The sequence below is a fragment of the Lysinibacillus sp. GW247-5R2A genome, assembly GCF_059424475.1.
Genome location: NZ_JBWKZL010000010.1, coordinates 1 through 50,943, shown reverse-complemented (window position 1 = coordinate 50,943; position 50,943 = coordinate 1). Strand labels below are relative to the sequence as shown.

Annotated in this window: 50 protein-coding genes; 15 read left to right on the top strand and 35 right to left on the bottom strand. The window is 37.0% G+C overall.

Going from position 1 to position 50,943, the window contains the following annotated elements:
• Positions 1-288 (top strand): hypothetical protein (locus AC07YC_RS15690; protein WP_494919844.1); only part of this gene is annotated, 288 nt, incomplete at its 5' end.
• A gap of 272 nt (positions 289-560) precedes the next feature.
• On the opposite strand, the gene AC07YC_RS15685 is transcribed toward AC07YC_RS15690, so the two are convergent.
• Entirely contained in the window at positions 561-1,187 is a 627-nt protein-coding gene (locus AC07YC_RS15685; RefSeq protein ID WP_336637240.1) for a hypothetical protein, read from the bottom strand.
• 162 nt (positions 1,188-1,349) lie between these two features.
• On the opposite strand from AC07YC_RS15685, the gene AC07YC_RS15680 reads away from it, so the two are divergent.
• The gene (locus AC07YC_RS15680) at positions 1,350-2,285 is read left to right on the top strand and encodes a LysM peptidoglycan-binding domain-containing protein (protein ID WP_336637239.1); all 936 of its coding nucleotides are present in this window, start codon (positions 1,350-1,352) and stop codon (positions 2,283-2,285) included.
• Positions 2,286-2,461: 176 nt separating this feature from the next.
• Entirely contained in the window at positions 2,462-2,680 is a 219-nt protein-coding gene (locus tag AC07YC_RS15675) for a nucleotidyltransferase domain-containing protein (RefSeq protein WP_336637238.1), read from the top strand.
• A gap of 139 nt (positions 2,681-2,819) precedes the next feature.
• On the opposite strand, the gene AC07YC_RS15670 is transcribed toward AC07YC_RS15675, so the two are convergent.
• Together AC07YC_RS15670 and AC07YC_RS15665 are read right to left on the bottom strand one after the other, a co-directional pair.
• Positions 2,820-3,044, bottom strand: a complete 225-nt coding sequence (locus AC07YC_RS15670) for a hypothetical protein (RefSeq protein ID WP_336637237.1) — start codon at positions 3,042-3,044, stop codon at positions 2,820-2,822.
• Between the two features lie 3 nt (positions 3,045-3,047).
• Positions 3,048-3,917, bottom strand: a complete 870-nt coding sequence (locus tag AC07YC_RS15665; RefSeq protein WP_336637236.1) for a LysR substrate-binding domain-containing protein — start codon at positions 3,915-3,917, stop codon at positions 3,048-3,050.
• A gap of 157 nt (positions 3,918-4,074) precedes the next feature.
• On the opposite strand from AC07YC_RS15665, the gene AC07YC_RS15660 reads away from it, so the two are divergent.
• Positions 4,075-4,674 carry a nitroreductase family protein gene (locus AC07YC_RS15660; protein WP_336637235.1) on the top strand — a complete coding sequence of 200 codons (600 nt, stop codon included), beginning with the start codon at positions 4,075-4,077 and terminating at the stop codon, positions 4,672-4,674.
• Between the two features lie 137 nt (positions 4,675-4,811).
• On the top strand, positions 4,812-5,756 hold the full coding sequence (locus AC07YC_RS15655) for a DMT family transporter (protein WP_336637234.1): 945 nt from the start codon (positions 4,812-4,814) through the stop codon (positions 5,754-5,756).
• 348 nt (positions 5,757-6,104) lie between these two features.
• On the opposite strand, the gene rlmH is transcribed toward AC07YC_RS15655, so the two are convergent.
• From rlmH to AC07YC_RS15610, 9 genes are all read right to left on the bottom strand, one after another.
• The gene (gene rlmH, locus AC07YC_RS15650) at positions 6,105-6,584 is read right to left on the bottom strand and encodes a 23S rRNA (pseudouridine(1915)-N(3))-methyltransferase RlmH (protein ID WP_336637233.1); all 480 of its coding nucleotides are present in this window, start codon (positions 6,582-6,584) and stop codon (positions 6,105-6,107) included.
• A 90-nt stretch (positions 6,585-6,674) separates the two neighbouring features.
• Positions 6,675-6,839 (bottom strand): CxxH/CxxC protein, encoded by a 165-nt coding sequence (locus tag AC07YC_RS15645; protein ID WP_008177923.1) that lies wholly within the window; start codon positions 6,837-6,839, stop codon positions 6,675-6,677.
• A gap of 243 nt (positions 6,840-7,082) precedes the next feature.
• Positions 7,083-8,381 (bottom strand): S1C family serine protease, encoded by a 1,299-nt coding sequence (locus AC07YC_RS15640; protein ID WP_336637232.1) that lies wholly within the window; start codon positions 8,379-8,381, stop codon positions 7,083-7,085.
• A gap of 165 nt (positions 8,382-8,546) precedes the next feature.
• Complete coding sequence (locus tag AC07YC_RS15635) at positions 8,547-9,335, bottom strand: MBL fold metallo-hydrolase (protein WP_336637231.1); 789 nt, start codon at positions 9,333-9,335, stop codon at positions 8,547-8,549.
• Positions 9,335-10,159: a two-component system regulatory protein YycI gene (locus AC07YC_RS15630; RefSeq protein WP_008177929.1), complete on the bottom strand. Its 825-nt coding sequence runs from the start codon at positions 10,157-10,159 to the stop codon at positions 9,335-9,337. The genes AC07YC_RS15635 and AC07YC_RS15630 overlap by 1 nt, the downstream gene beginning before the upstream one ends.
• Entirely contained in the window at positions 10,146-11,471 is a 1,326-nt protein-coding gene (locus tag AC07YC_RS15625; RefSeq protein WP_336637230.1) for a YycH family regulatory protein, read from the bottom strand. The genes AC07YC_RS15630 and AC07YC_RS15625 overlap by 14 nt, the downstream gene beginning before the upstream one ends.
• Entirely contained in the window at positions 11,468-13,333 is a 1,866-nt protein-coding gene (gene walK, locus AC07YC_RS15620) for a cell wall metabolism sensor histidine kinase WalK (protein ID WP_336637229.1), read from the bottom strand. The genes AC07YC_RS15625 and walK overlap by 4 nt, the downstream gene beginning before the upstream one ends.
• Positions 13,334-13,338: 5 nt before the next feature.
• On the bottom strand, positions 13,339-14,052 hold the full coding sequence (gene yycF / locus AC07YC_RS15615) for a response regulator YycF (RefSeq protein ID WP_008177934.1): 714 nt from the start codon (positions 14,050-14,052) through the stop codon (positions 13,339-13,341).
• Positions 14,053-14,265: 213 nt separating this feature from the next.
• Positions 14,266-15,729 (bottom strand): peptidoglycan DD-metalloendopeptidase family protein, encoded by a 1,464-nt coding sequence (locus AC07YC_RS15610; protein ID WP_336637228.1) that lies wholly within the window; start codon positions 15,727-15,729, stop codon positions 14,266-14,268.
• A 398-nt stretch (positions 15,730-16,127) separates the two neighbouring features.
• Between AC07YC_RS15610 and AC07YC_RS15605 the strand changes: the two genes are divergently transcribed.
• Entirely contained in the window at positions 16,128-16,991 is an 864-nt protein-coding gene (locus AC07YC_RS15605; protein WP_042737493.1) for a YitT family protein, read from the top strand.
• A gap of 46 nt (positions 16,992-17,037) precedes the next feature.
• Here AC07YC_RS15605 and AC07YC_RS15600 read toward each other — a convergent pair whose 3' ends face one another.
• From AC07YC_RS15600 to rpsF, 8 genes are all read right to left on the bottom strand, one after another.
• Positions 17,038-18,330 (bottom strand): adenylosuccinate synthase, encoded by a 1,293-nt coding sequence (locus AC07YC_RS15600; RefSeq protein WP_336637227.1) that lies wholly within the window; start codon positions 18,328-18,330, stop codon positions 17,038-17,040.
• Positions 18,331-18,564: 234 nt separating this feature from the next.
• A complete protein-coding gene (gene dnaB, locus AC07YC_RS15595) occupies positions 18,565-19,926 on the bottom strand; it encodes a replicative DNA helicase (protein WP_008177941.1) in 1,362 nt (453 codons plus the stop codon).
• A gap of 13 nt (positions 19,927-19,939) precedes the next feature.
• Positions 19,940-20,386, bottom strand: coding sequence for a 50S ribosomal protein L9 (gene rplI, locus AC07YC_RS15590; RefSeq protein WP_036121876.1), 447 nt, complete (start codon positions 20,384-20,386; stop codon positions 19,940-19,942).
• Positions 20,386-22,356: a DHH family phosphoesterase gene (locus tag AC07YC_RS15585; RefSeq protein WP_336637226.1), complete on the bottom strand. Its 1,971-nt coding sequence runs from the start codon at positions 22,354-22,356 to the stop codon at positions 20,386-20,388. Before AC07YC_RS15585 ends, rplI begins: the two co-directional genes overlap by 1 nt.
• Before the next feature lie 13 nt (positions 22,357-22,369).
• Complete coding sequence (locus AC07YC_RS15580) at positions 22,370-23,311, bottom strand: YybS family protein (protein WP_336637225.1); 942 nt, start codon at positions 23,309-23,311, stop codon at positions 22,370-22,372.
• Between the two features lie 224 nt (positions 23,312-23,535).
• Positions 23,536-23,772, bottom strand: coding sequence for a 30S ribosomal protein S18 (gene rpsR / locus AC07YC_RS15575; RefSeq protein ID WP_004233359.1), 237 nt, complete (start codon positions 23,770-23,772; stop codon positions 23,536-23,538).
• A 38-nt stretch (positions 23,773-23,810) separates the two neighbouring features.
• Positions 23,811-24,380, bottom strand: a complete 570-nt coding sequence (ssb, locus tag AC07YC_RS15570) for a single-stranded DNA-binding protein (protein ID WP_008177953.1) — start codon at positions 24,378-24,380, stop codon at positions 23,811-23,813.
• A 46-nt stretch (positions 24,381-24,426) separates the two neighbouring features.
• Positions 24,427-24,714: a 30S ribosomal protein S6 gene (gene rpsF / locus AC07YC_RS15565; protein WP_008177955.1), complete on the bottom strand. Its 288-nt coding sequence runs from the start codon at positions 24,712-24,714 to the stop codon at positions 24,427-24,429.
• A 178-nt stretch (positions 24,715-24,892) separates the two neighbouring features.
• On the opposite strand from rpsF, the gene AC07YC_RS15560 reads away from it, so the two are divergent.
• On the top strand, positions 24,893-25,477 hold the full coding sequence (locus AC07YC_RS15560; protein WP_336637224.1) for a DUF3267 domain-containing protein: 585 nt from the start codon (positions 24,893-24,895) through the stop codon (positions 25,475-25,477).
• A gap of 42 nt (positions 25,478-25,519) precedes the next feature.
• Here AC07YC_RS15560 and AC07YC_RS15555 read toward each other — a convergent pair whose 3' ends face one another.
• The 4 genes from AC07YC_RS15555 to AC07YC_RS15540 all read right to left on the bottom strand — a co-directional run bounded on the left by AC07YC_RS15555 (position 25,520) and on the right by AC07YC_RS15540 (position 28,915).
• Positions 25,520-26,560 (bottom strand): acyl-CoA dehydrogenase family protein, encoded by a 1,041-nt coding sequence (locus AC07YC_RS15555; protein ID WP_494919843.1) that lies wholly within the window; start codon positions 26,558-26,560, stop codon positions 25,520-25,522.
• A gap of 82 nt (positions 26,561-26,642) precedes the next feature.
• Positions 26,643-27,743 carry a redox-regulated ATPase YchF gene (gene ychF / locus AC07YC_RS15550; RefSeq protein WP_008177960.1) on the bottom strand — a complete coding sequence of 367 codons (1,101 nt, stop codon included), beginning with the start codon at positions 27,741-27,743 and terminating at the stop codon, positions 26,643-26,645.
• Between the two features lie 97 nt (positions 27,744-27,840).
• Entirely contained in the window at positions 27,841-28,041 is a 201-nt protein-coding gene (locus tag AC07YC_RS15545; RefSeq protein ID WP_008177961.1) for a DUF951 domain-containing protein, read from the bottom strand.
• Between the two features lies 1 nt (position 28,042).
• On the bottom strand, positions 28,043-28,915 hold the full coding sequence (locus AC07YC_RS15540) for a mechanosensitive ion channel family protein (protein WP_494919842.1): 873 nt from the start codon (positions 28,913-28,915) through the stop codon (positions 28,043-28,045).
• Between the two features lie 91 nt (positions 28,916-29,006).
• Between AC07YC_RS15540 and yyaC the strand changes: the two genes are divergently transcribed.
• Entirely contained in the window at positions 29,007-29,639 is a 633-nt protein-coding gene (gene yyaC / locus AC07YC_RS15535) for a spore protease YyaC (RefSeq protein ID WP_494919841.1), read from the top strand.
• On the opposite strand, the gene AC07YC_RS15530 is transcribed toward yyaC, so the two are convergent.
• The 11 genes from AC07YC_RS15530 to rpmH form a co-directional block, all read right to left on the bottom strand.
• A complete protein-coding gene (locus AC07YC_RS15530; RefSeq protein ID WP_494919840.1) occupies positions 29,556-30,272 on the bottom strand; it encodes a DUF554 domain-containing protein in 717 nt (238 codons plus the stop codon). The two genes, yyaC and AC07YC_RS15530, sit on opposite strands and share 84 nt — an antisense overlap.
• A 77-nt stretch (positions 30,273-30,349) precedes the next feature.
• Positions 30,350-31,198 carry a ParB/RepB/Spo0J family partition protein gene (locus AC07YC_RS15525; RefSeq protein ID WP_036121909.1) on the bottom strand — a complete coding sequence of 283 codons (849 nt, stop codon included), beginning with the start codon at positions 31,196-31,198 and terminating at the stop codon, positions 30,350-30,352.
• Positions 31,191-31,952 (bottom strand): ParA family protein, encoded by a 762-nt coding sequence (locus tag AC07YC_RS15520; protein WP_008177971.1) that lies wholly within the window; start codon positions 31,950-31,952, stop codon positions 31,191-31,193. The genes AC07YC_RS15525 and AC07YC_RS15520 overlap by 8 nt, the downstream gene beginning before the upstream one ends.
• Positions 31,953-32,177: 225 nt before the next feature.
• Complete coding sequence (gene noc / locus AC07YC_RS15515; RefSeq protein ID WP_336637219.1) at positions 32,178-33,077, bottom strand: nucleoid occlusion protein; 900 nt, start codon at positions 33,075-33,077, stop codon at positions 32,178-32,180.
• Positions 33,078-33,257: 180 nt separating this feature from the next.
• The gene (gene rsmG, locus AC07YC_RS15510) at positions 33,258-33,974 is read right to left on the bottom strand and encodes a 16S rRNA (guanine(527)-N(7))-methyltransferase RsmG (RefSeq protein WP_008177975.1); all 717 of its coding nucleotides are present in this window, start codon (positions 33,972-33,974) and stop codon (positions 33,258-33,260) included.
• 115 nt (positions 33,975-34,089) lie between these two features.
• On the bottom strand, positions 34,090-35,982 hold the full coding sequence (gene mnmG, locus AC07YC_RS15505; protein WP_494919839.1) for a tRNA uridine-5-carboxymethylaminomethyl(34) synthesis enzyme MnmG: 1,893 nt from the start codon (positions 35,980-35,982) through the stop codon (positions 34,090-34,092).
• 27 nt (positions 35,983-36,009) lie between these two features.
• Complete coding sequence (mnmE, locus tag AC07YC_RS15500) at positions 36,010-37,395, bottom strand: tRNA uridine-5-carboxymethylaminomethyl(34) synthesis GTPase MnmE (protein ID WP_008177979.1); 1,386 nt, start codon at positions 37,393-37,395, stop codon at positions 36,010-36,012.
• 249 nt (positions 37,396-37,644) lie between these two features.
• Positions 37,645-38,448, bottom strand: a complete 804-nt coding sequence (gene jag / locus AC07YC_RS15495; protein ID WP_494919838.1) for an RNA-binding cell elongation regulator Jag/EloR — start codon at positions 38,446-38,448, stop codon at positions 37,645-37,647.
• Complete coding sequence (gene yidC / locus AC07YC_RS15490) at positions 38,445-39,215, bottom strand: membrane protein insertase YidC (RefSeq protein WP_008177983.1); 771 nt, start codon at positions 39,213-39,215, stop codon at positions 38,445-38,447. Before yidC ends, jag begins: the two co-directional genes overlap by 4 nt.
• Before the next feature lie 352 nt (positions 39,216-39,567).
• Positions 39,568-39,912: a ribonuclease P protein component gene (rnpA, locus tag AC07YC_RS15485; protein WP_036121925.1), complete on the bottom strand. Its 345-nt coding sequence runs from the start codon at positions 39,910-39,912 to the stop codon at positions 39,568-39,570.
• 100 nt (positions 39,913-40,012) lie between these two features.
• The gene (gene rpmH / locus AC07YC_RS15480; RefSeq protein WP_004233310.1) at positions 40,013-40,147 is read right to left on the bottom strand and encodes a 50S ribosomal protein L34; all 135 of its coding nucleotides are present in this window, start codon (positions 40,145-40,147) and stop codon (positions 40,013-40,015) included.
• Positions 40,148-40,754: 607 nt separating this feature from the next.
• Here rpmH and dnaA point away from each other — a divergent pair.
• From dnaA to AC07YC_RS15445, 7 genes are all read left to right on the top strand, one after another.
• Positions 40,755-42,104, top strand: coding sequence for a chromosomal replication initiator protein DnaA (gene dnaA, locus AC07YC_RS15475; RefSeq protein ID WP_008177987.1), 1,350 nt, complete (start codon positions 40,755-40,757; stop codon positions 42,102-42,104).
• A 170-nt stretch (positions 42,105-42,274) separates the two neighbouring features.
• The gene (gene dnaN, locus AC07YC_RS15470; RefSeq protein ID WP_494919837.1) at positions 42,275-43,411 is read left to right on the top strand and encodes a DNA polymerase III subunit beta; all 1,137 of its coding nucleotides are present in this window, start codon (positions 42,275-42,277) and stop codon (positions 43,409-43,411) included.
• 111 nt (positions 43,412-43,522) lie between these two features.
• On the top strand, positions 43,523-43,747 hold the full coding sequence (gene yaaA / locus AC07YC_RS15465) for a S4 domain-containing protein YaaA (protein ID WP_008177990.1): 225 nt from the start codon (positions 43,523-43,525) through the stop codon (positions 43,745-43,747).
• 3 nt (positions 43,748-43,750) lie between these two features.
• Entirely contained in the window at positions 43,751-44,866 is a 1,116-nt protein-coding gene (recF, locus tag AC07YC_RS15460; protein WP_008177992.1) for a DNA replication/repair protein RecF, read from the top strand.
• A gap of 92 nt (positions 44,867-44,958) precedes the next feature.
• On the top strand, positions 44,959-46,893 hold the full coding sequence (gene gyrB / locus AC07YC_RS15455) for a DNA topoisomerase (ATP-hydrolyzing) subunit B (protein ID WP_336637213.1): 1,935 nt from the start codon (positions 44,959-44,961) through the stop codon (positions 46,891-46,893).
• 25 nt (positions 46,894-46,918) lie between these two features.
• On the top strand, positions 46,919-49,384 hold the full coding sequence (gene gyrA, locus AC07YC_RS15450) for a DNA gyrase subunit A (RefSeq protein WP_494919836.1): 2,466 nt from the start codon (positions 46,919-46,921) through the stop codon (positions 49,382-49,384).
• Between the two features lie 141 nt (positions 49,385-49,525).
• The gene (locus AC07YC_RS15445; protein ID WP_336637211.1) at positions 49,526-50,608 is read left to right on the top strand and encodes an HD-GYP domain-containing protein; all 1,083 of its coding nucleotides are present in this window, start codon (positions 49,526-49,528) and stop codon (positions 50,606-50,608) included.
• Positions 50,609-50,943 lie beyond the last annotated feature (335 nt).

The following is a 50,943-nucleotide window of genomic DNA, read 5'->3' as shown; positions in this document are numbered from 1 at the left end:
GGTAATGGTAATGGTAATGGTAATGGTAATGGTAATGGTAATGGTAATGGTAATGGTAATGGTAATGGTAATGGTAATGGCAATGGCAATGGCAATGGTAATGGTAATGGTAATGGTAACGGCAATGGTAATGGTAATGGTAACGGTAATGGTAACGGTAATGGTAACGGCAATGGCAATGGCAATGGCAATGGCAATGGCAATGGCAATGGCAATGGCAATGGCAATGGCAATGGCAATGGTAATGGTAATAAAAATAATACTGAAGTTATCATGCTTAAGGCATAATTTACCTCAGAACAAGCAAAAAGAGAAATTGCTCTGTGCAATTTCTCTTTTTGGCTTTTCTTATAAGGCCATTGATATTTTCACCATTTTTAATAAAAATCTGTACCTCTTTATCTTTCATAAATCACATCATTTACATATGATGAGGATCTTCGTAACGCTGCCAAGTGTGGCTTTTATTTATGAATATTACTCAATAATACCTGAATAACATCACTGATGCTAAAATTTATATTAAAGGTACGGCACATAAAGGAAAATTTTTACTTTCATTAAACTTCTAATGATTTATAAATCTTTTTGACTCTTTTTAATTGTGGTGCTGTTAGGTATCTTTCTCTTTTTCGTAACACTTTCAATAATTCATTTTTATTTTCATCTGTTACGGCTAACAGCGTACTTTCCGAGTGCTGAGGAATTTCCTTTGGTCTACAATTCTCAAGGTGATGAAGTAATATTGGAAAAATCACATCATTGTTTTCTTTACTGACAGCTGCTAGCTTCGCAAGAGTGAGGACACCTTTATCAATTGTAATAACTGAACCCACTTTCATCGCACTTTTTAATATAGCTAGATGAGCCATAATGGTTTCTGATGCTACCTCGGCAATCGTTGCCAATGCCATCATCCCGCCCCAGACCAAACGATTATTAGGGCTTTTTAGCAACTCTATAAAAGTCAGGACATACTTACTGATTAGTTCTGGTTTAACTTGCCCAATTTCGTACGCTACTTTCATACAATCGTATTGAATTTTTTTATCTTGGCACGTTAAGTTTTCAATTATTTCTTCTATACCCGCATCATTTTCTTCATGAATCAATTTATGTGCCAGCTCTATATTTGGCTCTTCATCGTTTCGACCTAGTTGAGAAGCTAACAGATCCACAACTGACATGATTATCCCCCACTTACGAAATTTATTTAATGTAGAAATATTATTGCAATATAAATGCCATGGACGAAATCAAATTAACATCTCCTTGTTCTTTTTCTCAAAAAAATCTATGTTACGATGATTCTACATTAACAACTAAGAACGCACACGGAGGATTAATACATGCTAAAAAAAATAATTTCAATTGTACCAGTTGCAATGCTTTCGGCAACTTTAGGTGCTAATGCTCAAGCTGCAACAATTAACGTACAAAAAGGTGATACTCTTTGGGATTTATCTCGTACACATCATACTTCTGTAGAAAATATTAAAACATTGAATCATATGACTACTAACCTTATTCACCCTGGTGATGTCCTTACCATTGCACAACAATATACCGTTAAGCAAGGAGATACTCTTTGGGATATAGCCCTAGATCATCAAGTCTCTGTTTCACAAATTAAAGAATGGAATCAATTACAGACGGACCTTATTCATCCCGGTTTACATCTATCGATTATCGATGGTACGAAAACAAGTAAGGCTGTAACTGACAAACCAATAAAGCCTGTAGCTCATGCAGCAAAGGAAACGACAACTTCAGTAACAAATAATACAACTGCAGTAGAAAGTAAACCTGAAGAAACTGCTTCATCAACAAATAATACAGCTCCAAAGAATAGTGCTCCTGAAGCGACCGCTCCATCAACAAGTACTACTGCTTCAAAGGATAGTGCTCCTGAAGCAACTGCTCCATCAACAAGTACTACCGCTTCAAAGGGGAATGCTCCTGAAGCCAATGCTTCTTCTACAAATAAAACTGCTTCAAAAGAAATTATAGTGGAAGCTTCAGCCTATACGGCTTCATGTGAGGGATGTTCTGGTATTACTTCTACTGGCATGAATCTTAAAACCAATCCAAATGCGAAGGTCATCTCAGTTGACCCAGCTGTAATTCCATTGGGTAGTAAAGTTTATGTGGAAGGCTATGGTGAAGCAATTGCAGGGGATACTGGTGGTGCCATTAAAGGAAAACGAATCGATGTCTTTTTCCCTTCTCAACAAGATGCCATTAATTTTGGCGTAAAACAATTAAAGGTCACAATATTAGACTAACCAGCCTCAAAAGCCAAGAGAGAACCCGATTAGGTTCTTTTTTGGCTTATTTATTCAGTTGCATAATTCTTGGTGATAGTTCCAATGAATTGCACTTACTTATGATATGGTTCACTGAAATGGATTTAAGTGCGGTTTTTTCGTCTAACCTTTAAAAAATAAAGGACGGTGATAGCATGTTAAATCGAGAAGTTGAACAGCAGTTAATAAAAACAATTAATGAACAATTGAATCCAGCGTTCATTATTTTATTCGGCTCTTTTGCCAAAGGGACTGCTCGTCATGATAGCGATATTGACCTTGCTTATTTTAGTGAGCAGCAGCTCTCATCCTATGAACGTTTTACGCTTGCCGGAGACTTAGCAGTATCACACAGCACTCGTATAAAAGTCTAACGAAGCCTCAACTTCCTTCTCAATAAGCTCTACAATGTCCCCTTAATGTCGTATGTGCTTTGTCTAATGCATCGTAATACGCCAATCTATTTTCTATTTGAATAATAATGTGGATAGCCAGAATTCATTAGTTCTAAATTTAACAACAATCTTGATGTACGACCATTTCATCAATAATTGGGTGAATTCCAATAAAAATTGCATGTAACAACGCACCATGAACGCTTCGGTGTAATGCTTGTGCTTCCCTTCCGTTCCAACTCATTAAAGCATTCATTTGCTCTTGAATTTTGAAAGGTGTGCGCATCGATTTTAACATGTCGATGAATTGTTCAAATGATTGTAGAAGTAAATCAGTGCTCAACTTCTAAAATCGTTCTATAACTCTTTTCATGAAACCTTCAGCTGCTTTACTCAAATATTTGTCGTTACGATAGAAGATATCAAGTTCCCTCGTTGGTGCATTTTCAATGGGTATTGCTCGAATACCTAGCGATTGGAAGTTTTCGATAAGTTGACTAGGTTGAATAGTAGCACCAATGTCTTTTTGAACGAGTTGAAATAATGATGTAGCCGAGCCAGTTTCCATAACACTATTAATCGTTACTCCTTGCCTATCACACCATTTATCGATTAGATCACGACCACATTTCCCTTGAGGATACATAACAAGTGGTATATCTACCAACTCTTCTGGTTTGACGCTCCTCCTCTGAGATAAGTCATGACTTTCATTCACAAATAAACTGTACCTCTCCGTATAGAATGGAATACGCTCTAAATGAGAATTTGCTTCTACCTTTAAACCAATGCCAATATCAACTTCATTACCTAGCACTTTTGTTAAACTTTCTATTGTCGGAAATACTTGCACTTTTGTGTTGGGGAATTCCTTTCGAAAATCAATTAAAATCTCTGTTAAGCGATAATCAAGATCTGAAGGCAGTATTGCGATGCGTAAATGTCCCTTGTTAAAATCTATCAAATCAGAGATAGCTTTTTTGGCATTTTCTAAATCCTGATGAACTTTTAGAGCATAGTGCTCAAGTAACTCACCAGCTTCCGTTTTCACTGTTTTTTTGCCAATTCGATCGAATAATGGTGCCCCTATTTCGCCCTCTAGAACACGTATCTGCTGACTTAATGTCGGTTGAGAAATCCCCAATTTAAAAGCTGCTTCAGAAAAATGTAACTCCTTACACAGCATAAGGAAGTAATTTAATTGTCTAATCTCCATATCAATTCCTCCTTTTCTATAGCCAAAACCTATTGTTTGTATAGAAAAAATAGTATTGAACTATTATACTTCGAATTTTACAATGAACGTATTAAAAAGGAAAGGAACTTAGGTAGGATACTGTGGTGAAAAATTATTAGAAAAGGAGTTTACAAATATGAAGAACAGATATATTGAATTGATGGAAAAGAGGCGTTCAATTTACGCTCTAGGAAAAAATGTAGAACAGACTGAAGGAAAACTTCAAGACACTATTATGGAGGCAATAAAGCATAGTCCAACTGCTTTTAACTCACAAACTTCACGGGCAGTAATTTTATTTAACGAACATCATGATAAATTATGGGATCTAGTTGAAGAACAGTTACGCTCAATTGTTCCAGCAGAAAACTTTGCCCGAACAGAAGAAAAATTAGACTCTTTCCGTGCAGGCTTCGCTACCATTTTATTTTTTGAAGACCAAGACGTCATTCAACAGTATCAAAATCAATTCTCTCTATATGCAGAACAGTTCCCTATCTGGTCTGAACAAGCAACCGGAATTGCGCAGCATTCTGTATGGATGGCATTAGCCCAAGAAAGACTAGGTGCCTCCCTTCAACATTACAACCCACTTATCGATCAAAATGTGAAAGACGAATGGGGAATCCCTGATAATTGGAAATTAACTGCACAAATGCCATTCGGAAGTATTGAAGCAGTGCCAAGTGAAAAAGAATTTTTGGCAAATGAAGAGCGCTTTAAAGTGTTTCGTTAATATACCTACGAAAGTAAAACTTTAATCCGTGGTAGTTTTTTTATCTCCCACCTAACTTTTTTGCCGACAGCTCAATTTTGAGGTGGGGGTGTTACTGCCCGATAATGCACGATAAAAGGATTGGAGTCTTTGTAAAAATGTCTAAAAAAACAAAAGCTTATTTCGCAGCAACCATGTATGCACTCATCATCGGCTTTTCATTTATGTTCGTAAAACTGAGCCTTGTTGCTTCTTCACCGCTTGATACACTGGCACACCGCTTTTCTATAGCTTTTGTTATCGCTACTGCTATTATTGTCTTGAAAAAGATTCGCTTAAATGTGACAAAGAAGGACGTGTGTAAGATTCTTCCATTAGCTTTAATTTATCCTACTTTGTTTTTCACATTTCAAACGTTCGGTCTAGTCTATGCTTCTTCTTCAGAAGCCGGTATTATTCTAGCTACTGTACCAATTTTCACTTTGATTTTAGCATCAGTATATTTGAGAGAACATACAGTACCATTACAAAAGGTCTCGGTGTTATTATCAGTCTCAGGCGTCATTTTCATTTTTGTTATGAATGGAGCAGATACAGGTTCACAAAATGTAAAAGGAATTTTCCTTATGTTACTGTCAGCCCTTACTGGTGCTTACAATACCGTTTTAGCACGTAAACTTGTGCAACATTACTCATTTTTTACGATAACTTACATTATGACGCTCTTTGGCTTTATCTTTTTTAACATTGTAGCTATTGGAAGTCATATGATAACGAAAACGATGCATCAATTCATCGAACCGTTCTCAAGCGGAACGTTTATCATCGCTATTGTTTACCTTGGAGCACTTTCATCTTTAGGAACTTCCTTTTTCTCCAATTATGCACTTTCGCAAATTGAAGCGTCAAAAATGAGTGTCTTTAATAATTTAGCTACATTAATTACGATTATTGCTGGCGTCCTTTTCTTAAACGAAACGATTCAATCCTATCATATTTTCGGTACAATCATTATTCTACTAGGTGTTTTAGGATCAAACTATAACGCTCAGCAAAAAAGTGAAAAAGCCTATGCTATCCCTAGACAAGTAAATGAGGATTAACCAGAAGTTCGAAAATAGCGTACATTTATCGATGTAAGAAAAGCAAGCACCCTTAAAGTGCAAGATGATTTTTGGCAATTACGGCGTGCTTTGAACGAAACATTCTAGATACAATTTCGAAAGCCTTCGCTTATAAAGATTGTTTCAAAAAACGACACAAAGCGAAAACTCACGAATCGTAATTGTTGTCGAGACAAATCACCTGAGGAGTTTTCGTTTTGTGTTATCAGTCTATTAAATTGAGCTTCCTTACACACTAGTGAACGTTGGTTTCACGTATATGCAACGGAACAACTAGTAAAAGAAAAGGCATAAGCTATTACATTAAATATGAGTGAAAAACCTCCCTTACTTATGGTACGGTTCACCCTTCATAATTCTAAAGCTTCGATAAACCTGCTCTACGAGTACCAGTTTCATGAGCTGGTGCGGTAAGGTCATTTTGCCGAAGGATTGTTGCTCGTCGGCTCTTTTTAGGACGTCTTCGTGTAGGCCTAGGGAGCCGCCGATGACGAAGGCAATTTTGCTTTTGCCGTAGGTCATGAGAGATTCAAGATCAGTCGCCATTTGTTCAGAGGTTTTCATTTTGCCATTGATAGCGAGAGCAATGACATACGTGTCTGCACTAATTTTGCCTAGTATCCTTTCTCCCTCTTTTTTCTTCACGATATCCATTTCAGCATCACTAAGTTGTTCGGGTGCTTTTTCGTCAGGTACCTCAATCAAATCCATTTTTGCATAGCCACCTAGTCGTTTTACGTACTCATCGATCCCCATTTTTAAGTACTTTTCTTTTAACTTGCCGACTGATACAATCGTTATATTCACACGTTATCCACCTTTACAATTCATTTACAAACAAATTATCCACAAAAGTTATCAACATATCCACATGCCATTGCTATATATTGTGTAAAGTTATTTACTTGATACAATATATTCTGCTGGCTGTTCACAGTAGCTACACTTTGTGGATAACTTTTTTTCCTCTTCGATTTTATCCATAATTGGGAACACTTTTTGCTCTGCTACAAACATGTCTAAAGCGTGTTCTATATGGCTTTCACAGCTGTATTTTTCCATTTTTTGTTGTCTCCTTATTTTCCGAAATTTCCACAAACTTATTCACATTTCAGTCTATGTTATCCACAACCTATTGTATCAAAGGAATAGCATGTATGGAAGAAGTGCCTTTTCCTCACTGTTTATTGTATATAATCAGTATTCATAATTTTCTAGTTATCCACAATATTTTATTAAAGGACTTCTCTATCTCCACAAAAAAGCAGCGGAGATTTTTTCAATCCCCACTGCTATTCACCCTTTTTACAATGAATTACCGTTTGTTAATGTAAGTGTAAGTTCTACCAATTTACCTTGGCGGTAAACTTTTAATGTTAATTGATCACCGATTTTTTTCTCATTATATAGATGTTTACGTAAATCAATGGCAGTTTCTATTTTTTGACCATCCATTTCCACAATAACATCATATTGTTGGATTCCTGCTTTGGATGCTGGTGAGTTATTCATTACATCTGTAATCACAACTCCTGTTGTCACCTCAGCTGGTAATTTTAATGTTTGTTGTTGGTAGAAGGCTGGAACATCTGTTAGGTCTGCTAATGAAATTCCCATTGTTGGACGTTTCATTTCACCATTTTTCTCTAGCTCCTCAATAATCGGAATGGCTGAATTAATTGGAATAGAGAAACCTAGACCTTCCACTGAGGATTCTGCAATTTTCATGGAGTTAATCCCTATTAACTCTCCAGCTAAATTGACAAGTGCTCCTCCACTATTCCCTGGATTAATGGCTGCATCCGTTTGTAATACTTCTTGCTGCCAATCTTCTGTGCCGTCACCGTTTAAGTCTACTGGTACAGAACGATCCTTACCTGAAACAACGCCAGTTGTCACAGAGCCATAGAAATCTAAGCCAAGTGGGTTACCTATTGCTATAACTGTTTCCCCTTGTTTTAACACATCGGAGTTACCGAATGTCGCTACTGTTTTTACATTTTTTGAGCTAATTGAAATAACGGCAAGGTCTGTCCAAACATCATGGCCCACTAGCTCGGCTTGCTCTTTTGTTCCATCAGGCATTGTGACCTCTAGTTGTTTAGCCCCTTCAATAACGTGATTATTTGTTACGATAAAGGCTTTGTCACCTTCAATTTTATACACTACACCTGAACCGCTTCCCGCTTCTTTTGTTGTTGTTGATTGCTGGCTCCAAAATCCTCCGCTTGTTACTTCCTGAATGTTAGTAATACCCACAACGGCTGGAGAAGCTTTATCAACGGCTTTTGTAACATCCGTTGTTACCTCTGTGGCAACTTGATCAATGGTCGTATTATTTTTACCTGTATTACTTGATGTTGTACCAGGCATTTGATTGACCAGACCAGGCAACATCAGCCAAACAAGTAAGGCACCTATAATGACGCCGACCAAGCCACTAAAGAAATAGCCACCTTTTCCTCCGCCTCCACCTTTCTTTTTATGACGCTTGGTCTGCATTTCTTGCTCCTCGCGCTCTAGTCTTTCTTGGAGAGGTGATTTCGGTATTTCATCATTTTTTAGGAAATCACTGTTTTTATCATCATCTTGAAAGTAACTCATGTTCCTCATCCTTTCCTTTACTGCTTTTGTTAATTGTTACCCTAATCTTACGATTCAAACATTAAAATCAGATGAAAAACAAATAAAATGGACATAAAAATAGCTACCCAACGCATTTATTCAAATGCGTCGAACAGCTTTAAGTTTTACCTAAATAACGAGTCGTTAAACCGTTACTAATTTTGTTGGCTCCTCTGCATCAGTATCAAAAAGATGGACATGCTCGCCAACCATAATGCCACAGGACTGTAAGGTTTGTGACACGCTCATGCGCGCCAGCTCTTTCATATTATTATCCTTACTTAAATGCGAAAGATAGATATTGGTCGTCTTATCAAATACGACCTCACTCATTGCAATTGCTGCATCCTCATTGGACACATGTCCTACATCGCTTAAAATACGGCGTTTTATGGACCAAGGATAACGTCCCATTTGAAGCATATTAACATCATGATTACTTTCAAAAACGAAGGAATCTGCTCCGCGTATAATACCTTTCATACGATCACTAACATACCCTGTATCTGTAATAATAACAAGCTTGCGACTACCCTCATGGAATGTGTAGAACATTGGATCTGCTGCATCATGTGAAACTGCAAAAGATTCAACGGCTAAAGAGCCAAAATGCTTCACTGTATCCATGTCAAATTCAAAACGTTGCTCTACAGGAATATCACCAACTAGCCCGTCCATCGCCTGCCATGTTTTGGCGTTTGCATAAATCGGTACATTATATTTTCGTGCCAGTACACCTATTCCTTTAATATGATCACTATGCTCGTGTGTAACGAAAATTCCACTAAGCTGCTTCATACTCCGATCAATTTTTGTAAATAGCTGCTCCATCTTTTTCCCACTAAGACCAGCATCCACGATAAAGGCATAATCGTCATTCTCTACATAAATGGAATTCCCTGTACTGCCACTTGCTAAAACACTAAATCGCATTATTCAACTCCCCAGTCTTCTTCTTCGCCCTCTTGCTTGTCCTCCTGGATTTCAATGACTTTGCCTTCGACTGCATTGACAAAATACTCTTCTGTTTCTCCATCCGATAATTTCACTCGTACTTCCCATGTTGGCACTAATACCTGTGTACGAGTCAATTTAACAAGTGTTGAGTAACCTAACTTCATTTGCGTAATACGTGAGTCTGGCTTGAGCGGTCCTTTTGCATATAAAGTTTGAATAATTTGAAGGGGAGGAATGACAGTTTCCTGTTGTTCCATTTCTTCAATATTATCAATCATTGTTTGCTCATACATAGTTACTTCATTATTGGTATTCCATTTAATTTTTAATGAACCATTGTAATAGAACATCCGGTTATTAGTCTTCTGGAAAAAAATTGCGATGCGCTCTTCGCGATCTACTTTCCATAAGGCATACGATGCTCCCTCATTTACGTTTGCAACAGCAAAATCCGTAAAGCTTGCATCATCACTCACATTTCGTAATTTAACAGGCTTTAAGAAAATAGCACGAACTTTTGTATTCGTATTATCCCTAAATGTAATTTGTTGGTTACTATTACTAAATTCATCTGTGGTGAATTTATGCACTTGAGCTGTCATATAAGAAGCAAACTCAATATTATTTGGTAAGGAGCCATACGTAATGTTATCATCTTTTAAACGAGCTTCTATTGTTTTTTCGCCCGGAACCTCAATATCTTTCGCCTCATTATAGCGATTTACATAAAGGGAATATAAGAAGATGTTTAGAATTAAAAAAACGAATATAAAAATAGATTTCGTTCTATTCCAATCCATTTTTAACACCTCCTAAAACTTCAGGAGTTAGCTTAATCCAAGATCCATTACGGATGACAAACCAACAAGGTTCAAATGTAAATATATTTAGTTCTTGATTTTGTGTTAAATAATAACCTAAAACAATTTCATCGATATCTGCTAGAGCAATATTATTCCCAACTTTTAATCTCTCAGCAATATCTGCTCCCGACGATAATTCTTTGATTTCCTTTTCTGCTTCAATGTCCATATCTAATGAGAAGTATGGACGTTTATAATGGAAAATCCGGCTATCTCCCCAAATTGTCGTCATTCGAGTAATGACATGATTGCTATAGACCGGTAAACCTTGTAAATATAATTGATAGTCCATTTGATTTTTATTTGTGTTCGTTGAAGCATAACGGAAATCGGCAGTATATCCACCATGCTCGTTGATAAATTCAAAGCTATCTTTTAGCAATTTTGAAGGCTCTATTCTAATACTGCTTTCTGCAGCTGGATAAACATAGTTTAATGACTTTAGATTTGTATCTAATGTCATTAATGACATACCATCTGTATACTTTTCAGAAGAAGCACTTTCAACATTGCGCCGCACTATATTTGGATCTGTAAATAACACATTTTTAAATAATTCTGGTGTGATTTCTTCAATATAGTACGTAAATTTTACAGATTCCATTTTATTGTTATCTACATAAAGTGATGTCTGATTTTCTCGCTCAATTTCTTTAAACGTGCCATATTTTTTTGCAGGCTCTATGACTTCCTGTATAAATTGGTTCATGTTTGGCACGCTTACATGTGAGCGGAATAATGATTGGTTATTACTACTAATGTAATAAACCATTAACTCTTTGGTGCTTGAATTACTCCAGTCAATAATCATACGATTGAAGGTTGTTTCTGGTAACTCCTTATCAGCAAATTGAAAAATGGTGTTAAAGGCTGAAAATGGAACCTCACCAGTGAAAAAGATCGTCATTCGATGGTCTGCGCCAATAATTTGATTTACATAGTTTGGCGAAAGATTGTTGTTAACAGGCTCTAAATCTAGAACGTTCCAGCCTTTAAAAGTTTTCATCAAATTCTTCATGGCATTATTAGATACTGTGCCTGTAAAACCCTCATCGAAACGGAAAATAGTCTTGTATGGACGAATAATATCCTCCATTTCCTTTTGCGGCTTAATTAAAATTTCCTTCCGCTCCGTATTTTCAATATATTTATAATCTGGTGTGTACGTCCAAATCAAAAAAGTTAGAATCACACTTAGCATGACAAGTAGAAATAAAACAACAGATTTAACTGGCTCTATATATTTCATTCCCACTCACCTGCCTCACCAAATTCATCTGCATCATATGGTAATGTGAAGAAAATTGTCGTGCCTTGCCCTTCCTCACTCTCTGCCCAAATCTTTCCGCCATGCGCTTCAATCATTTCCCGCGCAATAGCAAGCCCCAAGCCTGTTCCTCCCATGGAACGAGCACGAGCACGATCGACACGATAGAAGCGATCAAAAATACGGCCTACATTTTCTTTAGGGATCCCCATGCCATCATCTGAAATCATGACTTTTAGCATGTCGCCTTGCCCTGTGAAACCAAAGCGAATATTTCCGCCATCTGGAGAATATTTGATGGCATTCGAAATGATATTATCAATGACCTGTGTCACCTTATCCGTATCAATTTCAACATAAAAGGAGGTTTCAGGGAATAATCGTGCAAACTGTACTTTATCAGACTTAGACATTTCAAATCGATCGATAATTCGGTTAAAGAATGAATTAAATAAGACAATATCTTTGCTTAACTCATAGTCTGAACTATCCATTCGTGATAATTGCAATAAATCATTGACTAGTCGAATCATACGTTCTGTTTCAGTTTGCGTTACGTTTAAAAATGTAGGAGCAATATTTTCATCCTTCCATGCCCCATCTGCTAGTGCCTCTAAATAACTACGCATAGTTGTTAATGGTGTTCTTAATTCATGGGATACATTCGATACAAACTCGCGACGATCCATTTCTATCTTTTCCTGCTCTGTTATATCGTGTAATACAGTAATAAGACCATTAATAAAGCCTGTCTCTTTTTGAATAACCGAGAAATTGGCACGTAATATATAAGGTGCATCTGATGTACTGAAATTTAAATTAATAGCATCACTCATATGAATTAAATCTTCAAAGCTATATTCCTGATCAATGCCCAATACCGAGGCAATAGGACGACCTAGTGTAATATCCCTTGAAATATGCAGTAACTCCAGCGCCGGGTCATTAATTAAAATAATACGTCCCTTACGATCTGTCGCAATAACGCCATCTGTCATATTACTAAGGACTGAATCTAGCTTTCGCCGCTCCGCATCAGTAGTGGATTGTGCCTCTTGCAAACGATTGGTTAAATGATTAAAGGTAACGGCAAGCTGACCTATTTCATCTGTACCATATACCCTTACCTTGCGAGAATAGTTGCCCTTTGCCATCGCTTGAGCCTGCTTTCGCATATCAGCAATTGGTTGGGTTATTGTTCGAGCAACGAGAATACCTAAAAAGATAGTAAAGACTAACGACATAGCTGTGCCGCCAAGGAAAATACGGTTAATTTCGTTCATTTGTTCAAAAACGGACTCTATATTCGCTTCAATATATAGAACGCCTATAATTTCATCATCCGGCCCTGCACCAGCTCGAATCGGGTTCGCCAATACCCATACTCGATTCCTTGTTTTGTTATCGAGTTTTATAATATCAAAGAGTGTTTCAGCAGATATCGCACGACGCACAAGGTCTGTGTTAGAGCGTTGTCCTATTAAATTTTGATTTTCGAGCTCAGATGTGGCAAGTATTCTTTGTCTATCATCAATGACACGAATTTCTAAAATATCACCATTAGAAACGTCTCTTAAACCAGTTGAAAACTCCGTAACGATTGACTTCAAGCTTTCCTCTAGTTTAGGCATGCTTTCGTCGCGTTCCTTTAAAATTTCCTCACGAAGACTATATTGCATCAGGTCAACTCGCTGAAAAATAGAATCTTGAAAGTTGCTCTTCAAATTTTGTTCTAACTGGCGGGCAAAATAAATACCGATAATTTGTAAAGCAAGCAATATTAATAAAATGTAAATCAGCACTAGTTTGACATGAATGGATTTAAAGAAGCTCACTTTCTGCATTCCTATTACTCCTGTTCAGGATTTCGTAAATAATAACCTACACCACGTCTTGTGACAATCCACGCAGGGTGACTAGGATTATCCTCAATTTTTTCACGCAAACGACGAATTGTTACGTCAACAGTACGAACATCGCCAAAGTAGTCATAGCCCCATACCGTTTGTAAAAGATGTTCACGTGTCATTACTTGTCCAATATGCTTACCTAAATAATGTAGTAGCTCAAATTCTCGATGGGTAAGCTCAATAGCCTCATCGCGCTTCATTACTAAATAAGCATCTGGCTGGATAACAAGAGATCCTACAACAATTTCGTTTGATTCCTCTTCTGCTTCTTCTGCTGCAGGTGCAGCAACCTGTAAACGTCGCATATTGGCCTTTACACGAGCAATAAGCTCTCGTGTACTGAATGGCTTAGTGACATAATCATCTGCGCCCATTTCTAAGCCTAATACTTTATCAATCTCAGAGCCTTTAGCCGTCAGCATGATAATAGGGAAATCATATTTTTTCCGTATCTCTCTACATACTTCCATACCATCGCGCTTTGGTAGCATGATATCTAATAGCATTAAATCTGGTTGCTCTTCCTCAACCTTCTTTAGTGCCTCATCACCATCATACGCACATATCACTTTATAACCTTCTTTTATTAAATTAAATTGCAGAATATCTGCGATTGGTTTTTCATCATCAACAACTAAAATCGTTTTGTTCATTCATTCTCTCCCTTTCGTTTTTTATCTATTCTTAAACATGTTGTATTTGTAAGTTCACTACTATTAACTCTATCATGCTTTCAGTTTCCTTGCATTAATCGTTCATCAATCACTTTAAATACTTTGACATAATAGGCTATATTTCAACAAGTATTTCTCGGGAAATAATAGAAAAGACAGCCCACTATTTGGACTGTCTACTATTCAAAATGTTTATCGGCCTACATATGATAACGGATTAACTAATGAACCGTTCTTTTCAACTTCAAAGTGTAAATGTGTGCCTGTCGAATTTCCAGTAGAACCCATAATACCGATAACAGAGCCCTTTTCCACTACTTGTCCTACTTCAACATTAATAGAAGATAGATGTCCATAAAGCGTTGTATAACCATTATTGTGATTAATAACAATGCGATTACCGTAAGTACCAGACGTACCAGCTGCACTAACTACACCATTATCAGCCGCCAAAATATTATAATTACTTGGACGAGCAATGTCGATTCCACGGTGGAAGGCACCCCAACGTTCGCCCATACCGCTTGAGATATAGCCTCCTACTGCTGGCCATGAAAATTCACCTGTACCACGTGAAGAGATTACCTTTGTCCCAACTACTTCAATTTGGTCCACTGGCTCTTGGGTAACTTTTTCTTCTAATGCAACTTTTGCTGTTTGCTTACCATTTTCAGACGTTAGGGCGTATGTTGTTTCCTTTTTACCATTAGCGCCTTCTTGCTTGATGACTTTTTCACCTTTATACATAGTAGGATCTTCTTCCACTACTTTTTTGAATGGAATCACATCTGCTACTTTCTTTTTCTTTTTAACCTCAAGATTTACAAATGGCTTTGCCACTGTTACATTCAATTCCTGTCCAACTTGTAAAACAGTATCAACTGTTACATCAGGGTTTAAATCTAGCAGCTCACTTGTTGTTAAATTATGTTTTTTTGCGACAGAACCTAATACATCACCTGATTGAATTTTATAGCTATCTTGTTCCAGGTAGCCTGTCATTAAATAGTTTACGGCTTGCTCAGGTGTTAAGATTTGAGTTGGTGTAACTTTTTGAGATATTCCCGAAACATCCTGTTTAAATGAAATATCTAAAAGTCGTGATTCGCCTGCTTGTAATTCTGGTAAATTAATTGTAGATTGTTGGTTTTTCGCTAATTTATCTAACTCTGGCTGAGAAATATATTGTAGCTTCAACAGTTGAACCGTTTTTTCATAGGCTTCCGTATTTTTTAATGAGACGACTGGCTTATGATTTACTAGTAATGTAAAAGCATCCGATTTTGCTACTAAAGATTGCTTCAATTTTGATATTGTTTCTGCATCTTTTGTTTCATTCGTAAAAACTTGTTCTGGGATTATTTTAACAGATGAGCTAGCATCCATAGATAACTCTTTGAATTGCTGACTAGCTTCTTTTTCTTTTGATGTAATAACTTCTTGAATAGCATTCTCGTCAGATACTGCACCAATATAATCATTTCCCACATAGACATGGTATATTTTATTTAAATTTTCTTTCGTATGTTCTTTAGCAAAACCCATATTTATCGTTAGGCTCGTCATTAATACTGCAATGATCGAGACCTTTTTAAAAGAAGAAAAATTGTAGGTGAATCTATTGTTTTCTTCTTTTTTATTCCAAAACGAATTCATCAATAAAGCCCCTTCCAACTTTCCCTTGTGATAGGATGATTTACCCACAAGGAATTTTTGCACCCTTATAATGTATCATAAAGAAAATTGCGTTTGAATGATTTCACTCTTTTGTAATGTAAATGTATTATTTATCTACTAATTGTTACATAGAATATATTTTATATAGTTGATAAATACTGTATTTTTATTCATAAAATGGGTACTGAACAACATTATTTACTGTATTAAAAATCTGATACTTGGCCATTTGTATAGTATTCTATTATTTTTTTCAAGTGAATTTAGGCATAATACTTTTTACTTTTATAATATTCCGATAAACTATAAAAGAAGGAACATTATGGATTGGAGCGATTAAATTGAGTGATTCACAGACCTCTGATATGGCAGCAAAAATGTTGCGGCATCAGAAAAGTAATATGCGTAAAACATTTCTAAGGATTATTATGGTATCGTTAGGTGCAATCATTATGGCTTTGGGCTTAGAGTTATTTTTAGTACCCAACCACATTATGGATGGAGGCATCGTAGGTGTTTCCATTATTACATCTCATTTATTAAATTTACCCCTTGGTATCTTCATCTTCATTTTAAACTTACCTTTTATTTTTTTAGGCTACAAACAAATTGGTAAAACCTTTGCACTGTCTACAGGGCTTGGTATTACTGTACTCTCTACTGCAACACTTGCCTTACATAACCTACATCCATTTACGGAAGATACATTATTGGCCACAGTTTTTGGTGGGATGATATTAGGAGTTGGTGTCGGTATTGTCATTCGTTATGGCGGTTCTTTAGACGGAACTGAAATATTGGCAATTTTATTTAATAGTAAGACTCCTTTTTCAGTTGGAGAAATCATCATGTTCTTCAATATTATTATTTTTGCAATAGCAGGATTTGTATTTAACTGGGAACAAGCTATGTACTCCATCATTGCATACTATATTGCGTATAAAATGATTGATATTGTCATTCAAGGGTTGGAAGAATCAAAATCAGTTTATATCATAAGTGATGCTATTGATGAAATTGGACAAACCATTATGGATCGACTTGGTCGTGGTGTCACTTTCCTTCATGGTGAAGGGGCTTATACGGGAAATGATAAAAAGGTCATCTTTACTGTTATTACTCGCTTGGAAGAGTCGAAGCTGAAAACCATCGTTGCGGATATCGATGACAATGCATTTTTAGCCATAGGTAATATAGCAGAGGTAAAAGGCGGTCGTTTCAAAAAGAAGGATATTCACTAAGAAAAGGGCGTACCATCTATGGCACGCCCTTTTTATTGTACTTATTTTATTTGGCTTCCCAAACATCTACTAATACGTTTGTTTGCTCACGAGCAGGACCAACTGAGAAAGTAGCAATTTGAATACCTGTTAATTCACTAACACGCTCTACATAGCGGCGTGCATTTTCAGGTAGCTCTTCTAAAGTACGGCATGCTGTAACGTCCTCAGACCAGCCTGGAAGCTCTTCATAGATTGGTTCACATTGTTCAATAATATGAAGATTTGCTGGGTACTCTGTAATTGTTTCACCTTTATAGTTATAGGCTGTACAGATTTTTACTGTCTCTAAACCAGATAAAACATCAATTGAGTTAAGTGCTAGATGCGTAATACCACTTACGCGACGTGAGTGACGAACAACTACCGTATCGAACCAACCTACACGACGTGGACGACCTGTTGTTGTACCATATTCACGACCAACTTCACGAATTTGCTGACCTACATCATCAAATAATTCTGTAGGGAATGGACCATCACCTACACGTGATGTATAAGCTTTAGATACTCCAATAACGCTTGTTACAAGTGAAGGACCCACACCAGCACCAATTGCTACACCGCCTGCAACAGGATTTGAAGATGTAACATATGGATACGTACCTTGATCGACATCAAGCAAAATACCTTGAGCGCCTTCAAATAATACTTTACCGCCTTCATCAATTACATCATTCAAAATTTTAGATGTATCTGTCACATATTTTGCGATTTCTTGGCCATAACCATAGTATTCCTCAAAAATTTCTTCGAAAGTAACACCTTCGACTTCATAAAATCTCTCGAATAATTTATTTTTAATGGCTAAATTATGACGTAGTTTTTCTTCAAAAATATCCTTATCAAGTAAATCAGCCATACGGATACCAATACGAGCTACTTTATCTTGATAGCATGGTCCGATCCCTTTACAAGTTGTCCCAATTTTATTATCTCCGCGGCTTTCTTCATCCGCAATATCTTGCTTTATATGATACGGCAGAATAACATGTGCACGATTAGAAATACGTAAATTATCTGTATTAATGCCACGCTCTTGTAAGCCTTTTAGTTCTGTTACTATTGATTTTGGATTGACAACTAACCCATTACCAATAACTGAAGTTTTTTCTTTATAGAAGATACCTGATGGAATTAAATGTAGTTTATATGTTTCACCATCTATTTTAATGGTATGTCCTGCATTATCTCCACCTGCAAAACGAGCGATTGCATCGGCTTTTTGCGAAAGGAAATCCGTAATTTTACCTTTTCCTTCGTCTCCCCACTGTGTTCCTACAACTACTACTGATGTCATAATCAGCACCTCCGTTAGATACCTGTGTATCTCAATTTTTTAGCCTCAATCATTGTAACAATGATAGAAACACCTCGTCAATAAAAAATAGTGAAAAAACACGAACATAAAATCAAAAAATCTGATTCAACGTTCGTGTTTAATAACAGAATGGTATGAATATTATCGAACATTCAGATTAATTCAGTCTAAGGTTAATTTGTAGAGGCAATTTTATCTGAATGACGCACATGATTAATCACGTGACGGTGGCGGTGGCATTTGTGACCAATCCACATTAATGAATTTATTGAACTCTTTTTTAAAGGCAAGTGTAACAGTCCCCGTCGGACCATTACGTTGCTTTGCAATAATAATTTCGATCATATTTTTACTTTCAGACTCTTTATCGTAATAGTCATCACGGTATAAAAAGGCTACAATATCAGCATCTTGCTCAATACTTCCAGATTCACGTAAGTCACTCATCATCGGACGTTTATCTTGTCTTTGCTCCACTCCACGAGATAGCTGCGATAAGGCAATAACAGGTACCTTTAATTCACGTGCTAGTCCTTTTAGCGATCGTGAAATTTCTGATACCTCTTGCTGACGGTTCTCGCCTGGTTTCCCACTACCTTGAATAAGCTGTAAATAATCAATCAGGATCATTCCAAGCCCATTTTCTTGAGCTAAACGTCGACATTTTGCACGAATCTCATTAATACGTACACCCGGTGTATCATCAATAAAAATTCCTGAATTCGATAAACTCCCCATTGCCATAGTTAGTTTACCCCAATCTTCGGTAGTTAAAGCACCTGTACGTAAAACTTGTGCATCAATATTTCCTTCTGCACATAGCATACGCATGACAAGTTGCTCTGCCCCCATCTCTAAAGAGAAGATTGCCACATTCTCTCGTGCCTGTACGGCAACACTTTGCGCAACATTCAAGGCAAAGGCAGTTTTCCCTACGGATGGACGGGCAGCTACAATAATTAAATCATTACGTTGGAAGCCAGCAGTAATGTTATCCAAATCACGGAAGCCTGTCGGTATCCCCGTTACATCTCCCTTTTGTGATTGAAGCTGCTCAATGTTGTCGAAGGTTTCCACTAGCACATCTTTCACATGCTTAAAGTCCCCCGCATTCTTCCTATTGGCAACCTCCATCATTTTTTTCTCTGCTTCGCCTAGTAATGCCTCTACTTCGTCTTCTCGTGTGTAGCCATCCTCAACAATTTTAGTAGCAACACGAATTAAGCGACGTAATAGTGCCTTTTCCTCAACGATCTTAGCATAGTGAGCAACGTTGGCAGCTGTAGGGACAGCATTGGCGAGCTCTAGTAAATAGGATAGCCCGCCAACGTCTTCAATCTCTTTTTTAGCTGATAATTCTTCTGTAACTGTAACAACATCTATCGCTTTTCCTTGATCGCTTAACCGCAGCATTGTTTCAAAAATCTTCTTGTGGGCGTTTAAATAAAAATCATCTGCCAATAAAATTTCCGATGCTGTGATTAAAGATTGTGGCTCAAGGAAAATTGCACCGATAACCGATTGCTCCGCCTCCCGGTTATGCGGTGGAACGCGGTCCATCATCGGTTCGTTCATGGATCGTCGCTCCTTATTCTTCCGTTACATGTACTTTTAATGTAGCTGTTACTTCATGATGTAGTTTTACAGGAACATTTGTAAAGCCTAGTGCACGAATACCATCATTTAAAGTCATTTTACGTTTATCAATTTTAATGCCATGTACCTTTTGTAGGGCATCAGCAATTTGCTTGGTAGACACTGAACCGAATAGACGACCGCCTTCACCAGATTTTGCTTTTAGCTCAACTGTTAATGTTTCTACTTTTTCCTTTAACGCTTGTGCTTCAGCCAGTTCAGCTGCAGCATTTTTTTCTTCTAATTTTTTCTGACCGTCTAATTGACTGAGTGCTTGAGCGTTTGCTTCTGCTGCATAGCCATTTTTAATTAAGAAATTTTGTGCGTAACCATCTGCTACGTTTTTAATTTCACCTTTTTTTCCTTTTCCTTTAACGTCTTTTAAAAATACTACTTTCATTAGTCAGAACTCCCTTCAAAGACCTCTTCTATGGCCTCTTCTAATTGTGTTTTCACGTTATCAATGGTTTTGGCTTCGACTTGACAGGCGGCGTTCGTTAAATGACCCCCACCGCCAAGTTTTTCCATAATAAGCTGGACATTGACTTCGCCTAGTGATCGGGCACTAATTCCTATTTTTCCATCTGCCCGATGTGCAATAACAAAGGATGCACCAACATCCTTCATAGTTAGTAAAATATCTGCTGTTTGTGCAATTAAGACAGAGTCATACACTTTCGATTCCTCACCTACAGCTACAGCAATTCCTGGCTTTACGAATTTAACCGTTTGCACTATTTTTGATCGCTCAATATAGGTGTCTACATCTTCCTTTAGAAGACGTTGCACTAATACTGTATCGGCACCATTCGTCCGTAGATACGAGGCAGCTTCAAACGTACGTGCACCCGTTCGAAGTGTAAAGCTCTTCGTATCGACAATAATACCTGCTAGGAGTGCAGTAGCCTCTAGCATATTAATCTTTGCTCGCTTCGGCTGATATTCTAATAATTCAGTTACCAGCTCAGCAGTTGATGAGGCATACGGTTCCATATAAACAAGTGTTGGATTTTCAATAAAATCCTCACTTCGTCGATGATGGTCGATTACAACAACCTTTTCAGCTAGCTTTAATAGGTGTGAATCAATAACTAAATTAGGTTTATGTGTATCTACAATAACAAGCAAGGATTTTTCAGTCATTTTCCCTGCAGCTTCCTCTGGTGTTAGGAAATTTTCATAGAAATCCGACTTACTCTCTATTTCATTCATTAAACGGGTAACGCTACCATTTAGTTCATCGAAATTTATGATGACATAGCCCTTCACATCATTCATTTGTGCCATTTTCCGAACACCGACAGATGCACCAATCGAGTCCATATCAGGGCTTTTATGTCCCATAACAAATACTTGATCACTATCTTGAATTAAATCACGTAATGCATGTGAGATGACGCGAGCTCTAACACGTGTGCGTTTTTCAACTGGATTCGTTTTCCCGCCATAGAATTTTAACTTCCCTGTAGGTTGCTTAATGGCAACTTGGTCACCACCACGTCCTAATACGAGATCCAGACTTGATTGTGCCAATTCGCCAAGCTCCACTAGGGAGGACGAACCCGCTCCTACACCAATACTTAATGTTAAAGATAAATTCTTTTGCGCTGTTTTTTCTCGGATCACATCTAAAATAGCAAATTTTTTCTTTTCAAGCTCTGTTAAAATTGATTCATTTAATACTGCTAAAAAACGATCTGATGATATTCGTTTTACAAATACACCATGCTCAGCAGCCCATTCATTGACGATTGAAGTAACCATTGTATTCGTTAAACTACGTGGTTGGTCATCCATGGCCTGTGTGATTTCATCGTAATTATCAACAAATAAAATAGCGATAACTGTACGATCTGCAAAGTACTGCTTCTCAATAGCAATCTGCTCAGTAATATCAAAGAAGTATAGTAATCGTTCCTCTTTTTTATAATAAACACGATATTTACGATCACGTAATGTAATTGTAGCCTCATTTGTTTCTTCAGTCTTCATTAGTACGTAGATATCATCAGAAATATTAACAATCCCTTCTCCGACTAATGATTCCATATTTAAGATACCTTGCATATATGGATTCGACCATTCTATTTCATATTGCTCGTTCACCAACAGTATCCCAATTGGCATTTCAAGCAATGCTTCTTCCCCTACTTTTTTCATGCGGAATGAAATGGATTCTATATGCTTTTCAGTTTCTTCAAAAGCAATCTTTTCCACCTTCCATGTGTAGACCATCAGTAAAGCAAAACCTATTCCATAACCTATACCTATCCCGATATTCCAAATACATAGAAGTACGAACGTCACAATTCCAAAAATGGAAAGAACAAAAAGCGGATAGCGAATTGGTCGTTTTCTAAAAGTCCCCATTACAATCAGCCCCTTATTCTTTAGTCTTCCCCTTTACAAGTGAACGTACGTCAAAACCTAAATCAACGATACCTAGTAAGATCATGAAGGATGATAATGGAATAGCTAACACGGTAGCAACCCATTTAACCCCATTTGGCATCCCTTTTCTAGAAATGAAATAATGGATAAATGATATCCCTTGTAGAATGAGTAGCACCCATAAAATATAAGAAACATTCAAGACGATTATATCTAGTGTAGAACCAGCCTCTGGACGCATAAATAAATTAATGCATAAAACAATCATGTAGTACCATAAAATAGATCGTGGTAAGCGCATATTTTGGAATGGTGCAAACTTTGGAATATCCACGCCAAGTCGTTTTAAAGCTGGTAAATTTAGCGCTATGATAATAAATGCAGCAAAAAATGCTGATATTGTTATTGTTGCAGGCATTGTCAGCTCGATCGTGTTAAACATAGCCTCTAGCTGTTCAGGCTTTATCGCCACTTGCCCTGTAACATTTTTCGCAAATTCATTTGATTGCTCATAATTTTTGCGAGCCATCTCTAGACTCATGCTAATAAAGTCAATTCCTGCAAGTTTTACATAGGCAACATAAACAAGTGCCATCGAGATTAGATTAGCAATCCCTGTTGACATAAATAAATAAAGTTTACTCTTCTTCTGATAAATGGCGTTACCCATTACGACGCCCAGCAACCCCATTACAAAGGCAAATGGTAGCATCGATAGTCCACTCGTTATAGTGGTTAATATACAGCCCACTATTGCAACGAGTATTGATGAAGAACGTTTGTAATTTGCACTATACCAAGCAATCGGTAGTGGAGCGAATATTAAAGCTACTATAAAAACGAATGGTACATATGCGGAAATCAGCATTAATATTGTAAAAAGTGCAACCATCATCGAGCCTTGGACAAGCGCTTTTGTTTGATTATTCGGCATTGAAAACCTTCCTTTTTTTCAGTCAAACTTACTACCCTTTATTGTACCATTTTTTCATAGTATTGAACAAAAATCGCTTAGATCACTATATGCTTTATTATGAATTTTATCTAAAAAACGTCTACTTCAATTTTCGATAAAAAAAACCAGCATACCCGATACGAATATCGTAATATGCTGGTATTCAAAATTGATGTAAGGTCAATCCCTTAACGTCATCAATCTTATTTGTCTTCTGCTACGAATGGAAGTAATCCCATGATACGAGATACTTTAATAGCTGAAGTTAATTTACGTTGGTACTTTGCACTTGTGCCAGTTACGCGACGTGGTAAAATTTTACCGCGCTCAGAGATGAATTTTTTTAATAAATCTACATCTTTGTAGTCGATGTGCGTAATATTGTTTGAAGTGAAGTAGCAAACTTTACGGCGTTTGCGGCCTCCGCGACGTGGTGCCATAGTGTGTCTCCTCCTTACCTTTTTTTATTGTAGAAGCATTAGAATGGAAGATCATCCTCAGATACTTCTATCGGTCCTTTGCTATTAGCAAATGGATCCTCATCTACACGTGTATAGTTTGGCTGATTCATAGGTGGTTGATTTTGCTGATAAGCATCGCCGCCATAGGAACCCTGTCCTGGCATAGCGCCACCAAACTGCTGTTGTGGTTGACCACCGCCATATGACGGTTGGTTATTACCGTAAGTTTGTCCACCACCGTATTGAGGAGCAGGAGCACCGCTACCATTACGTGGTTCTAAAAACTGTACGCTATCCGCCACAACGTCTGTTGTATAGACTCGCTTACCGTCTTGTCCTTCATAACTGCCTGTTTGGATACGACCTTCTACCCCAATTAAACTTCCTTTTCGCATGAAGTTCGCTAGGTTTTCAGCCTGTTTTCGCCATGCAACACAGTTAATGAAATCAGCTTCACGTTCACCTTGTTGATTTGAGAATGCACGATTCACAGCAACTGTAAATCTTGTAGACGCAATTCCATTTGGTGTATAACGTAGCTCAGGATCTTTTGTTAGTCTTCCAACTAATACGACACGGTTTATCATCAGAATGCAACCTCCTTTTCAGCGTTTTGTTAAAAATAGTTCAATATTAAGCTTCTTGGCGAACTGCAATGTGACGAATGATGTCTTCGCTGATGTTAGCTAGACGTGTATACTCGTTGATTGCATCTGAAGTAGCGTTTACTTTTACGATTTGGTAGTAACCTTCGCGGAAGTCTTGAATTTCATAAGCTAAGCGGCGTTTGCCCCACTCTTTAGATTCGATGACTTCTGCACCGTTAGAAGTTAAAGCTTCGTTGAAACGTTCAACTAGAGCTTTCTTCGCTTCGTCTTCAATGTTCGGACGTACGATGTACATTAATTCGTATTTTCTCATCTGTTTACACCTCCTTATGGACTAGGCTCTCCTATATGAAGGGAGCAAGGAGCAAGTAATTAATTATTACTCACATCAATGAATTGTAACATATAGGTACTTTTCTTTCAAGTCGCAAACTGACAATTCATTTTATATAATGGACATAACCTGTTTAATTCGTGAAAGGAGAACTTTCGTGCTACCGAATAAAGAACCTATTGTTATTGAATTAAATATAAAAAAATTAATGATCGACAATATTGTGATCACAATTGGTCTTGTCATATTATTTATAGCCATTCAATATATTTGCTTTAAAGATTTTCAATTTTCTTTTTGGGCTATCCTTGGTGGTACAGTACTATTTGTTATTCTGTATGTAGTTTTTATTATTTTGCATGAAGCTTTTCATTTACTTGGCTTTATGCTCTTTGGCAAAGTACCTTTGAAGTCTTTACAATATGGCATAAACTTAGAGCTAGGTGTTGCCTATGCAACTACTACAAAGCCTCTATATAATCACGCCATGAAACGAGCATTATTGCTGCCATTTTGGACGACTGGCGTTCTTCCTACTTTTGCAGGGTTTTATTTTAATACTACCATTTTAATACTGGTAGGAGCCTTTTTAATAGCAGGTGCAGTAGGTGACTTTGCTATGTATAAGGAGTTACGAAAATATCCTAATAACGCCTTAGTGCAAGATGATCCTAAATTACCGAAGCTTTATGTTTATATAGAAAACGACCGTTCACCAAGGCAAGATACATACGAAAGTTAGACTCTGTCCGTTCGTAAAAATGACAGAGTCTAATCATAACTCTTAAGGAGTTAAAAAGCCATGCTGTGCAGCTGTATACAAATTCCGCCAAATGCGATTTATTGGGGCAGTCTCTGTAATAGCATCCATGCCAAGATTACGTATTAATTTATTGGCAATCTCTATACAAGCAGCTGCAATTTCTTTACTCATTTGTGTAAATTGTGTTAGTTCTTCCTCTGTCAATGATTCATCTCGCTGATGCTTTTGCCAATATACCGACAAGGTAGTATAGAACTGCTTTTCAAATTGTTTAAAATGCTTCTGTTGCTGCATGAGTAAAAATTGTAATGCTCCCATACGCTCAGCTCGATGAGCATCATGATTGCGTTGCTTGATTAAAATAAATGCTTCTTCTAAAAAATTTTCAGTTATCCCTAGACAAACGCTTAAAAAGGAAGCCTCTGCAAAGGTTGTAAATGGAAAGGTATGTACAGCATTCCCATAGCTATTTCTGATCGTACCTATTTGGAAAGTAGCCTCTTGAGGTATCCATACGTTGTTTACGCGAATAGTATGGCTTGCCGTTGCCTTCAAGCCCATTGCGCGCCAATCATTTAAAACTTCAACATCTTGACGGTCTAAGGAGCAACTAATGATTTTGTCTGTTTTCACGCCATCTTGCTCTATCAAACAATTCATTGTAAAGGTTGTAGCATAGTCCGAACCACTACAATATTTCCATTGCCCTGTTACTACATAACCATCTTCTACTTTTACAGCTACACCCGTTGGATAACCACTACCTGCGATAACTGCATTTTTAGGGGTAAAGATTTTTTCGCACATTTCTTGGCTAAATGCTGGAATAAATGCATTACCTCCCGTCCCGATTGTCACAAGCCACCCAACATTACCATCGAGGGCAGCTATTTGTTGAAACACTTTTATTCCCTCTACTAAATCTAGATTCTTACCTCCTAGTTCATTTGCAGTGAACAATTTGAACAATTTCTGTTCATACATAAACTCTAGGACATCCTGGGGTAATCTTTCTAGCTGCTCAAACTCTAGACCACGTTCTTTTAGTCCCATTACGTTCATTTGATGTCACTCCCATACACTAAAAATTCAGATAAAATAATAATTGAAAAAAGGCAATCACTAAGATTGCCCTCTGTTTGTCTTATACATTAAAGCGGAATAACATAATATCGCCATCTTGAACTTCATACTCTTTACCTTCAAGACGTACCTTACCAGCTTCCTTAGCCGCTGCTTGAGAACCTGCCTCTAAAAGATCATCATAAGCAACTGTTTCAGCACGAATGAAGCCTCGTTCAAAGTCTGTATGGATGATTCCTGCACATTGCGGTGCCTTCATCCCTTTACGGAACGTCCATGCACGAACTTCTTGTACACCAGCAGTGAAATACGTAGCTAAGCCTAATAAGTCATAAGAAGTACGGATGAGCTGATCTAAACCAGACTCTTTAATTCCTAATTCTTCTAAGAACATAGCCTTTTCCTCATCGTCTAGCTCTGAGATTTCTTCCTCGATTTTTGCACAAATTGTAATGACTTGAGCACCTTCAGCTGATGCATATTCACGGACCTTTTTGACATATTCATTATTGTCAGCATCCGCCACTTCATCTTCTGAAACGTTGGCAACATACAGCATTGGTTTAATTGTTAGCAAATGAAGACCTTTAATTACCTTTAGTTCATCATCTGAAAGCTCTGCAGCACGCGCTGGTTTACCGTTCTCTAACTGCTCTTTAATTTTTAAAAGTACTGGCTCTTCAATCATAGCCTCTTTGTCTTTTTGCTTGGCCATTTTGCTAACACGTTGGATACGTTTATCTACTGATTCTAAATCGGCTAGTGCTAGCTCTAGGTTAATAACCTCGATATCATCAATTGGATCCACCGCACCCGATACGTGTGTAATATTTTCGTCTACAAAACAACGTACAACTTGGCAAATGGCATCTACTTCACGGATATGCGCTAAAAATTTATTTCCTAGACCTTCACCTTTGGAAGCACCTTTTACAATCCCAGCGATATCTGTAAATTCAAATGCAGTTGGGACTGTTTTTTTAGGTACAACTAATTCTGTTAATTTATCTAAACGTGCGTCTGGTACTTCAACGATACCGACATTCGGATCAATCGTCGCGAATGGATAGTTTGCAGCCAATGCGCCCGCTTTTGTAATTGCGTTAAATAATGTTGATTTTCCAACGTTAGGTAAACCAACGATTCCAGCTGTTAATGCCATGAATGGACACAACCTTTCTATAATCAGTTCAAATTTTCTCTCATATAACCTTTTCTATTATATTGATTCACTTACAAAAAGTCTAATATGCCTGAAGTTAAGCCTCACTAGCAGAAAGTAAAACCTTTTTCATTTTTTTCTCAAATTCTCGACGTGGAATCATTACGCTATGTTGGCAACCTTCACATTTAATTCGAACATCGGCACCCATACGAATAATCTTCCATTTATTCGTACCACAAGGATGTTGCTTTTTCATTTCAACAATATCATTTAAACCATATTTCTTCTCTTCCACCCTACTCACTTCTCCCCTCACCTTTGTCATAGAACATCATTTTTGGATGAGCCATTGGTATACGATGTTCCTCAAAAAGCTTTGTCACATCTCGGCGAATACTACGAGCCACTCCATATTGTTGCTGCGGTAATGTTTCAGCAGTAATGCGGATCGTTACCTCTGTACCTTTGACATTTTGTACACCTAAAAACACTGGTGCCGCTATTAATTCTTTATGTTTTTCTGGTAAAGATTCTAAATACTGATTAATAACCGTTTCTGCTTTTTCAAAGTCCGCATCCGTGGTCATTTGTAAATCTATAAAAATTTTGGAGTTGTTTACAGAGTAATTGACGACCTCACCAATTGCACCATTAGGAATGATAAATTGCTCTCCAGTCCCCCCATTAATTTTCGTAGTACGTAAACCAATTTCTACAACTGTACCTTCTGCTCCATTAATTTTTATATAATCCCCTACACCAAACTGATCTTCAAAAATAATAAAGAAGCCCGTGATAACATCTTTCACCAAACTTTGGGCACCAAAACCGACGGCTAAACCAACAATCCCTGCCCCCGCTAAAAGACCGGCTACCTTTATATTTAAAGAAGATAGAATGCCAATGATTGCAGAGAAATAAACAACATAGGAAATCACACTTTGTAATAATCTGGAAATAGTACGTTGACGTCGTTCTGAATGATTTAATGGGGAACGCATGCGGATTAAAAATAATTTTTTAATTAATTTTTTACCCATTCTTACAGCTATCCAGGATGCTAGTAAAATTAGCATAATCTCAATAGAAGAATCTATCACACTTTCCCAAAGTTTGTCAGATGTGAGCTTTTCCCAGTATCTCTCCATTAATTTCTTATTCCATTCCATCGTTTCCACCTCTTGAATAACTTGCTAAAAATTTGCGTATACTGCATAAAAATTGAGCACTTCTAAAAATAAAAAGAAAGTGAGTTTTTTTATGAATACTATACCAAATTTGTTACTACCTTATTCCCTTCATCACGAAAGTAAAAATGCTGTTTGGCAATTAAGTACATTATTTTTAGAATATATACCGTTTCATCATGAACGACTAATTTTTTGTTGCATTGGCAGCGACCGTTGTACAGGTGATACGCTTGGACCGTTAACGGGTAGCTTTTTAAATAAGTCCGTTAGCTTCCCCTATAAAATTGTCGGTTCTTTAGAAGATCCGCTACATGCTCTAAATCTAGATTCTACTATTCAACAGCTACACAATCATACTACAAAACCATTCATTATTGCGATTGATGCCTGTCTTGGTAGTGAACAAAATGTCGGTCATATTTCCGTTCAAAGTGGTCCTATTTTTCCTGGGAAGGCTGTAAAAAAAGAATTACCCCCAATCGGTGACATTTCCATTAAAGGAATCGTCAATATTGGAGGTTTTATGGAAATGCTTGTTTTACAAAATACAAGGCTTCATATTTCTTATGCTATGGCTGAAAAGCTTTCAAGAGCATTATTACTGGCTGCCCACCGTTATTCATTGAAAAATGTAGAAGAAAGCAACCATAATACCAACAATGACGATACCTGGCAGCAAGTTAGCAGCCTTGATCTTAGTTAAACCAGCTATATTTAACCCTATTGCCATAATCATAACGCCGCCAACGGCTGTCATTTCAGTAATATACATTTGTAGAGCAGCATCAGATATAAAAGAACTAATGACCCCTGCAAAAACTGCAATTAATCCTTGATAAATAAAAACAGGTATCGCTGAAAGCAATACACCTATACCTAATGTGGATGCTAGAATAATGGATGTAAAACCATCTATTAATCCTTTTGTAATCAATACATTATGATCATTACGAAGACCGCTATCAAGTGCACCAATAACAGCCATAGAGCCAACAACAAAGATTAATGAAGCTGTGACAAACCCTTCTGCAATGCTAATTTGATTTTGGTCATTTCGTTTTGTTCGAAATAATGACTCTACCCATTTGCCAAGGCGATTCATTTGCTTATCTAAATCTAACCACTCACCTACTACAGTACCCACCACTAAACTTACGATTAAGATAATAAAATTATCACTTTCAAATCCCATTTTTATCCCTAATAATGCGACTGCTAAACCAATTATAGATAGGACAGTAGACTTCATAGATTCAGGAATATTTTTGAAAATTCGCCCCACTAATGCACCTGCTATAATTAGCACAGCATTAATCAATGCCCCTAGTATTACCACCCTTTTGCCTTCCTTCTCTCTAAAAAATAGAGAGCGCCTGTTTGCTTGGCGCTCTGATTAAATTATATAAATATCATTTATTCTTCTTGTACATTGAGGATTTCTAAAATGCGCTCTAAATCATCTTCAGAGTAAAATTCTATTTCAATTTTCCCTTTATTATTATTCTTTCTAATTTGAACATTTGTTCCAAAATAATCTCTTAATTGAGATTCTTTCGCCGCCACAAATATATCTTTTTTCTTGGGCGGAATTGTTTCACGTGAAACTTCCTCATTTAAGGATTGTACTAACATTTCAACTTGGCGAACATTTAAACCTTGCTTCATTACCTTCATGGCTACTTCAGAGATTCGTCTTTTATTTTTTAAGCCGAGTAATGCCCTGCCTTGTCCCATAGATAGTGTGCCATCATTCATAAATTTTCGGACATCTTCTGGTAAAGCAAGGAGGCGAACATGGTTAGCTATATGTGGTCTACTTTTTCCTAGACGCTTCGATAGCTCTTCCTGTGTTAAATGTAAATTTTCCATTAAGCTTTGGTAGGCCTCTGCTTCTTCAATGACTGTTAGATCCTCGCGCTGAAGGTTCTCTAGAATAGCTAGTTCCATCATTTGTGCGTCTGATAATTCTTTAATGATTACAGGAATAACATCTAAACCTGCTAGTAAACACGCTCGATATCGACGTTCCCCTGCAACGATTTCAAATTTACGCCCCTTTTTCCTTACAGCGATTGGTTGCAAAATGCCATGCTCATTAATCGAATCTGCTAATTCTTGTAAAGCTTCCTCATCGAAAATTTTACGAGGCTGAAATGGGTTTGCAACAATTAAATCTAATTGGATTTCTTCCACTTGCCCACTTTGTTCTAATGACTCTCCTGGAAATAGTGCACCAATGCCCTTCCCTAAACCTTTAGCCATTTTTAATCACTTCCCTCGCCATCTCCAAATAAACTTCTGCACCTCTAGATCTTGCGTCATAAGTGATAATTGGTTGCCCATGACTAGGTGCTTCACTTAAACGCACATTACGAGGAATAATCGTTTTATATACTTTATCTTGGAAATATTTTTTCACTTCATCTATAACTTGTAAGCCAAGGTTTGTTCGTGCATCTAGCATTGTTAGTAAAACACCATCAATATATAACTGTTGGTTCAAATGCTTTTGTACAAGGCGAACAGTAGATAGCAATTGGCTTAGACCTTCCAATGCGTAATATTCGCATTGTACTGGAATAATCAATGCATCTGAAGCTGTTAAAGCATTAATTGTTAAAAGTCCTAAAGATGGTGGACAGTCAATAATTATATAATCGAAATCTTCTTTTACATTTTGTAATGCATGTTTCAAACGCACTTCCCTTGAAATAGTCGACACCAATTCAATTTCAGCGCCTGCAAGCGAAATTGTGGCTGGCACAATTGATAAATTATCTACATTTGTTTTTTGAATGACATTTTCAACATCTTCATCATCAATGAGCACATCATAAATACAACTTTGTATGTCTCCTTTATTAATACCAAGGCCACTTGTTGTATTCCCTTGCGGATCAGTATCAATAAGTAGCACTTTCTTACCTAAATAGGCTAGGCAAGCGCTCAAATTGACTGAAGTTGTTGTTTTCCCTACGCCACCCTTTTGATTGGCGATTGCTATAATTCTACCCATTTAAAAGCACCTGCTTTCATTTATCAACGTTTACTTTGACAAATCATTTGTAAAATCAATGTATTGAACCCGCTATCTAACTTTCATTCTATCAAAAAAACAGTTAGAAGTTGTATAAAATATTAAGAATATATACAAAAAAGGAGACACCTCATTCAACTTTCTGAGATATCTCCTTTTTACGATGAAGGAAAAGTTGCTGATAAATTATTCTGAGATAATTTATTACACCTTTTTCTTTTTAGGTATCTTCACCGTAATTTGATAATATTCTTCTGTATCTTCTTCTTCCGTATTTACCGTAATACCACTTTTCGTTACCATCGTTAATGATTGCTTAATAGTATTTAAAGCTATACGGACATCTTTACTAATGGCTTTGCGTTTTGGCCTTGCTTTCTTTGGTACCGACTCCTCTTGCTCATCTGTTACCGGATGCAAGATGGCCTGAATCTGTTCCTCTAACTGGCGAACATTCCAATCATTATCAACTGTTTGTTGTAAAATTTCTAGTTGTAATGGTTGATCTTTAATAGCAATTAATGCACGTGCATGTCGTTCAGAGATCTTGCGCTGTAATATGGCTTGTTGCACTTCATCTGGAAGCCTTAATAAACGTAATTTATTGGCTACAGTGGATTGTCCTTTTCCAAGTCTTTGGGCAAGAGCTTCTTGTGTGAGCTCATGTAGCTCCAACAATTTTTGATAGGCTACCGCTTCTTCAATTGCAGTTAATTCCTCACGCTGTAAGTTCTCTATTAACGCAATAGAAGCTGTCTCCTTATCGGTTAAATTACGTACAATAGCAGGAACCTCTGTCCATTGTAGCTTTTTCATAGCTCGATAACGACGCTCACCGGCAATGATTTCATATTGATTTTCTGATGTTTTACGTACAACAATTGGCTGAATCACACCATGCGTATGAATGGTTCTTGATAATTCTTCAATTTTTTCATCATCAAAAATAGTACGTGGCTGAAAACGGTTAGGTACAATTTCATCAATAGGCAATTTTATGACTTCTTCTGCTGTTTGAACCGCCTCTGCTTGTTCTACTTCATTTTTCACAATAGGCTCTGTTTTACTTCCGCCTCCAAAAAAACGTGAAAAAGGACTTTTCATCCAAGTGGCACCACCTTTAAGTAACTATCTTGCTCTGTCTCATTCTATTATTATTTATTATATTTCCTCAAATGTATATAGTTCATAGATGACTTTTGCGTGAACCATCCATAACTAGTATGTATGCTCAAAATAGAAAAAATATATTCTACTTTGAGAAAGTTTCACATGAAACACTAATTATTGAATTGGTGTTTTATTTGGTACACCTGGCTTACGCGGGTATTTTTTCGGTGTTCCTTTTATTTTATCAAATATATATAAAGTGCGGTCACTTTCTTCCACAGGTAGCTTGAAAGAATATTCTTCTTTTAGTTTAACACCTAATGTTGTTAACGCTTTTTTAGCATCTTTTAATTCTTCTGCACCTGCAGCTGCTTTTAAGGCAACAAAATAGCCATCTTGTTTTGCTAATGGCACACATAGCTCCGATAAAACAGATAAACGAGCTACTGCACGTGCTGTCACCACATCATATTGTTCACGATATTTTAAATTTTGACCAAACTCTTCTGCGCGGGCATGCACAAAATTCATATTTTCTAATTGTAACTCATCACTTAAATGGTTTAAAAATGTAATTCTTTTATTTAAGGAGTCGACAATTGTGACATGTAAATGTGGGAAACAGATTTTTATTGGGATACTAGGGAAACCAGCCCCTGCTCCTACATCACAAACAGTTATTACTTTTGAAAAATCAAAATAAAATGAGGCACTGATTGAGTCAAAGAAATGTTTTAAATAAACACCTTCTAAATCTGTAATAGCAGTCAGGTTCATCTTTTCATTCCACTCAACTAGTAATTCAAAGTATTTTTTAAATTGAGCAATTTGCTTTTCGGAAAGCTCGATGCCCTTTTTTTTAAGTGCCTCAATAAATTGTTGTTCGTTCATGTAAAGTCTCCTTTATTAATCTAGCCATACTAGTACATCTTAACAATAGTATTGCTTTAAAAATAGGAAGCGGGCACAATGGTATGCCCGCCCCTTATTCACTTTACTGTTCTTATTAACCGCTTATTTTCGCAATTTTACCTTGTTCAATGTAAACAAGCAGAATAGAAATATCTGCTGGGTTCACACCAGCAATACGAGAGGCTTGTGCAATGGAAAGCGGTGTAACTTGTTTTAATTTTTGACGCGCTTCTGTCGCTAAACCAGAAATCGCATCATAATCAATATTCTCAGGAATTTTTTTATTTTCCATTTTATGCAGCTTCTCTACTTGTAGCAATGCTTTTTCGATATAGCCTTCATATTTAAGCTGAATTTCAATTTGCTCTTTTACTTCTTCTGTAAATTCGATATCTGCCGGAATTAATGAGGAAATCATCTCATAATGCATTTCTGGGCGTTTTAATAAATCAGCACCACGTATGCCATCTTTTAATTCACTACCACCAGCAGAACGAATAACAGCTTGTGTAGCTTCATTCGGTTTAATAATTATTTCACGAAGACGTGCAATTTCATTGTCAATCAATGCTTTTTTCTCATTGAACTTGTCATATCGTTCTTGTTGAACCATGCCCATTTTATAGGCTAATTCTACTAATCGTAAATCAGCGTTATCATGACGTAACAATAGGCGATACTCTGCACGAGAAGTTAATAAACGATATGGCTCATTTGTTCCTTTTGTCACAAGGTCATCAATGAGTACCCCAATATAGGCATCCGAACGACTAAGGATTAATTCCTCTTTGCCAAGTACCTTAGCTCCAGCATTCATTCCTGCCATGAATCCTTGGGCCGCCGCTTCCTCATAGCCCGATGTACCATTAATTTGGCCAGCTGTATATAAGCCTTTAATGCGCTTTGTTTCTAGTGTTGGCCACAATTGTGTGGGTACAATTGAATCATATTCAATGGCATAGCCCGCACGCATCATTTCTGCATTCTCTAAGCCTGGGATTGATTTTAGTAAACGTGTTTGAACATGCTCTGGTAGGCTTGTTGATAAACCTTGAACATAAACCTCACGTGTGTTACGTCCTTCTGGCTCTAAGAAGATTTGATGTCTCGGCTTATCGTTGAAGCGTACTACTTTATCTTCAATCGAAGGGCAATAGCGTGGACCTGTCCCTTTAATCATCCCAGAATACATCGGTGATAGATGTAAATTCGCCTCAATTATTTCATGTGTTTCAGGGCTTGTATACGTTAACCAGCAAGGTAGTTGGTCCATAATGAATTCCGTTGTTTCAAAACTAAATGCACGTGGAACTTCATCTCCTGGCTGAATTTCAGTTTTATCATAATCAATTGTACGATTATTAACACGTGGTGGTGTACCTGTTTTAAAACGAACAAGGTCAAAACCAAGCTCTTTTAAATTATCAGCTAAGCGAATTGACGGTTGTTGGTTATTAGGACCACTTGAATATTTTATATCCCCAATAATAATTTCACCGCGTAGGAAGGTACCTGTTGTGACAACTACTGTTTTGGCACGATAAATAGCACCAATTTGTGTAATAACCCCAGTTACTTCTCCATCCTCAATGATAAGTTCCTCTACCATTCCTTGATGGATTGTTAAGTTTTCGGTTTCCTCTAATATGCGTTTCATCTCTTGTTGATACAAAACTTTGTCCGCTTGCGCACGTAATGCACGTACAGCTGGACCTTTTCCTGTATTTAACATTCTCATTTGAATATGTGTTTTATCTATAACTTTCCCCATGACGCCACCTAAAGCGTCTATTTCACGTACGACGATTCCTTTGGCAGGACCACCAATGGATGGATTACATGGCATAAATGCAATCATATCTAAGTTGATCGTTAACATTAGTGTGTTAGCACCCATTTTAGCCGCAGCATGTGCAGCTTCTGAACCTGCATGACCTGCGCCAATGACGATCACATCAAACGTGCCTGCCTCATATTTTGTTGGCATGCTCGTATCTTCCTTTCTTTCTTAAAGTTATTTTCCTAAACAAAACTGAGAAAATAGCTGGTTGATTAGGCTTTCTTGCACGGTGTCACCTATAATCTCACCAAGTAATTCCCAAGTTCTTGTGACATCAATTTGTACCATATCAACTGGAACTCCAGCTTGAGCAGCTGCTATTGCATCCTCAACTGTCGCCTGTGCTTGATGCAATAGTGCAATATGTCTTGCATTTGAAACATATGTTAAATCGCCCGCTTCAAGTTGCCCTTCAAAGAACAATGCAGCTATCGCTTCTTCTAGCTCTGTAACACCCTCCTCCTGTAAAAGTGAAGTTGTTACAATGCGATGTTTACCTGCTAGCTCTTTGACACGCGCTAAATTAATTTTTTGCGGTAAATCTGTTTTATTGATAATAACGATGTAGTCCATCGCCTCAATAGTTTCGAATAAACGCTCATCCTCAGCCGTTAACTCATCTGCATAGTTTAATACAAATAATATTAAGTCTGCTCCACGAAGCGCTTCTCTCGAACGTTCTACGCCAATTCGTTCAACAATGTCTTCTGTCTCACGAATACCCGCTGTATCCACTAAACGAAGCGGAACACCGCGTACATTGACGTATTCTTCTATAATATCACGAGTAGTACCAGCAATATCTGTCACTATGGCCTTATTTTCCTGTACCAAGCTATTTAAAAGAGAAGATTTCCCTACATTTGGACGGCCTAAAATAACAGTCGATAAACCCTCTCGTAATATTTTCCCTTGAGAAGATGTTTGAAGAAGTTTAATAATTTCATCTCGTACCCATGTACATTTTTCTACTAAAACAGGTACAGTCATCTCTTCTACATCATCATACTCTGGATAATCTATATTAACCTCTACTTGGGCTAATGTCTCTAGTAAAGCTTGGCGCAAGTCACCGATCAGTCTTGATAGTTTTCCGTCCATCTGACCTAAGGCAACATTCATTGCTCGGTCTGTTTTGGCTCTTATCAAATCCATTACTGCTTCAGCCTGAGATAAATCAATACGCCCATTTAAAAACGCCCGTTTAGTAAATTCACCTGGCTCTGCTAATCTTGCTCCATTCGTTAATGCTAGTTGTAAAACACGATTAACTGAAACTAATCCACCGTGACAATTTATTTCAACTACGTCCTCGCGTGTGAAGGTTTTTGGACCACGCATTAAGGATAGCATTACTTCCTCTACTACCTCTTTTGTTTTAGGATCCACTAAATGACCGTAATGAATAGTGTGCGAATCCTTTGTCGTTAAACTTTTTCCACCTGGTGATTTAAATATTTTATCTGCAATCGCCACTGCTTCGTCCCCACTTAAACGAACGATGGCTATGGCACCTTCACCCATAGGTGTGGATATCGCAGCAATTGTATCAAACTCCATTTAATGACCTCCTTAACGTTATCCACATGTGGATAATCGAAACCGACCAATACTTACTAACACCTTAGACTAACATATTTTCAACAAAATCTAAAGTAAGGATCATTTCCAAATGTGGATAACAGCCATTTTTTATAGGACTGAATTCCAACAATACTACGATTCTTTGCCTCATAAAAAAAGGTCACTTTATCGCGAGGGATAAAATGACCTTTAAAACTATAGTGTCTGTATGTTTTTGAAAATAATCTATTTGTTTTTGGCAGGCTCAATGACTAAATAACGATTTGGTTCTGAGCCTTCTGAATACGTCTCAAGATCAAGACGATTAGCTAATTGATTATGAATTATTTTTCTTTCGTATGACGGCATTGGTTCAAATGCCACACGTTGATTTGAACGTAATGCTTTATCCGCCATTCGATCAGCAAGTAACTCTAAAGCTACTTGTCGACGTTCGCGATAGTTTTCCACATCTAATTTCACCATTAAGAACTGCTTAGCACTTTTATTGAGCACTAACTGCGTTAATTGCTGTAAGGAATTTAATGTTTGACCACGTTTTCCGATAAGTAGAGCAGCTTTCTCACTTTTCAGCTGAAAATAAACATATTTCCCTTCACGTGTCGTAGTTATTTCAAGATCATGAATATCCAATTGCTCAGCAATTGTTACTAAATAAGCTTTTGCCTCCTCAATTGGGTTCGCTGAATCTTCTTCCTCATTGTGTTCGTTTACAACTTTTTGAACAGCTTCGATTTCATTTGGTTGATCAGAAACTTGTGAACGGATTGTTTCAACATCATCTACTGCTAATTGTTTGTCTAATTGAGTCGTTATTTGCGATTCGGCTTCTTCACTTTCAATTACCGGAATCTGAACTTCCTTTACAGTTACACGAACTTCTGCAGAACGTGCACCAAAACCTAAAAATCCTTTTTTACCTTCTTGTAAAACTTCAACATCTACTTGTTCACGGGTTTTGCCAAGTTTCTGTAACGCCAATGAGATCGCTTCTTTTGTTGTTGCGCCTATTTGCGTAAGTTGTTTCACTTTTTAGCCCCTCCATTTTGAGCAGGTTGTGTTTTATCTTTATTCCAAGGCTTATAAATATACAGGTTTTGGAAAATCGAAATAATGTTCCCGATTACCCAATATAGTGATAATGCAGCTGGTAAGGCCATACCAAAAGCAATGATCATGAATGGCATAATATACATCATGATTTTCATTTGAGGATTATCCATTGCTGGTCCTGTACGTAATACGATAAATTGCATTAAACCTGCTGTAATTGCTAATGCAGGTGCAGGATCCGCTAGAGGGAAGATAAAGAAATTCCCTAAATCAAATGTAGATGTAGCATTCATACGGCTAATTGCATGATAGAAACCAATTAAAATTGGCATTTGAATGATTACTGGTAAACACCCTGCAAGTGGGTTTACACCTGATTCACTCATCAGCTTCATCATTTCTTGCTGATATTGTTGTTGTGTCTGAGCATCCTTAGAAGCATACTTCTTTTGCAGTTCCTTCAATTTTGGCTGAATTTCTTGCATCTTTTTAGAACTCTTTGTTTGTTTAATCATTAGTGGTAAAATCGCTAAACGAATAATAATCGTTACGGCAATGATCCCCCATGCGTACGTGCCAAGTAGCTCAGCAAAGTATTTTATAGCTGATACCAACGGCCAAACAATAAATTCATTCCAGAAGCCAGTGCTGTCTTTGGAAATTGGTTCATTGAATTCTGTACAACCAGATAGTAGTAGAGCTACTGATACTAGTGACAAAATTACCCAATGTTGTTTTTTCAACCTTCTTCCCCCTACAATTACTATTCACTTTTTCTAAATCTATATGCATCTTCTTTATTCGCTGACTGACAGTTTCCTGTCCTAAAATCTGTGACATCTGACAGCAGCTTTATCTAAGCTTAAACAAAGATAAAGTTATCAGCTATTTTATCATGCCTATAACGTTTCACTCTACTAAATATTCTCACAATATACACATATTCCTGGGTTTTGTGGCGAATTTAACATATTTTCAAGTGAAATCTAGCGTTAATAATACCCCTATACGTATACTTCCTAGGTTATGGTATGCAATTTCACTCTCATTCTTAAAGCTATTATACAGGCGCATTTTACCACTCGGTTGCATACATTACACTTTCTTCAATACCTTTGCGATTTTTAGTACATGTTGCAAACTTTGTTTCACTTCATGAAAATCCATAGTGGCCGCCGGTTGTCTGGCGATAATAACATAATCCATATTCGTCTTTAGATCATCCTTTAAGTCCAGAATACTATGTCGAATATAGCGTTTTATTTGGTTGCGTTTTACCGCATTCCCAAGCTTTTTACTAACCGATAAACCTACACGAAATTCTGTTTGTTCCTCTTTTGCTAAAAAGTAAACAACAAACTGACGATTAGCGAAAGATTTACCTTTTTTAAACACCTTTTGAAAATCATCATTCTTCTTCACTCTTTGGCGTTTTTTCATTTCTTTCACCTGCTAATAGATAATATCTTTTGATCCTCATTTCTAGGTTTACCAAAAATAAAGAAAAAAAAGACCACTGATGTGGCTCAGTGGACTTATTTTATGCTGATAAAACTTTTCTTCCTTTACGACGACGAGCAGCAAGAACTTTACGACCGTTTTTCGTGCTCATACGTGCGCGGAAACCGTGAACTTTACTGTGTTTACGTTTCTTTGGTTGGTAAGTACGTTTCATTTATATAGACACCTCCTGATATATGAGTTGAATTTTTCAACATACAGACTCGAATATTATATAAAGTAACTAGTTATTTTGTCAATGTATTTCACAAATTTCTTTTAGGTAGTCATTCTATGTATTTAAATAAATCTACTTCATCTTCCCCCAATGACTATTTCAATCCTTCGTAAAAAACAATATTACTATCTTTTTCTTAAAAATATTTATCCACAGAATACTTGTTTTTTTTGCACAGAGTTGTGTATAGTGTTTTTTGCATATTTTTTTATCCACAACATTTATCTACAGCTTTTTCACATACGCAGTGCTTGTGGACAACTCCAAAGTGCATAACTACAAGCTATGTGGATAAGTTTCATAAACTATTGAAATAGCTTTGTTTTTCTGATACGATTACTGTGCTTCACTTTGTTGAAAACTGAAATGAACATTTTAATTATCCACAACTGTTAATATGCTGTGGATAATTTTTATCACAGCCTTTGGTTAACTTTTATCCACAACTTGTGATTATGTGGACGAGTTGTAAAATGAACGTATTTGCCATTTCTATAAATGCAATTTTTTTTATGTATTGAACACTGTAAAGGAGATTAGTAGCTTGGAACATTTAGAAGAATTATGGAATAATGTCCTGGCTCAAGTTGAACAAAAAATTTCTAAACCAAGCTTCGAAACGTGGCTAAAGTCTACCAAATTACTGTCCTACAATGGCAGTGGTTCAACTGTGACAATTGCTGCGCCAAATTCGTTTGCTCGAGATTGGCTTGAGAATCATTATATTCATTTGATTACAGGTATATTAACGGAGCTTACAGGCGAAGACTTGCTTATTAAATTTGTTGTTCAAAAAAACCAGGATTCGGACGATTTTGATTTGCCGGCGCCGATTATCCAAGCAAAGAATAACGATCACCATGATATTTCACCGGGTATGCTAAACCCGAAGTATACTTTTGATACGTTTGTTATTGGCTCTGGTAACCGCTTTGCACATGCTGCCTCTCTAGCAGTTGCTGAAGCACCTGCAAAGGCTTATAACCCTTTCTTCATTTATGGGGGAGTTGGGCTTGGTAAGACGCACTTAATGCATGCCATTGGTCATTATGTTTTAGAGCATAATCCGAATGCAAAAGTAGTCTATTTATCATCTGAGAAATTTACAAATGAATTTATTAACTCTATTCGTGATAACAAAGCACTTGATTTTCGCAATAAGTACCGCAATGTGGATGTACTGCTAATTGATGATATTCAATTCCTCGCTGGAAAAGAATCAACTCAAGAGGAATTTTTCCACACGTTTAATACTTTACATGAAGAATCCAAGCAAATTGTTATATCGAGTGACCGACCTCCAAAGGAAATTCCAACATTAGAGGATCGGCTACGTTCACGTTTTGAATGGGGATTAATAACGGATATTGCACCCCCCGATTTGGAAACACGTATTGCTATTCTGCGTAAAAAAGCAAAAGCAGATGGTTTAGAGGTACCCAATGAAGTGATGCTCTATATTGCGAACCAGATTGACTCCAATATTAGGGAGCTTGAAGGTGCGCTTATTCGCGTCGTTGCCTATTCATCACTCGTAAACAAAGATATTAATGCGACACTTGCTGCAGAGGCACTAAAGGATATCATTCCTAACTCAAAGCCACGAACTGTAACAATATTAGACATTCAAAATGCTGTTGGTGAGCATTTTAGTATACGTTTAGAAGATTTTGTGGCGAAAAAGCGTACAAAGCTAATTGCTTTTCCTCGCCAAATTGCCATGTATTTATCACGCGAATTAACAGATTTTTCGCTGCCGAAAATTGGCGAAGAATTTGGAGGACGTGATCATACAACTGTGATTCATGCTCACGAAAAAATATCTTCTTTGTTGAAAAATGACGTCCAGCTTCAACAAGATGTTAAACAAATTCGTAGCATGCTAGGGAAGTAATTGCTGTGGACAATCCTACTATTTAAACACAAACTTATACACAGTCTATCTACATGTGGATAGACTGATTTTATTCATAAAAAGGCACTTATCCACAAATCCACAGAGCCTATTACTATATCTTTTTTATTTTATATAAATAAATAATATAAATATGTGAGGGAAAACGAATGAAATTTGATATTTTACGTGACCGTTTATTAGAGGGTTTAAATGATGTCATGAAAGCAGTAAGTTCAAAAACAACTATTCCAATTTTAACAGGGATTAAAATTGATGTAACAGAAGAAGGTATACGCTTAACTGGTAGTGATGCAGATATTACAATCCAAACATTTATTCCTGTTGAGGAAGATGGACAACAGATTATTCACATTGCAGAAACAGGATCAATAGTTGTACAAGCTCGTATGTTTAATGAAATTGTACGTAAATTACCAACAAATGATGTTGAAATTCAAGTAACACCGGGTTTCCAAACTCATATTCGCTCTGGTAAATCTGAGTTCCATTTAATTGGCTCTGATGCAACTGAATACCCATTATTACCAGAATTAACGGAAGATCAAAAATTTACTATTCCTGCTGATCTTCTAAAAACAATTATTCGTGAAACAGTGTTTGCAGTTGCCACTTCAGAAAGTAGACCAGTGTTGACAGGTGTAAACTGGCAGATTAAAGACGAAACATTAATCTGTGTTGCAACAGATAGTCACCGTTTAGCTAGACGTAAGGTACAACTGGAAAATTTACCAGCAGTTGAGCATAGTGTTGTTATCCCAGGAAAAAGTTTAAATGAGTTAAATAAAGTACTCGAGGATTCTACAAACCTTGTCCAAATTGTTATTACAAGTCAGCAAGTATTATTTAAAACAGGGGATGTTTTATTCTTCTCTCGTTTACTAGAAGGAAATTACCCAGACACTTCTCGCTTAATTCCAGAAGAATATCAAACTAATGTGACGATTAACGGTAAATCTTTATTGCAGGCTATTGACCGTGCCTCACTAGTAGCACGAGGAGACCGTAATAATGTTGTCCGTTTTGAAATATTAGGCCACCAAGCAGTTGAAGTCTCTTCTAATTCACCTGAAATCGGTAAAGTACAAGAGGAAATTCCTGTTGAATCATTAGAAGGGGAAGGTTTAAAAATTTCTTTTAGTGCCAAATATATGATGGAGGCATTGAAGGCAATCGACGGCCAAGATGTAGTCATTCAATTTACAGGCGCAATGAGACCGTTTATTTTACGCTCTGTTCATGATGATGCAATTTTACAATTAATTTTACCTGTACGAACTTACTAAAAATTTAAGATCTGTTAGGATAGTCGCAATTTGCGGCTATCTTTTTTACTTATGGTGAAATTTTAGGTATGATAGAGAGATAGTCAGTCTGTATTTGGAGGGGAACACACTATGCAGGACATTAAAATCGATGAGGAGTTCATCACGTTAGGGCAGCTATTAAAAATATCTGATGCCATTAGTTCAGGTGGAATGGCGAAGTGGTTTTTACAGGAAAATGCTGTATATGTCAATGGAGAGGTAGACGATCGTCGAGGTCGGAAATTACGTAACGGAGACGTTATAAATATACCAGGATGTGGTCGTTTTCAGATCGTAGGACCAACTGGGCAATAAACTATGCATATTGAACAAATAAAACTTACAAATTACCGTAATTATGATGCCTTAGCTTTAAACTTCTCTCCAAAAATTAATGTTTTCATTGGTGAAAATGCTCAAGGAAAAACAAATGTTATGGAGTCTATCTACGTATTAGCAATGGCTAAATCCCATCGAACAACGAACGATAAAGAATTGATACGTTGGGATTCAGACTATGGTAAAATAGAAGGGGCCGTTCAAAAAAGACATGGTATTTTACCGATTGAGCTTACGATTACAAAGAAGGGTAAAAAGGGCAAGATAAATCATATAGAGCAAAGTCGCCTTAGTCATTATATTGGCCAAATGAACGTCGTAATGTTTGCACCAGAGGATTTAAACGTTGTAAAGGGTAGTCCGCAAATACGCCGACGTTTTATTGATATGGAGATTGGGCAAATTTCGCCTGTCTATTTACATGATTTATTAACCTTTCAAAAAGTTTTAAAACAACGTAACCATTTCTTAAAGATGAACCAGGGCAAATCCATGTCAAATGATGTGATGTATGAGGTTTATAATGAACAATATATTCATGCAGCTACCCAAATTATTCGTAAAAGATTTCAATTTATGGATTTATTGCAGGAGTGGGCTGAACCTATACATGCAGGTATATCACAAGGGAAGGAAACGCTCGTTATAAAATATCGTACGGTAGCTGGAATAGAAAAAGAACATTCTTCTAGCGAAATTGAAAATACTTTACATCAAAAATTGATGGAAGCAAGAGAACGCGAATTTGACAGAGGTGTGACGTTAGTAGGTCCACATCGTGACGATTTGCAGTTTTTAGTAAATGGCTATGATGTGCAAACATATGGCTCGCAAGGACAGCAGCGTACAACCGCATTGTCTTTAAAACTTGCTGAAATTGAATTAATTAAACAAGAAACAAATGAAACACCCATACTACTTTTAGATGATGTCTTGTCGGAACTTGATGATTATCGTCAATCGCATTTATTAAATACCATTCAAGGTGAAGTGCAAACCTTTGTCACAACTACAAGTGTTGAAGGAATTCATCATGAAACAATGGAGCAGGCTCAACTGTTCCACGTGAAACAAGGTGCGATTGAAAAAAGTTAGCCAGGGTAGTTTTTTAGATTACAAAAGAATGGTAATAGTCAGCTCGGTTGACTGTTCATTCATTTACACACAATGATGTTATGAAGGAGTAGATGAAAGCCGTGGCTATAGAGAACGAAGGTTTACAAAACCAAGCTTATGAGGCCGATCAGATACAGGTATTAGAAGGTTTAGAGGCAGTACGTAAAAGACCAGGGATGTATATCGGTTCAACAAGCTCAAAAGGGTTACACCACTTAGTATGGGAAATCGTTGATAATAGTATCGATGAAGCTCTAGCAGGATTTTGTACTGATATACAAGTAACAATAGAAAAAGAAAACTGGATTCGCGTAGAAGATAACGGTCGTGGTATTCCGGTCAGCATTCAAGAAAAGATGGGTAAGCCTGCTGTTGAAGTTATCATGACAGTTTTACATGCTGGTGGTAAATTTGGCGGTGGAGGCTACAAAGTTTCAGGTGGTCTACATGGAGTAGGGGCATCCGTTGTTAATGCTCTTTCTGCTGAAACAATTGTGCAAGTTCACCGCGAAGGTCATATTCATGAAATCAAATTCCAACGGGGAAAAACGATACAAGAACTAAAAATTATTGGTGATACAGACCATAATGGAACAACAACACGTTTTAAAGCGGACCCAGAAATTTTTAAAGAAACTACTGTTTATGAGTATGATATTTTAGCTCATCGTATTCGTGAATTGGCTTATTTAAATCGTGGAATCAAGATTACCATCGCCGATGAACGTGAAGGTGAGGAGCGTTCAACTACATATCACTATGAAGGTGGTATTCGTTCATATGTTGAGCACCTAAATCAATCTAAAGAGCCGATTCATGATCCGATTGATGTACTTGGAGAAAAAGATGGTATCTCGGTTGAGATTGCTATGCAATATAATGCCGGATTCTCTTCTAATATATTTTCATTTGCTAATAACATTAATACGTATGAAGGTGGTACACATGAGTCTGGTTTTAAAACAGCTCTTACACGCGTCATTAATGATTACGCACGAAAAGGTGGATTATTGAAAGAAGCTGATGCCAATTTGACAGGTGAGGATGTGCGCGAAGGCTTAACAGCTATTGTTTCTATTAAACATCCAGATCCTCAATTTGAGGGGCAAACAAAAACAAAGTTAGGGAACTCAGAAGTAAGTCAAATTACTAACGCTTTATTCTCGGATGGCTTTGAACGTTTTATGTTGGAAAATCCAACTGTTGCTCGCAAAGTTGTGGAAAAAGGTTTAATGGCAGCTCGTGCTCGTGTCGCAGCCAAAAAGGCCCGTGAATTTACTCGTCGTAAAAATGCACTTGAAGTGTCAAGTTTGCCTGGTAAATTGGCTGACTGTTCTTCAACGAATCCTGCTGAATGTGAAATCTATATTGTTGAGGGTGACTCTGCGGGAGGTTCAGCTAAATCAGGACGTGATCGACACTTCCAAGCAATATTGCCTTTACGTGGGAAAATTCTCAATGTTGAAAAGGCACGCTTAGATAAGATTTTATCGAACGCAGAAATCCGTGCCATGATTACAGCATTCGGTACTGGTATTGGAGAAGAGTTCAATTTAGAAAAGGCCCGTTATCATAAAATCATTATTATGACAGATGCCGATGTTGATGGTGCACATATTCGTACATTGCTTTTAACATTCTTCTTCCGTTTCCTTCGTCCACTTATAGAGGCAGGCTATATTTACATTGCGCAGCCACCACTTTATCAAGTGAAACAAGGTAAGCATGTTGAATATTGCTATGATGATGAAACATTAAAAGAAATTTTAGAAAGACTACCAAAAATGCCAAAACCGAATGTACAACGTTATAAAGGTCTTGGTGAAATGAATGCTGAACAACTTTGGGATACTACAATGGATCCAGAGTACCGTACATTATTACAAGTAGAATTAGATGATGCAATTAAGGCTAACCAAGCATTTGAGCGTTTAATGGGCGATGAAGTTGAACCTCGTCGTCAATTTATTGAGGAAAATGCCGTTTACGCTAATTTAGATATCTAATTTTTCTTGAGAGGAGGTCTACACTTTGTCAGAACAAGAACGCTCCGGTGTTAAAGGAATTAATATTACAGAAGAAATTGAAACATCCTTTCTTGATTATGCAATGAGTGTAATTGTTTCACGTGCATTACCTGATGTACGTGATGGATTAAAACCAGTACATCGTCGTATTTTATATGGGATGCAGGAGTTAGGAAATACAGCAGATAAGCCTTACAAAAAATCAGCACGTATTGTTGGGGATGTTATGGGTAAGTACCATCCACATGGTGACTCTTCCATTTATGATGCTATGGTACGTATGGCGCAAGATTTCAGCTATCGTTATATGCTTGTTGACGGTCATGGGAACTTTGGTTCTGTTGATGGTGATGGAGCGGCAGCTATGCGTTATACAGAATCACGTATGTCTAAAATTGCGATGGAAATGCTACGTGATATCAATAAAGACACAATTGATTATACAGATAACTATGATGGCTCTGAAAAAGAACCGATTGTTTTACCAAGTCGTTATCCAAACTTATTAGTAAACGGTGCTGCAGGGATTGCCGTTGGTATGGCCACAAATATTCCTCCTCACCATTTGGGAGAAACGATTGATGCGGTTATAGCACTTTCTGAAAACCCAGCGATTACTACAGAGGAATTGATGGAAATCATCCCTGGCCCAGATTTCCCTACTGGCGGATTAATTTTAGGCCGTAGTGGGATTCGTAGAGCCTATGAATCTGGCCGTGGTTCTATTATTATTCGTGCGAAGGTGGAAATTGAGCAAAAGGCGAATGGTAAGGAAACGATCCTTGTTCATGAATTACCATACCAAGTAAATAAGGCTAAGCTGATTGAAAAAATAGCAGAGCTTGTGCGTGATAAAAAAATCGATGGTATTACGAATTTACGTGATGAGTCAGACCGTCGTGGTATGCGGGTAGTTATCGAGGTACGAAAAGATGCAAATGCAAATGTAGTATTAAATAATCTATACAAACAAACAGCTATGCAATCAAGCTTTGGTATCAATATGCTGTCATTAGTAAATGGTCAGCCAAAGGTATTAGGCTTAAAAGAAATGCTATACCATTATTTAGAGCACCAAAAAGTTATTATTCGTCGTCGTACTGAATTCGATCTTCGAAAAGCAGAAGACCGTGCACATATTTTAGAAGGCTTACGAATTGCATTAGATCATATTGATGAAATAATTGCGATTATTCGTGGTTCACGTAGTGGTGAAGAAGCGAAGCCTCAATTAATGGAGCGTTTTAATTTATCAGAACGACAAGCTCAAGCAATTTTAGATATGCGTTTAGTTCGTTTAAGTGGCTTAGAGCGTGAAAAAATAGAAGCTGAATATCAAGAGCTTCAGGTTCTAATCGCTGAATTAAAGGCAATTTTAGCGGACGAAGCTAAAATTGTTGATATCATTCGTACTGAAATTTTAGAGCTGAAAGACCGCTATAGTGATATACGCCGTACTGAAATTACTTCTGGCGGTATTGAAATGATTGAAGATGAGGATCTAATTCCTGTTGAAAATTCAGTCGTTACTTTAACGCATAACGGCTATATTAAACGTTTAGCTGCGAATACATATCGTAGTCAGAAACGCGGTGGTCGTGGAGTTCAGGGAATGGGTACAAACGAAGATGACTTTGTAGAACATCTTATGAATACCTCTACGCATGATACAATTCTATTCTTTACTTCCAAAGGTAAAGTATTTAGAGCGAAAGGTTACGAAATTCCAGAGTATGGTCGTACAGCTAAAGGGCTACCGATTGTTAACTTGCTCAATATCGATAAAGGTGAGAAAGTAACAGCGATGATTCGTGTTGCATCATTTGATGAAGATGCGTACTTTATCTTTACAACAAAAACAGGTATTACGAAACGTACACCTGTATCACAATTTGCCAACATTCGTACGAATGGTTTAATAGCTATCAGTTTACGAGAAGATGATGATCTTATTTCTGTTCGTTTAACAGATGGGGATAAGCAAATTATCATTGGTACACGTGATGGTATGCTTGTTCGTTTCCAAGAAGATGATATTCGTTCTATGGGACGTACAGCTGGTGGTGTACGAGGTATTAAACTTCGTGATGGTGACGAAGTAGTAGGTATGGAGATTGTTGAACCCGGACAAGAAATTTTAGTAGTTACTGAAAAAGGTTATGGTAAACGTACTTCTGAAGATGATTATCGTTTACAAAGCCGTGGTGGCGTTGGATTAAAAACAATGCAAATTACTGATAAAAATGGTCCGATGGTGGCTGTGAAAACAGTTGATGGTTCAGAGGATATTATGCTTATAACTATTAACGGTATGCTTATTCGTATGGATGTTAATGATATTTCATTAATTGGGCGCAGCACACAGGGTGTTCGTTTAATTCGCTTAGGTGATGAAGAATTGGTTGCAACTGTGGCTAAGGTTGAAAAAGCAGAAGAATTGCCTGAGGACGAAGATGAAATAGAGGAATAATTTAAACCGATGACGACAGCGTTCATGTCGATCATCGGTTTTTTATTATAAATAATGAAAAATAAGTAATTATTTTGAATTACATGATAAAATAAAAGTACCCTTATTTGAAGCAAGTTAAAGTGGAGAGGTGTTCATTTCATGGAAACAATACATGTTCCAATTTCAGAGTTAGGCGTTGGTAGAGTAATTTCTGAAGATATTTTTGCTAATACACAGTATCCTATCATCTTTAAAGATACAATAATTTCCCATGTACATTTACAAGTTTTCCAGGCATTTAATATTTTTAACGTCCCTGTTTATAAAAATCAAAACGATATTCGGTCGGAAAAGAAAGAAATTGATGTAGAAGTAGTAGTAGAGGACATTCCGACTTTTAGGAAGTCTTATAATCATTCTATTGAACAATTTAAAAAGGAATTTAAAAATTGGGAAGCGGGTGCTAAAGTAGATATCGCCAAAGCAAGAACCATTATATTGCCTTTGGTAGAAATGGTCTTGGAAGATCGAACAATTATTTTTGATTTAAATGAGTTTTCTAACCCTAAAGACTATTTATATCACCATAGTGTAGCAACAGCTTTGATTTCCTCTGTAGTTGCTCAAAAGTTAGGCTATGATAGAGGGACAACAATTCAAATTGCCATAGGTGGCCTATTAGCTGATTGTGGAATGGCTAAAGTACACCCCCGTATTCGAGATAAAAAGACACCTCTTACTGAGCAGGAGTTTGATGAAATTTATAAACATCCCATTTATAGTTATAACATGGTGAAAGATTTAACCATTTTAAAAGAAACTATGAAAGAGGCAATATTTCAACACCATGAACGTTTAAATGGAAGCGGGTATCCGAAAGGCGAAAGGATCGCTAATATTTCTATCTTTGCGCAAATCATTGCCGTGGCAGATGTATTTCATGCCATGACTTGTGAACGTGTATATAGGTCAAAGCAATCATCGTTTAAAGTAATAGAAATGATTAATGAATCTGAATTCGGTAAGTTTGATATTAAAGTGGTACGTGCATTAATCGATATTGTTGCGGATCTCCCTATAGGTACGATTGTTGAACTTTCTAACCTAGAGCGTGGAGAAGTTATGTTTGTTAATAAGTTTGCACCCACACGTCCTCTCATTAAATTAGTTCATACAGGCGAAATTTTTGATTTAGGAAAAAACCGCAGTTTTTATATTTCTCGAATCATTACTAATTTGTAGAAAGGCAAGCCATAATTATGGCTGCCTTTTTTCATTTATAGTAAGGATAATAATGTGGAGGTATACGGTTATATAAAGTATAGTACCTTCAGTTTCTAACTTTCTCTTCTACAGGCAATATACTATTTTTATTTAGTATCAAGTGTTTGAATCATTAAAATATAATCTATTGAAATATTTTTAGATAATATGTTGACATAGTTGTCGAATCTTGATATTATTAGTGAGTCGCCAAGAGGTGACGCTGAAATAAACAACATGAACCTTGAAAACTGAACAAGCAAAACGTAATCAATAAAGTTTTTAGTAGCTAGCTTAGCTAGTGAACAAAACAA

Bases quoted from the DNA above. Each gene is read 5' to 3' on its own strand.
- AC07YC_RS15630 (WP_008177929.1), bottom strand. From the start codon at position 10,159: ATGGATTGGAATAGAACGAAATCTATTTTTATATTCGTTTTTTTAATT.
- rsmG (WP_008177975.1), bottom strand. From the start codon at position 33,974: ATGAACGAACAACAATTTATTGAGGCACTTAAAAAAAAGGGCATCGAG.
- dnaB (WP_008177941.1), bottom strand. From the start codon at position 19,926: ATGAACGAACCGATGATGGACCGCGTTCCACCGCATAACCGGGAGGCG.
- AC07YC_RS15685 (WP_336637240.1), bottom strand. From the start codon at position 1,187: ATGTCAGTTGTGGATCTGTTAGCTTCTCAACTAGGTCGAAACGATGAA.
- mnmG (WP_494919839.1), bottom strand. From the start codon at position 35,982: ATGCCAACAAAATATGAGGCAGGCACGTTTGATGTGATCGTCATTGGC.
- AC07YC_RS15645 (WP_008177923.1), bottom strand. From the start codon at position 6,839: ATGGAAAAATACAGCTGTGAAAGCCATATAGAACACGCTTTAGACATG.
- AC07YC_RS15555 (WP_494919843.1), bottom strand. From the start codon at position 26,560: ATGAACGTAATGGGACTAAAAGAACGTGGTCTAGAGTTTGAGCAGCTA.
- AC07YC_RS15625 (WP_336637230.1), bottom strand. From the start codon at position 11,471: ATGAAATATATAGAGCCAGTTAAATCTGTTGTTTTATTTCTACTTGTC.
- AC07YC_RS15675 (WP_336637238.1), top strand. From the start codon at position 2,462: ATGTTAAATCGAGAAGTTGAACAGCAGTTAATAAAAACAATTAATGAA.
- AC07YC_RS15520 (WP_008177971.1), bottom strand. From the start codon at position 31,952: ATGGGTAGAATTATAGCAATCGCCAATCAAAAGGGTGGCGTAGGGAAA.
- AC07YC_RS15610 (WP_336637228.1), bottom strand. From the start codon at position 15,729: ATGAATTCGTTTTGGAATAAAAAAGAAGAAAACAATAGATTCACCTAC.
- ychF (WP_008177960.1), bottom strand. From the start codon at position 27,743: ATGGCATTAACAGCTGGAATCGTTGGTTTACCTAACGTTGGAAAATCA.
- dnaN (WP_494919837.1), top strand. From the start codon at position 42,275: ATGAAATTTGATATTTTACGTGACCGTTTATTAGAGGGTTTAAATGAT.
- AC07YC_RS15680 (WP_336637239.1), top strand. From the start codon at position 1,350: ATGCTAAAAAAAATAATTTCAATTGTACCAGTTGCAATGCTTTCGGCA.
- AC07YC_RS15525 (WP_036121909.1), bottom strand. From the start codon at position 31,198: ATGGCTAAAGGTTTAGGGAAGGGCATTGGTGCACTATTTCCAGGAGAG.
- rpsF (WP_008177955.1), bottom strand. From the start codon at position 24,714: ATGAGAAAATACGAATTAATGTACATCGTACGTCCGAACATTGAAGAC.
- AC07YC_RS15635 (WP_336637231.1), bottom strand. From the start codon at position 9,335: ATGCGATTTAGTGTTTTAGCAAGTGGCAGTACAGGGAATTCCATTTAT.
- rpmH (WP_004233310.1), bottom strand. From the start codon at position 40,147: ATGAAACGTACTTACCAACCAAAGAAACGTAAACACAGTAAAGTTCAC.
- AC07YC_RS15655 (WP_336637234.1), top strand. From the start codon at position 4,812: ATGTCTAAAAAAACAAAAGCTTATTTCGCAGCAACCATGTATGCACTC.
- AC07YC_RS15660 (WP_336637235.1), top strand. From the start codon at position 4,075: ATGAAGAACAGATATATTGAATTGATGGAAAAGAGGCGTTCAATTTAC.
- AC07YC_RS15585 (WP_336637226.1), bottom strand. From the start codon at position 22,356: ATGGGGACTTTTAGAAAACGACCAATTCGCTATCCGCTTTTTGTTCTT.
- walK (WP_336637229.1), bottom strand. From the start codon at position 13,333: ATGCAGAAAGTGAGCTTCTTTAAATCCATTCATGTCAAACTAGTGCTG.
- ssb (WP_008177953.1), bottom strand. From the start codon at position 24,380: ATGATAAACCGTGTCGTATTAGTTGGAAGACTAACAAAAGATCCTGAG.
- yycF (WP_008177934.1), bottom strand. From the start codon at position 14,052: ATGAACAAAACGATTTTAGTTGTTGATGATGAAAAACCAATCGCAGAT.
- yyaC (WP_494919841.1), top strand. From the start codon at position 29,007: ATGAATACTATACCAAATTTGTTACTACCTTATTCCCTTCATCACGAA.
- rnpA (WP_036121925.1), bottom strand. From the start codon at position 39,912: ATGAAAAAACGCCAAAGAGTGAAGAAGAATGATGATTTTCAAAAGGTG.
- gyrB (WP_336637213.1), top strand. From the start codon at position 44,959: ATGAAAGCCGTGGCTATAGAGAACGAAGGTTTACAAAACCAAGCTTAT.
- recF (WP_008177992.1), top strand. From the start codon at position 43,751: ATGCATATTGAACAAATAAAACTTACAAATTACCGTAATTATGATGCC.
- rplI (WP_036121876.1), bottom strand. From the start codon at position 20,386: ATGAAAGTAGTATTTTTAAAAGACGTTAAAGGAAAAGGAAAAAAAGGT.
- AC07YC_RS15605 (WP_042737493.1), top strand. From the start codon at position 16,128: ATGTTGCGGCATCAGAAAAGTAATATGCGTAAAACATTTCTAAGGATT.
- AC07YC_RS15580 (WP_336637225.1), bottom strand. From the start codon at position 23,311: ATGCCGAATAATCAAACAAAAGCGCTTGTCCAAGGCTCGATGATGGTT.
- AC07YC_RS15445 (WP_336637211.1), top strand. From the start codon at position 49,526: ATGGAAACAATACATGTTCCAATTTCAGAGTTAGGCGTTGGTAGAGTA.
- AC07YC_RS15665 (WP_336637236.1), bottom strand. From the start codon at position 3,917: ATGGAGATTAGACAATTAAATTACTTCCTTATGCTGTGTAAGGAGTTA.
- rpsR (WP_004233359.1), bottom strand. From the start codon at position 23,772: ATGGCACCACGTCGCGGAGGCCGCAAACGCCGTAAAGTTTGCTACTTC.
- yaaA (WP_008177990.1), top strand. From the start codon at position 43,523: ATGCAGGACATTAAAATCGATGAGGAGTTCATCACGTTAGGGCAGCTA.
- AC07YC_RS15640 (WP_336637232.1), bottom strand. From the start codon at position 8,381: ATGAGTTACTTTCAAGATGATGATAAAAACAGTGATTTCCTAAAAAAT.
- AC07YC_RS15540 (WP_494919842.1), bottom strand. From the start codon at position 28,915: ATGGAATGGAATAAGAAATTAATGGAGAGATACTGGGAAAAGCTCACA.
- AC07YC_RS15600 (WP_336637227.1), bottom strand. From the start codon at position 18,330: ATGACATCAGTAGTAGTTGTAGGAACACAGTGGGGAGACGAAGGAAAA.
- noc (WP_336637219.1), bottom strand. From the start codon at position 33,077: ATGAAAAGTCCTTTTTCACGTTTTTTTGGAGGCGGAAGTAAAACAGAG.
- mnmE (WP_008177979.1), bottom strand. From the start codon at position 37,395: ATGGAGTTTGATACAATTGCTGCGATATCCACACCTATGGGTGAAGGT.